Below are 45,290 nucleotides of genomic sequence, written 5' to 3'. Positions count from 1 at the left end.
ATCTCGAACTGGAAAGTCCTGCGGAGCAGCTCAAGGATCAGCCTGAGCAGCCAATCGCCGCCGAGGAAACCAGCACCTCGCCCTTCGCGCAGATCGACAACTCCGCGCCAACGACCGAGGAAACCGCCAAGACCGAACCCGCCACCGCGGCGCCGGAACCTGCAAAAGAAGTCGCCAGCAACCAGCCCAACCACCGCGAAGTCACCGTGGCCCGCGGCGATACCCTGTCGACGCTGTTCTCCAAAGTCGGCCTCCCCGCCAATGTCGTGCATGAAGTACTGGCCAGTAACAAGCAGGCCAAGCAGTTCAGCCAACTCAAGCATGGCCAGGTACTGCAGATCGAACTGGACAAGGACGGTCAACTGGCCAGCCTGCACAGCAAGGTCAGCGACCTGGAAACCATCCGCCTGAACAAGAGCGCCAACGGCTTTGTCTTCAACCGTGAAGTGACCAAACCCGTGGTCCGCTCCGCGTATGTGCACGGCGTGATCAAGAGCTCGCTCTCCGCCTCCGCGCAGCGTGCCGGCCTGTCTCACAACATGACCATGGACATGGCCAGCATCTTTGGCTACGACATCGACTTCGCCCAAGACATCCGCCAGGGCGACGAATTTGATGTGATCTACGAACAGAAGGTCATCGACGGCAAAGTCGTCGGCAACGGCAATATCCTCTCGGCGCGCTTCACCAACCGCGGCAAGAGCTACAGCGCAGTGCGCTACACCAACAAGCTCGGCACCACCAGCTACTACACCGCCGACGGCAACAGCATGCGCAAGGCGTTCATCCGTACTCCGGTGGACTTCGCCCGCATCAGCTCGCGCTTCTCCGCCGGCCGCAAGCATCCGATCCTGAACAAGATCCGCGCCCACAAAGGCGTCGACTACGCCGCCCCGCGCGGCACGCCGATCAAGGCTGCCGGTGATGGCAAGGTCCTGCTGGCCGGGCGCCGTGGTGGTTACGGCAACACCGTGATCATCCAGCACGGCAACACCTACCAGACCCTGTACGGCCACATGCAAGGCTTCGCCAAAGGCGTGAAGACCGGCGGCACCGTCAAGCAGGGCCAGGTCATCGGCTACATCGGCACCACCGGCCTGTCCACCGGGCCGCACCTGCACTACGAGTTCCAGGTCAACGGTGTGCACGTCGACCCGCTGGGCCAGAAGCTACCCATGGCCGACCCGATCGCCAAGGCCGAGCGCCAGCGCTTCATGCAGTTGAGCCAGCCGCTTATCGCGCGCATGGACCAGGAAAAGGCCACCATGCTGGCCTTGAACAAGCGCTAAGCCATGGCGCTCTATCTGGGAGTGATGTCCGGTACCAGCCTCGACGGCCTGGACATCGCCTTGATCGAACAGGAGCAGCGGACCTCGCTGCTCGCTACCCATTACATCCCCATGCCCGAGCCGCTGCGCCTGGCCATGCTCGGCCTCTGCGCCAGCGGCCCGGACGAGATCGCCCGCGCCGCCCTGGCGGAAGCGGAGTGGGTCCGGCTAGCGGCGGAAGGCATCAAGCATCTGCTCGATAGCCGCCAACTGCGCGCCGAAGACATTCGCGCGATCGGCAGCCACGGGCAGACCATCCGTCACGAACCGGCACGCGGCTTCACGGTTCAGATTGGCAATCCCGCGTTGTTGACCGAACTGACCGGCATCACCGTCGTGGGCGACTTCCGCCGCCGCGACGTCGCTGCCGGCGGCCAGGGTGCACCGCTGGTTCCCGCTTTCCATGAAGCCTTGTTCGGCGATCAAGGCGAACGCCTTGCCGTACTCAATGTGGGCGGCTTCAGCAATCTCAGCCTGATCGAGCAGGACAAGCCCGTCAGCGGTTTCGATTGCGGCCCGGGCAACGTACTTCTCGACGCCTGGATCAACGAAAAGCAGGGCCATGCCTACGATGCCAACGGCACATGGGCTGCAAGTGGCAAGGTTTTACCAGGCCTGCTCAGCAGCCTGCTCAGCGACCCGTTCTTTGCGGGCACCGGCCCGAAGAGCACTGGCCGGGAGCTGTTCAATCTGCCTTGGCTGCACCACCACCTCAGCACACAGCCACCGTGTGCAGATGAAGACGTTCAGGCGACACTGCTGGAGTTGACCGCCCTGAGCATCATCGACTCGCTGAAGAAGGCCCAACAAGACACCCAGGCCCTGCTGGTTTGCGGTGGCGGCGCGCACAACGGCGCGTTGATGGCGCGACTGGCGAGCCTGCTGCCAGGCGCCCGGATCAGCAGCACGGCAGACTTCGGTGTCGACCCGGACTGGGTCGAAGCCATGGCCTTCGCCTGGCTTGCCCATTGCTGCCTGGAAGGCATCGCCGGTAATCGCCCCAGCGTCACCGGCGCCCGCGGCCTACGGGTATTGGGCGCCATCTACCCGGCATAAACCGCAGAAAGCAAAACGCCGCGCATCAGCGCGGCGTTCAGCAACATCCCGGCAAATCAGATCGAGAACGAGGAACCGCAACCACAGGTGGTCGTGGCGTTCGGGTTCTTGATGATGAAGCGCGAACCTTCCAGACCTTCCTGGTAGTCCACTTCGGCACCTGCCAGGTACTGGAAGCTCATCGGGTCGACCACCAGGGCAACGCCCTCGCGCTCGACAATGGTGTCGTCTTCAGCGACATCTTCATCGAAAGTGAAGCCATACTGGAAGCCGGAGCAACCGCCACCTGTCACGAATACTCGCAACTTCAGGCGATCATTGCCCTCTTCGTCTACCAGGGTCTTCACCTTGTGCGCGGCGTTATGCGTGAACTGCAAAACCGAAGGGGTGAAGGATTCGACGCTCATGCTGAATATCTCCCGGCGCTATGCCGCCATAATGCGTGATGGCGCGCATTATCCGCTTCCCCTAGAAAATTGGTCAACTATAGAAGCGGCATCAGGCTACAAGCGGAAGGTATAAGTCCCGCCCGCAGCCCGATGTGGTAGCCGTTAAGGCAGCAGCCCGGCGTGGGACAGGCCCAGACGCTCGTCGAGGCCAAAGAGGATGTTGAGGTTCTGCACCGCCTGGCCCGAAGCGCCCTTCACCAGGTTGTCGATGACCGACAGCACCACCACCAGATCGCCGCCCTGCGGACGATGCACGGCGATACGGCAGACGTTGGCACCACGCACGCTACGGGTTTCCGGATGGCTGCCGGCCGGCATCACGTCGACGAACGGCTCATCGGCGTAGCGTTTCTCGAACAGCGCCTGCAGGTCCACCGAGGTATCGGCGACCGTCGCGTACAGCGTCGAGTGAATGCCGCGGATCATCGGGGTCAGGTGCGGAACGAAGGTCAGACCGACGTCACCACCCGCCGCCCGGCGCAGGCCCTGACGAATTTCAGGCAGGTGACGGTGACCTTTGACCGCGTAAGCCTTCATGCTTTCGCCCGCCTCGCAGAACAGCGAACCCACGCTGGCACCGCGGCCGGCACCGCTCACGCCCGACTTGCAGTCGGCGATCAGACGCGAAGTGTCGGCGATGCCTGCTTCCAGCAGCGGCAGGAAGCCCAACTGGGTTGCAGTGGGGTAGCAGCCCGGCACCGCGATCAGGCGCGCCTGGCGGATCTGCTCGCGATTCACTTCCGGCAAGCCGTAGACCGCGTCCTTGAGCAGCTCAGGTGCACCGTGCGGCTGACCGTACCATTTGGCCCACTCATCGGCGTCCTGCAGGCGGAAGTCGGCGGACAGGTCGATGACCTTGGTACCCGCCGCCAGCAATTCACCGGCCAGCGCGTGGGCGACGCCGTGCGGGGTGGCGAAGAACACCACATCACAGGCGGCAAGGGTCTTGGTATCCGGGACGCTGAACGCCAGGCCGTCGTAGTGGCCTCGCAGGTTCGGGTACATGTCGGCCACGGGCAGGCCCGCCTCGGAGCGAGAAGTGATGACTGCAACTTCAGCCTGAGGATGCTGTGCCAGCAGACGCAGCAATTCGACACCGGTGTAACCCGTGCCGCCGACGATACCGACCTTGACCATATACCTGCCCCCTATCAACGAACCGACTGGAAAGCCGACGATGATAGGGGCCAGCGACTACGCCTACAACCGTTGAGATGACGGGCGCGGCACCGAACTACTACTATCTGACGACCGTGAACCTGAAAGGAATAAAAAACATGCTGTACCTATGGATCAAAGCCTTGCACATCGTCAGCGTCGTCTGCTGGTTTGCAGGACTTTTCTACCTGCCCCGCCTGTTCGTCTACCACGCCCAGAGCAAAGACAGCATCAGCCGCGACCGCTTCGTGGTCATGGAACGCAAGCTCTACCGCTTCATCATGGGCCCGGCGATGATCGCCGCCTTCGTCTTCGGGATCTGGATGCTGATCCTGAGCCCCGGCTTTCTCAGCCAGGGCTGGCTCCACGCCAAGCTCACCCTTGTCATTCTGCTGACCGGCTACCATCACATGTGCGGCGCCAACGTGAAACGCTTCGCCCGCGGCGACAACACCCGCAGCCACACCTACTTCCGCTGGTTCAATGAAGTGCCCGTGTTGATGCTGCTGGGCATTGTAATTCTGGTGGTCGTCAAACCGTTCTGACAGTAGCCACCCCCGACCCGAGAATCCGCCATGTCACTGCCTGCCCTGCTCGAACAACGTCTGCGCCTGCCCGTGGTGGCGGCGCCGATGTTTCTGATATCGAACCCGCAACTGGTGCTCGCCTGTTGTCGCAATGGCGTGGTGGGCAGTTTCCCGGCTCTGAACCAGCGCGAAACCGCCGGCTTCAAGGCCTGGCTGGAAGAAATCGAGGCGGGGCTGGACGGGCTGGAGCGTGCTGCCCCTTACGCGGTGAACCTGATCGTCCATCAGAGCAATCCGCGCCTGCAGGCGGATTTGGCGGTGTGCATCGAGCACAAGGTGCCGATCGTCATCACCAGCCTCGGAGCGGTCAAGGAAGTCGTGGATGCCGTGCACAGCTACGGCGGCCTGGTGTTCCACGATGTCACCACCCGCCGCCATGCCGAGAAAGCGGCACAGGCCGGGGTCGATGGCCTGATCGCGGTCGCGGCAGGCGCCGGCGGACATGCCGGGACCTGGAGCCCGTTCGCCCTGGTCAGCGAGATTCGCCAGTTCTTCGACAAGACCTTGTTGCTGGCCGGGTGCCTGAACACCGGCCGTGAAATTCTTGCCGCGCAACTGCTGGGCGCCGACCTGGCCTATCTCGGCACCCACTTCATTGCCAGCCAGGAAAGCCAGGCGCCTGCGCAATACAAGGACATGCTGCTGCAAGCCAAGGCCGCCGATATCGTTCATACGCCAGTGGTGTCCGGCGTGCCGGCGAGCTTCATGCGCCAGAGCCTGGAGAAAGCCGGCTACGACCTGGCCAATCTGAACAAGGGTGGCGAGATCCAGCTCAAACCTATTCACGACGAAGCGAAGGCCTGGAAGACCGTCTGGTCCGCCGGCCAAGGCGTGGGCGGCATCGATGAGCAGTTGCCGACAGAGACGCTGATCGAGCGACTGGACACCGAATATCGCCAGGCGCTGGCCAATGCCCAGCGCCTCGGCACGCACTGGCCGCGCTGAGCGAGCGGCCTTTGTGTAGACTAGGCCGCCCTTTCACACGCCCCCGCCATTGGAGAACTGCATGACCCGTTACGCCATGATCACCGGTGCCTCCAGCGGTCTGGGCCTGGCACTGGCCGAAGCATTGGCGCGTCGGGGGCGCAACCTGATCCTGGTGGCACGCCAGCGCGACCTGCTGGAACCCGTCGCCATCGAGCTGACCCAGCGCTTCGGCGTGGAAGTATTGTTCCGCGCCTGCGATATCGGCGAGCCGCTGCGCTTGTCGGGCTTCCTGCTGGAGCTCGAAGAAAGCGACCGGCACATCGATCTGCTGGTCAATTGCGCCGGGATTCGCTCCTACGGTCATTTCCTCGCGCAGGAATGGGCCGACGAGCAAGACCTCATCGAAGTGAACATCATCGCCCTGACTCGCCTGTGCCATGCCATGGGCAATGCCATGGCCGTGCAGGGCGGCGGGCAGATTCTCAATGTCGCGTCGCTGGCCGCGTTCGCGCCGGGGCCGTGGATGAGCAGCTATGCCGCCAGCAAGGCGTACGTGCTGCACTTCTCCGAAGGGTTGCGCGAGGAACTGAAGCAAACTGGCATCAAGGTCTCGGTGCTCTGCCCCGGTCCGGTCCGGTCGCCCAACCGGCGCATCCCGCGCCTCGAGTCCGGCAAGCGCTGCCTGAGCCCCGAAGAAGTGGCGCTCTACACGGTTCGCGCGCTGGACCGCAACAAGGCGATCATCATTCCCGGCCGGCGCAACCGATGGCTGGCCTTCAGTCCGCGTCTTCTGACACGCTGGATGAGCCGCAAACTGGCCGGCGCCATCAACCGCGCTTACTGCCCGCGCTGAATCGAATCGCTACTGGGCGGCGGCGCGCGGGCTGAGTACACTCAGGCCCGACCACCACCATGGAGCAAGCGTTGTGGAAACTATTTTCACCAAGATCATCAACCGGGAGATCCCGGCCAAGATCATCTACGAAGACGACCAGGTCCTGGCGTTCCACGATATCGCCCCCCAGGCCCCGGTACATTTCCTGGTAATCCCGAAAAAGCCGATCCGCACCCTCAACGACCTCACCGAGGAAGACAAGGGCCTGGCCGGACACATCCTGTTCACCGCGCAGCGGCTGGCCAAGGAGCTGGGCTGTGAAGACGGTTTCCGCGTCGTGATGAACTGCAACGAGCTGGGCGGACAGACGGTCTACCACATCCACATGCATGTGCTCGGCCAGCGTCAACTGCACTGGCCACCGGGCTGATCCAGCGCAAGCCCTGTCACATCGATTGGGTTAAACTGTCGGGCACATTCTTGCGGAGGTGCCCGATGGCTACCGAACGTCAATATTCCCCGCTTGACCGCTTGTTGCTGCAGGCCGACACCGCCATGCGCACCTTGCTGCCCTTCAGCGGCCAACCTACCCGCCCGTCCCCGGCGATCGTCCAGCCCGAGTCCGAGCTCGACGAGAAACAGACCCGCCACATCGCTGGCCTCATGCGCATCAACCACACTGGCGAAGTCTGCGCCCAGGCGCTGTATCAGGGTCAGGCCCTGACCGCCAAGCTGCCGCATGTGCGCAAAGCGATGGAACAAGCCGCCGATGAAGAAATCGACCATCTGGTCTGGTGCGAACAGCGCATCCGTCAGCTGGGCAGCCATCCGAGCGTGCTCAACCCGCTGTTCTACGGCCTGTCCTTCGGTATCGGCGCCTTTGCCGGGCTGATCAGCGACAAAGTCAGCCTGGGTTTCGTCGCAGCCACCGAGCATCAGGTGTGCAAGCATCTGGACGAGCACCTGGAGCAGATCCCGCCGGAAGACGAGAAATCCCGCGCCATCCTCGAACAGATGCGTATCGACGAAGAGCACCACGCCGAGTCGGCACTCAACGCTGGCGGCTTCCGCTTCCCGGCCCCGGTGAAATTTGGCATGAGCCTGATGGCCAAGGTCATGACCAAAAGCACCTACCGCATCTGATCCGCCATGACCGGGCGCTTCGATGCCAGTGACCTGACCCGCGCGGTCGACGCGGGCGTCCTCGACGCCGCGCAAAAACAGGCGCTGCTGAGCTTTCTCGAACAACAGCCACCCCGGCAGGCCAGCTTCCAGTTGGCCCACGTCGCCTTCTACCTCGGCGCCCTGCTGATCATGGGCGCCATGGGCTGGCTGCTCAGTGAAGCCTGGATGCGCATCGGCGACGGCGCGCTGCTAACGGTTGCCCTGGCCTACATTCTGCTGCTGACCCTGGGCGGCCTGGCGTTGCAACGCCGGGGCCAGCTCATTCCCGGCGGCGTCCTCGCCGCGGTGGCGGTCAGCATCGTGCCGCTGGCGGTGTTCGCCATCGAGCGCCTCGCCGGCTTCTGGCCGCTGGACGACAACCAGTCCAACTACCACCACTACTACACCTACGTGCAAGGCGGCTGGCTGCTGATGGAGTTGGCGACGGTGTTCGCCGGCCTGCTGATGCTGAGGCTGATCCCTTTCCCGTTCATCGTCATGCCGATCGCCCTCGCGCTGTGGTTCATGTCCATGGACCTGACGGAATGGTTTTACGGCTCACCGTTCGACTGGGAGCAGCGCCAGCAGGTGTCGCTGTGGTTCGGACTGGGGTTGCTGCTGGTGTTCCTGCTGATCGACGGCCGCACCCGCCAGGACTTCGCCTTCTGGGGTTACCTGGCCGGATTGCTGGCGTTCTGGGGCGGACTGACGTCGATGAACAGCGACAGCGAGGTGGGCAAATCCCTGTACTGCCTGATCAACCTCGGCTTGATGTTCATTGCCGTGTTGCTGCGCAGGCCGATGTTCATGGTTTTCGGCGCATTGGGCGTCGCGGCGTATCTGGGTTATCTGTCGTATGAGGTGTTCGCCGATTCGCTGCTGTTCCCGGTGGTACTAAGCGTGATCGGTCTGGGCGTGATTGGCCTGGGGCTGCTCTATCAGAAGCATCGCGAGCGCTTGAGCACGACATTGCGCGCCGCCATTCCGACGGGCGTGATGGCGTTGTTGCCGGGGTTGCGTCGCTGAACCTTGCCACGGAGCTGTCGGGCTCCGTGGAAGATGCCACGGCTCAGCCGAGTTCGACGATCTCGTAGCTGTGGGTGATTTCCACACCCGCGCGGCCCAGCATGATCGAGGCCGAGCAGTACTTCTCCGCCGACAGCTCCACCGCACGCTTGACCTGCGCTTCCTTCAGACCACGCCCCTTGACCACAAAGCGCAGGTGAATCTTGGTGAAGACCTTCGGGTCTTCATCCGCACGCTCGGCTTCCAGGAAGGCTTCGCAGCTTTCCACCGGCTGACGGGATTTCTTCAGGATGCTGACCACGTCGAAATTGCTGCAGCCGCCCAGGCCCAACAACAGCATTTCCATCGGACGGACACCGAGATTGCGACCACCGGCATCGGGCGGACCGTCCATTACCACGACGTGGCCGCTGCCCGATTCACCGAGGAACATGGCCTCACCGGCCCACTGGATACGCGCCTTCATTAACCGGTCTCCCCTTGCTTGAAAAAATGGCTGCCAGCTTAGTCCCTACGCGCACAAGCGAAAAGACTTAAGCGTTCGATCAAATCTGCCGACACAGAGGGTGGTCTGATAAACTGGCGCCAAATTGATGGCGTTTTGCACCCATCCCACCTACAAGAATACTCACGGACCGCGTATTTCGGGGCTTAACCATGGTTGCCGCAGCACTTCCAGCCAAGATCAAAAACGTCGACAAGTTGCTCGCTCATTGCCAGCGTCGTCGTTTTGCAGCAAAAACCAACATCCTCAGTGCTGGCGACTCGGCCGATACCCTGTCGTTCATCATCAAGGGCTCGGTCACGATCCTTATCGAGGACGATGAAGGCAGGGAAATGATCATCGCCTACCTCAACAGCGGTGATTTCTTCGGGGAACTGGGCCTGTTCGAGCCTGCGGGCAAGGAGCAACACCGCAGCGCCTGGGTACGGGCCAAGACCGAGTGCGAGGTCGCGGAAATCAGCTACGAGAAATTCCGCGAACTGGCACGCCAGGATCCGGACATTCTCTATGCCCTGGGCAGCCAGATGGCCCAGCGCCTGCGCAACACCACCCGCAAGGTCGGCGATCTCGCCTTCTTCGACGTCACCGGCCGGGTTGCGCGCTGCCTGCTGGAGCTGTGCAAGCAGCCGGACGCCATGACTCACCCGGACGGCATGCAGATCAAGATCACCCGCCAGGAAATTGGTCGGATCGTGGGTTGTTCACGGGAGATGGTCGGTCGCGTTCTGAAGGATCTGGAAGAACGCAACCTGGTCAACGTGAAGGGCAAGACCATGGTGGTCTTCGGCACGCGCTAAACCCAGGGTCAATCCTTGGGGATAGCCTCGATGGTCCGGGCGTAAGCCTGGGCCAGCCGCTCCAGCAGCGGCGCTTCGGGCACCACTTCATGCAGGGCGATGTGGCTGTCGGCCAGACAGCGCTGCTCCAGCTCGCAACATTCATTGAAGCGGTTGACTGCCGCCACCATCGACTCGCGCTCGTTATCCAGCAGCAACGCCCCGTGCACCAGCACCACCGGGCGCTTGCCACCCAGGCCCTGGCGCCAGCGCTGGGCCGTGCCGACCAACTTGCGACCATTGAGGTTGACGTTGTAACGCCCGTCGCAGAACGCCCCTTCGATCTCGCCGACCGAGGCTACGCCACCCCACTCCCGCAGCACCTCGCACAACGGTTCGCACAGGCGCAGGTAAGCGTTCTCGATGCGTCCGTTATCGCCTTCGCTGCGTGGCGCCACATACACCAACGCGATATTGATTACCGCAGGCGATTGCGGCACCGGCTCGCCGCCCGTCTCGCGCAGCAATACCGGCCAGCCGGAAATCGCCAGTTCGCCGCAAGCGGCCTCGAAGCCCTCCAGCCGGCTCATGCGCCGCGGCATCACCAGCGCCCGGTCCGTAGGGCGCCAGAACAGCACGCCGTGATCACGCTCGCCCTTGCAAACGGCCGCCAGCAGATCCTGCTCGGCATGCAGCCCGGCCTCGACGGTGACGGCAACAGGTTGTTCAGTCATGACAATCATCCTGAAAGAAAAAAGCCGGCAATGAATGCCGGCTTTCGAAGGGATCAGTCCAACCCGTTCAGGCCTTGCACCACGCGTCCTGGGAAGAACAGGCGCTGCAACTCCAGCCCTGGCTGCTCGGCGCGCATGAAGGCTTCGCCCACCAGGAACGAATAGACCTCGTTGATTTCCATCAGCTCGACATCGGCGCGATTGAGGATGCCGCTCTCGGTGATGGCCAGGCGATCGCGAGGGATGCGTGGCAACAGGTCAAGGGTGGTTTCCAGGCTCACTTCGAAGGTGTGCAGGTTGCGGTTGTTGACGCCGACCAACGGTGTGTCGAGGGTCTTCAACGCGCGCTCCAGCTCGTCGCCGTCATGCACTTCCACCAGCACGTCGAGGCCGACGCTCTTGGCGGTAGCCGCCAGCTCGGCCATCTTCACGTCATCCAGAGCGGAGACGATCAGCAGCACGCAGTCGGCGCCCAGGGCGCGGGCTTCGACGATCTGGTACGGATCGATCATGAAGTCCTTGCGGATCACCGGCAGTTGCACCGCAGCACGGGCCTGCTGCAGGTAGACGTCGGCGCCCTGGAAGTAATCAACGTCGGTCAGCACCGACAGGCAGGTCGCCCCGCCCTTCTCGTAGCTGACAGCGATATCGGCGGGCACGAAGTCCTCGCGGGTCACGCCCCTGCTCGGCGATGCCTTCTTGATTTCGGCGATCACCGCTGGCTGCTTGCGCTTGGCCTGTTCGATCAGGGCGTTGGCGAATCCGCGCGGCGCATCGGCGGCAGCCGCCAGGCGCTCCAGTTCGGCGAGGCTGACCCGGGCGCTACGCTCGGCGACTTCCTCGACCTTGCGGGCGAGGATCTTTTCCAGAACCGTCGGCACACTCATCCTTCGTTCTCCTGCTTGAATACCGCGGTAAAGGCGCCCAGCTCCTCGAGCTTTTCCCGGGCAAGTCCGGTGTGCAACGCATCGTGAGCAAGCTCGACGCCCTGCTTGAGGCTCATGGCATGGTCGGCGGCGTAGAGCGCGGCACCGGCGTTGAGCACGATCATTTCCGCGGCTTTCTGGCCGTTTTCGGTCTTGCGCCGGCCAATAGCATCGCGAATCAGCGCCAGCGATTCTTCCGGACCGCTCACCGACAGGCCGTGCAGGCTCTGGCTTTTCATGCCCAGGTCTTCGGGCTCGACCCAGTACTCGCTGATCTCACCGTTCTTCAGTTCGGCAACGAAGGTTGGCGCGGCCAGGCTGAACTCGTCCAGCCCGTCCTTGGAGTGCACCACCAGCACGTGCTTGCTGCCCAGACGCTGCAGCACTTCGGCCAGCGGACGGCACAGTGCCTGGGTGAACACACCCACCACCTGATGCTTGACCCCGGCCGGATTCGTAAGCGGGCCGAGCATGTTGAACAGGGTGCGCAGACCCAGGTCGCGACGCGGGCCGGCGGCATATTTCATGGCACTGTGGTGAGTCTGGGCGAACATGAAGCCGATGCCCACGCTGTCGATGCAACGAGCGACCTGGACCGGCGTCAGGTTCAGATAGATACCGGCGGCTTCCAGCAGGTCGGCGCTGCCGCTCTTGCCCGACACGGCGCGGTTACCGTGCTTGGCCACGGTGCAACCGGCGGCGGCAACGACGAAGGCCGACGCGGTGGAAACGTTGAAGATATTCGCGCCATCGCCGCCGGTGCCGACCACATCGACCACGCCGTCGAGGCTGTTGAGCTCGACCTTGTCAGCCAGCTCGCGCATGACCGAAACGGCACCGACGATCTCGTCGATGCTTTCGCTCTTCATGCGCATGCCCATCATGAAGGCGCCGATCTGCGCCTCGGTGCACTGACCGGTCATGATCTGGCGCATCACACCGCGCATTTCCTCGGTAGACAGGTCCAACTGATCGACGATCCGACCCAACGCGTTCTTGATATCCATATTCAATCCTTAGCGGTGGCCGCCGGTCTGCTTGAGGAAATTGGCGAACAGCGCGTGGCCCTGCTCAGTGAGGATCGACTCGGGGTGGAACTGTACGCCTTCGACGTTCAGGGTCTTGTGACGCAGGCCCATGATTTCATCGATCGAGCCGTCTTCCAGAGCGGTCCAGGCGGTCAGCTCGAGGCAATCAGGCAGGGTTTCGCGCTTGACCACCAGCGAGTGGTAGCGAGTCACGGTCAGCGGATTGTTCAGGCCGGTGAACACGCCTTTGTTTTCGTGTACTACCGGGCTGGTCTTGCCGTGCATGACCTGACGAGCACGCACCACATCACCGCCGAAAGCCTGGCCGATGGACTGGTGGCCCAGGCACACGCCAAGGATCGGCAGCTTGCCGGCGAAATGCTTGATGGCTTCGAGGGAAACACCGGCTTCGGTCGGGGTGCACGGACCGGGAGAGACGACAATGCGCTCGGGCTGTAGGGCTTCGATCTGGGCGATGGTCAGTTCGTCGTTGCGAATGACCTTTACCTCCGCCCCCAGCTCGCCGAAGTACTGCACGACGTTGTAGGTGAAGGAATCGTAGTTGTCGATCATCAGTAACATCTGGGTTCAACCTCTTGAATACTGACTTTGAATAACCGCCTTTCGCGATACAGGGCTGCCCGACGCACAGCAGGTGTGAGCTGTTGCGGGGCGTGAAGCGATTTCGGAAAGGCAAAACGTAACGGGCCGGCACTGGCCGGCAGGAGATAAAGTCAGGCGCGCCAACGCCAACGGGCGTGGGCCTTGATAACGCGCATCAAGAGTTTGCTGACGATCAACACGGGGTAGGTCTCGTTCATACGTTTCGGCACAGTAGCTCACGGAAACATTGCGTGCAATATCGACAAGGCAGGATCCGGGGTATTTGCTACTTTCTTCGGACGCAATACCAAAAACAAAGACAAAAAAAGGACTCTTGCGATGAGAAAGTGCCGTTATCTGCGTCAATCCGCTGCATGTCTGCTGGCCGCAGCCTGCTCCACCGCTATTGCAAGCCCCTCGCCTTACTCCACCCTGATCGTTTTCGGCGACAGCCTCGCCGATGCCGGACAGTTTCCCGACTCAGCCGGGGCGCCGGGCACCAGCCAGCGCTACACCAACCGCAATGCCGACGGCAGCTTTGCGCCCGTGTCGCCGATGATCCTGGGTGGCTACCTCGGAATCGCACCCGGTGACCTGAACGCCTCCACGTCGCCCGTGAATGCGGCTCTCGGTATCCCCGATGGCAACAACTGGGCAACCGGAGGCTATCGCACCGACCAGATCTTCCAATCCATCACCGGCGAATCACTGGTGGTGATCCCACCCGGCAACCCCGGTGCGGGCACGGTACTGCGGCAGAAGCCCGGCTACCTTGCCGGGGGACGACTGGCCGATCCCAATGCCCTGTATTACTTGACCGGTGGCGGCAACGACTTCCTTCAGGGGTTGATCACCTCACCGGTCGGCGCCGCCACGTCGGCAACCCAACTGGCCGCCAGCGCCCAGGCCCTGCAACAGGCGGGCGCACGTTACATCATGGTCTGGCTGCTGCCCGATCTCGGCCTGACGCCTGCTCTCAACGGCACACCGCTGCAAGGCCCGAGTTCGCAGCTCAGCGCCTTCTTCAACCAGACGCTGGTCGCCAGCCTCGCCCGGATCGACGCCGAGATCATCCCGCTGAACATTCCGTTGCTGTTCCAGGAGGCCCTCGCCTCACCGGTGCAGTTCGGCCTGGCCAGCGATCAGAACCTGATCAATACCTGCTACAGCGGCAACGGCTGCGTGCAGAACCCGGTGTATGGCGCCAACGGCACCACCCCGGATCCGACCAAGCTGTTGTTCAACGACTCGGTGCACCCGACCATCGCCGGCCAACGGATGATTGCCGACTACGGCTATTCGATTCTCTCCGCGCCATGGGAACTGACGCTGCTACCGGAAATGGCCCACGGTACGTTGCGCGCCCACCAGGACGAACTGCGCAATCAGTGGCAGGCCGACTGGCAGCCGGTCGGACAATGGCAGGCCATCGTCGCAGCGGGTGGCCAGAACCTCGACTTCGACAGCCAGCGCAGCTCCGCCAGCGCCGACGGTCGCGGCTACAACCTGACAATAGGAGGCAGCTACCGCCTTGATGAAGCCTGGCGTGTCGGCATCGCTGGCGGCGTGTACCGGCAGAAACTGGAAGCCGGCACACAGGACTCCGACTACCGCCTCGACAACTACCTCGCCACCGCCTTCGCGCAGTTCCATCAAGGCCGCTGGTGGGCCGATGCGGCGCTGACCGGTGGCCGGCTGGACTACGACGACCTCGAGCGCACCTTCGCCCTCGGCCCGAACAACCGCAGCGAGAAAGGTGACACCGATGGCGACTTGCTTGCCGTCTCCGCCCGCCTCGGCTTCGAGCTGGCCGCGCCGGGCAGCGCATGGCAGCTTTCGCCGTTCGTCAGCGCCGATTACGCCCGTGTCGAAGTGGATGGCTACAGCGAGAAAGGCGCGCGCTCCACGGCACTGACCTTCGACGATCAGAAACGCGACTCACGGCGGCTGGGCGTGGGCTTGCAGGGCAAATACCGGGTAGCACCGGCGACGCTGCTGTTTGGCGAAGTGGCCCATGAGCATGAGTTCGAGGACGACCGTCAGGACCTGACCCTGCACCTCAACAGCCTGCCGGCCAACGACTTCACCCTGACCGGCTATACGCCGCAGAGCAATCTGAACCGGGTGAGTGTGGGGTTGAGCCAGAGCCTGGCGCCGGGGTTGGCGCTGCGTGGTGGCTATAACTGGCGCAAGAGCGATGAGCTGACTCAGCAGGGGGTCAATCTGGCGCTGAGCCTAGAGTTCTGACAGCGGCCTATCGCGAGCAAGCTCGCTCCTACAGGGTTTGGTGCATTCCTGTAGGAGCGAGCTTGCTCGCGATCAGGCATCACTGTTTCGGCGTCTGCTCAGCCAGCGCCACCGCACGGAACATCGCGCGACGCTTGTTGATGGTTTCTTCCCATTCCAGCGCAGGCACCGAGTCGGCGACGATGCCGCCACCGGCCTGCACATGCAGCTCGCCGTCCTTGATCACCGCGGTGCGAATCGCAATGGCGGTGTCCATGTTGCCGTTCCAGGCAAAATACCCCACCGCGCCACCGTAGACGCCACGCTTGACCGGCTCCAGCTCGTCGATGATTTCCATCGCGCGAATCTTCGGCGCACCGGACAGGGTGCCCGCCGGCAGGATGGCGCGCAGCGCGTCCATCGCGGTCAGGCCGCTCTTCAGTTGGCCGGTGACGTTGGAAACGATGTGCATCACGTTGGAATAGCGCTCGATGACCATCTTCTCGGTGACCTTGACCGAACCGGTTTCCGACACACGACCCGCGTCATTGCGGCCCAGGTCGATCAGCATCAGGTGCTCGGCGATTTCCTTGTCATCGGACAGCAGGTCTTCTTCCAGCGCCCGGTCGGCTTCCTCGTTGGCGCCGCGTGGACGGGTGCCTGCGATCGGGCGCACGGTGACCAGGTTGTCTTCGACCCGCACCAGCACTTCCGGAGAGCTGCCGACCACGTGGAAGTCGCCGAAGTTGAAGAAGTACATGTACGGCGTCGGGTTGAAGCAGCGCAGCGCCCGGTACAGGTCGATCGGCGCGGCCTTGAAGTCGATGGACATCCGTTGCGACGGCACGACCTGCATGCAGTCGCCGGCGAGAATGTATTCCTTGATGGTATCGACGGCGCGCTCGTAGTCCGCCTGAGTGAAGCTGGAGCGGAACTCAGGTTCGGCAGCCTGCGCACCGCTGAAGTCGAGGCCACGGCGCGGGGTGATCGGCTGACGCAGTTGTTCGAGCAGGTCTTGCAGGCGCGCCTGACCTTGCTCGTAGGCATCGTCCTGGGACGGATCGGCGAGAACAATGGCGTGCATCTTGCCGGCGAGGTTATCGAAGACCACCACCGCGTCGGACACCATCAGCAGGATGTCCGGCACGCCCAGCGGATCCGGGTTCGGGCACTTGCCCAGGCGCTTCTCGACATACCGCACGCAGTCATAGCCGAAGTAACCGACCAGGCCGCCGTTGAAACGCGGTAGGCCAGGAATGGTCGGCACCTTGTAGCGTTCTTTGAAGGCTTCGACGAAGGCCAGCGGGTCTTCCACATCGTGGCGCTCGATTTCGACGCCGTCGTGGGTGATCCGGACCTGATGGTCATGCACCCGCAGCACGGTGCGGCACGGCAGACCGATGATCGAGTAACGGCCCCACTTCTCGCCGCCCTGCACCGATTCGAGCAGGTAGGAGTTGGGTTGGTCGGCGAGCTTCAGGTAGATCGACAGCGGTGTGTCGAAGTCGGCCAGGGTTTCGCAGGCCAGGGGAATGCGGTTATAGCCGGCAGCGGCCAGGCGCAGGAATTCTTCGCGGATCATGATTGCCTCGTGGCAGTAGGGCAAGAAAAGTCGAATGGCAAACGTGCCGGATCAGAGCCGGCCGGAGAGGAGTCAGGCGCGCCAACGCCAACGGGCCAGGGCCTTGATGACTTTCATCCAGAGTTTGCCGGGTGCTACCACGATGGAATCTCTACCAAGGGGGGAATTGAGGTCCGCCAACGTTAGCTCAGTGGCTGCACCGAAGCAACCGGGAGCAAGGCGCGCAAATCGTCGATCACCAGAGCGGGCGATTCGTCGCTGATTGGCCGGCCATGGTTGTAACCGTAGGTCAGGCCGACGCACTGCACGCCCGCGGCCTTCGCCGCCTGCACGTCACTGCGCGAGTCGCCGACGAACAGGGCGTCGTGCGCCTGCACGCCAGCCATCTGCATGACAAACAGCAGCGCCGCCGGGTCCGGCTTCTTCTGCGGCGGCGTGTCACCGCCGATGATCCAGCGGAAATAGCGACCGATCTGCATCTGGTCCAGCAGCGGGCCGACGAAGCGTTCCGGCTTGTTGGTGATCAGCGCCATTTCCACTTTCTGCTGGTGCAGCCACTTGAGGGTGTCGTGCACCCCGGGGTAGGTCACCGTCAGGTCGTGGCTCTCGGCATAAGCTTCCATGAAGATTTCCAGACCGCGCTCGGCCTCGTCGTCGCTCACCGCGCTATGGTCGATGCCACCGGCCAGCGCCCGGCGCACCAGCACCGGAGCACCATTGCCAACCCACTCGCGCACCGCGTCGATACCGGCCGGCGCGCGATTCATTTCGAGCAGCATGCGATCGACCGCCACCGCCAGGTCCGGAACGGAGTCGATAAGGGTGCCGTCCAGATCGAACATCACCAGCCTGGGCAGACTCCCGGGGAACAGCTGCTCGAAACCGCTCATGGGCGGGCCTGAGCCAGTTCGGCGCGCATCTTGTCGATGACTTCCTTGTAGTTCGGCGTGTTGAAGATCGCCGAGCCCGCAACGAAGGTGTCGGCGCCAGCGGCGGCGATTTCGCGGATGTTGTTGACGTTCACGCCGCCGTCGATTTCCAGGCGGATATCGCGACCGCTGGCGTCGATCAGCGCGCGGGCTTCACGCAGCTTGTCGAGGGTGCCGGGGATGAACTTCTGGCCGCCAAAGCCTGGGTTGACGCTCATCAGCAGGATCATGTCGACCTTGTCCATCACGTACTTCAGCGCTTCCAGGCCAGCAGCCGGGTTGAACACCAGGCCGGCCTTGCAACCGCCGTCGCGGATCAGTTGCAGCGAGCGGTCGACGTGCAGGGTGGCATCCGGGTGGAAGGTGATGTAGGTGGCGCCAGCCTCGATGAAGTCGCCGATGATGCGGTCGACCGGGCTGACCATCAGGTGCACGTCGATCGGCGCGGTTACGCCATGCTTGCGCAGCGCCGAGCAGACCATCGGGCCGATGGTCAGGTTGGGCACGTAGTGGTTGTCCATCACATCGAAGTGAACGATGTCGGCGCCGGAGGCCAGCACATTGTCGACTTCCTCGCCCAGGCGGGCGAAGTCGGCGGAAAGAATCGAGGGGGCAATAGCGAAGGGCTGCATGGCGCACCTGTAGGCAATTTCACGGTGGCGCGCATTGTACCTCACGCAACCGGCCTGGGGCTGCCCGGTGTCAAACACCTCGACGGATGCAGTCCGGGGCCGGCTGGCCGGCCCCAGGAAAGATCATTCCGGTTGTTGCGTACGCATTTTCTCACTGCGACCGCGCAGCCATTCCAGGGTCAGCAGCAGAACGACCGAGAAAGCAATCAGCAGGGTCGCTGCAGCGGCGATGGTCGGGCTGAGGTTCTCACGGATACCGCTGAACATCTGCCGTGGCAGGGTGGCCTGCTCGGGACCGGCGAGGAACAGGGTCACCACCACTTCATCGAACGAGGTGGCGAAGGCGAACAGTGCCCCCGAAATCACCCCCGGCGCGATCAGCGGCAGGGTCACCCGGCGGAACGCGGTCACCGGCGAAGCACCCAGGCTCGCGGCGGCCCGCACCAGGTTGTGGTTGAAGCCCTGCAGGGTCGCCGACACCGTGATGATGACGAACGGCACACCCAGCACCGCGTGCACCAGAATCAGCGAGATGAAGCTGTTGCCCAGCCCCAGCGGCGCGAAGAACAGGTAGCTGGCCACACCGATGATCACCACCGGCACCACCATCGGCGAAATCACCAGGGCCATGATCAGCGACTTGCCGGGGAAGTCCCCGCGGGTCAGGCCGATCGAGGCCAGGGTGCCGAAGACCATCGCCAGTGCGGTGGCCGCCGGAGCGACGATGATGCTGTTGGTCAACGCCCGCATCCACTCATCCGAGGCGAAGAAGTTGTGGTACCACTGCAGCGAGAAGCCTTGCAGCGGATAGACCAGGAAGCTGCCGGAGTTGAACGACAACGGGATGATCACCAGCACCGGCAACACCAGGAACAGCAGGATCAGGCCGCAGAGAATGCGCAAACTGTAGAACCAGACCCGCTCGACGGGCGACATGTAGGGGCTCAGCATGAATTCGCTCCTCAGCTCAGACGCAGGCGGCTGGAGCCGACCAGCCAGCTATAGATCAGGTACAGCAGCACAGTGGCCAGCAACAGCAGGCCGCCCAGCGCGGTCGCCATGCCCCAGTTGATGCTGGTGTTGGTGTAGAACGCCACGAAGTAGCTGACCATCTGGTCGTTCGGGCTACCCAGCAGTGCCGGGGTGATGTAGTAACCAATGGCCATGATGAACACCAGCAGGCAACCGGCGCCGACACCGGCGTAGGTCTGCGGGAAGTACACGCGCCAGAAGCTGGTGAACGGATGGCAACCCAGCGAGATCGCGGCCCGCATGTAGGTCGGCGAGATGCCTTTCATCACGCTGTAGATCGGCAGGATCATGAACGGCAGCAGGATATGCACCATCGAGATGTACACGCCGGTGCGGTTGAACACCAGTTCCAGCGGCTTATCGATGATCCCCAGCGCCATCAGCGCGCTGTTGATCAGTCCGCCCGATTGCAGCAGCACGATCCACGCCGCAACCCGCACCAGAATCGACGTCCAGAACGGCAGCAGCACCAGAATCATCAGCAGGTTGCTCTGCCGGGTCGGCAGGTTGGCCAGCAGGTACGCCAATGGGTAAGCCAGCACCAGGCAGATGGCGGTGATGACGAAGCCCATCCACAGGGTACGGGTGAAGATGTCCAGGTAAATGGCCTGATCCGGGGTGGCCGGGGCCAGTTCGCCCAAGTCGTCGATGCGATGGTCGACGGCCGCCAGCAGGTAGAACGGAGTCACGCTGCTGGTGTTGCGGCGGATCGCCTGCCAGTAGGCGGGGTCGCCCCAGCGTTCGTCCAGCTCTTGCATGGCATCTTTATAGGAAGCCGGTTCGGTCTTGAACGGCAGGGCCCGGGCGGTTTTCGCCAGGAGGCTGCGGTAGCCGGCCAGTTCCATGTTCAGACGCTTGGACAGGTCGCCCAGGGTCTGGTTCTTGCGCGATTCGGCAAGGTCTTCGCTGAGCGCCTTGTACACGGGCTCGCCCGGCAGGCTCTTGCCATCCCACTCGGCCACGGCGACCACGGTGCGCGGCAGGCCACTGACGACCTCGGGGTTGCCGACGCTCTTGTACAGCAGCGCGGCGATCGGCACGAGAAACACCAGCAATAGAAACAGCGCCAGGGGCGCGATCAGCGCCTGCGCCTTCCAGCGGTTGACCCGCTCGGCACGCGCCAGACGCTGCTTGAGGTTGGAACCTGCGCCTTCTTTGAGGGGCACTGCGATGGCCATAGCGAACTCCGGAAAATCTTGGAAACAGGGGGCGCCGGTGTCAACACCGGCGCCCTGTCAGCACGGCTTACTTGGCCGCCCAGGCGTTGAAGCGTTGCTCCAACTGTTCGCTGTTGTCAGCCCAGAACGCCACGTCGATCTGCACCTGGTTGGCGATGTTTTCCGGGGTGGTCGGCATGTCCTTCTTGATCTCGTCGGACAGCAGCGCGACCGCCTTGGAGTTGGCCGGACCGTAGGCGATGTTCTCCGAGTAGATCTTCTGCTGCTCAGGCTTGACCGAGTAGGCGATGAACTTCTTCGCCTCTTCGGCGTTTTTCGCGCCCTTCGGAATGGCCCAGGCGTCGAAGTCGTAGATGCCGCCGTTCCAGACCACTTTCAGGTTGCTTTCTTTCTGTACCGCGGCGATCCGGCCGTTGTAGGCCGAGCTCATCACCACGTCACCCGAGGCCAGGTACTGCGGCGGCTGGGCGCCGGCTTCCCACCACTGGATGCTCGGTTTCAGCTCGTCGAGTTTCTTGAAGGCGCGGTCCTGGCCTTCCTTGGTGCCGAGCACCTTGTAGACGTCCTTCGGCGCAACGCCGTCGGCCATCAGGGCGAATTCCAGGGTGTACTTGGCGCCCTTGCGCAGGCCGCGCTTGCCCGGGAAGTTCTTGGTGTCCCAGAAGTCTTTCCAGCTGGTTGGCGCGGTCTTCAGTTTGTCGGCGTTGTAGGCCATGACCGTGGACCAGACGAAGAAGCCTACGCCGCACGGCTGGATAGCGCCGGGAACGTAGTCGGACTCATCGCCGAACAGCGCAGGATCCAGCTCTTCGAACATGCCTTCGTCGCAGCCGCGAGCCAGTTCCGGCGATTCGACTTCCACCAGGTTCCAAGACACGCTCTTGGTGTCGACCATGGCTTTGACCTTGGCCATCTCACCGTTGTATTCACCCGCGACGATCTTGCCGTTGCCCGCCTTTTCCCACGGCTCGTAGAACGCCTTGACCTGGGCCGCCTTGTTGGCGCCACCCAAGGAAATCACGGTCAGATCGCTTGCCGCCATCGCCTGGGTCGCAGCGAACAGTCCCAGAGTCAGTGCGGTCAACTTCAAGTGCTTGAGCATTCTTATTTTCTCCACGTTGCAGGGGTTGGTATCGCAAACCTCATTGGGCTTCCAGAAGCGGATCGAGCGCACGTCCGTGCTCGACCGCCCAGCCCAGTGGTACCACGTCGCCCACGGCCAGGGCCGGGTCGAGTTCGGCGATAGGCTGCTTCACGAAGAAATCGGCCTTGCCGCAAACTTCCAGGCGTACCCGCACGTGGTCGCCCAGGTAGATGAATTCGGCCACCCGGCCAGAGAAGCGGTTGACGCAGCTTTCGCTGTGGCCGTTCAGGCGCACGCGCTCCGGACGCACCGACAGGGTCACCGGCTCGCCCGGCTCACCGACGTTGACCGCCAGCGCCTCGACCTTCTCGCCGCGGGCCAGGGACACCAGGCAGCGATCGCCGTCGCGGCTGAGCAAGCGCCCGTTGATGCGGTTGTTCTCGCCGATGAAGTTGGCGACGAAGGTGTTCTTCGGCTCTTCGTAGAGGGTGCGCGGGTCGGCGATCTGCTGGATCTCGCCCTGGTGGAATACCGCCACGCGGTCGGACATGGTCAGCGCTTCGCCCTGGTCGTGGGTCACGTAGACCACGGTCACGCCCAGGCGCTGGTGCAGGTGTTTGATTTCCATCTGCATGTGTTCACGCAGTTGCTTGTCCAGCGCGCCAAGGGGTTCGTCCATCAGCACCAGTTGCGGCTCGAACACCAGCGCCCGGGCCAGGGCCACACGCTGTTGCTGACCACCGGAAAGCTGGCCCGGATAGCGCTGGGCGAAGGCATCGAGCTGGACCATGTTCAGCACGCGCTTGACCCGCTCGCTGACGTCGGTCTTGCTCAGGTTGCGCACGCTGAGCGGGAACGCCAGGTTCTCGGCCACGGTCATGTGCGGGAACAGTGCGTAGTTCTGGAAGACCATGCCGATGTCGCGTTTATGCGGCGGCACGTTGTTGATCGAACGGCCGGCCAGTTGGATCTCGCCGGCGGTCGGTGTCTCGAAACCGGCCAGCATCATCAGGCTGGTGGTCTTGCCCGAACCGGACGGTCCGAGCAGGGTCAGGAACTCGCCCTTGCGAATGTCCAGGTTGAGGTCTTTGACGATCAGCGATTCGCCGTCGTAGCTCTTCTGCACACCACGGAAGCTGACCAGCACTTCGCCGGTTCCAGCGCTCGAATTGACCTCACTCATACCCGCACCTTTTATTGGATGACTGCTGTGATCCAAGCGTAGAGAAGGGCCGGGGCTGCGCAAATCGGGGGGGCTGAGAGATTGATATCAGCCAGTTGGAAAGGTGGCTGTAGGGATTGCCCTACAAAGATGGCGGTTTTAGGTACGTGGTTTCGCGAGCAAGCTCGCTCCTACAGGATCGGGAGCAGCTTCCTACTGTAGGAGCGAGCTTGTCGGAGCGCCGAACCGTCGCGAAAAACTGCCCACCCCCTGTCGTTTCCAGAACACTCAGAGCAACTTGTGCTCCATCGCGTACTTCACCAATTCCGCCAACGACGTCACGTTGAGCTTCTGCATCAGCCGCGCCTTGTGGGTGCTGATGGTCTTGTTGCTCAGCGCCAGCTGCTGGGCGATGTCGTTGACGTTGGCGCCCTGGGCCAAACGCTCGAACACCGAGAACTCGCGCTCGGACAACAGCGAGTGCAGCGGCCGGGCATCCGTCAGGCCGACTTCGAAGACCATGCGGTCGGCCAGGTCCGGGTCGATATAGCGCCCGCCGCCCGCCACGCGGCGAATGGCGGTGAGCAACAGCGCGGGGTCACTGTCCTTGGTGGCATAGCCGGCAGCACCGACTTTCAATGCCCGTGCCGCCATCTGCGCTTCGTCGTGCATCGACAGCACCAGGATCGCCGGCGGCGAGTTCAACGCGCGAATCCGCGGGATTGCCTCCAGGCCGTTAACCCCGGGCATGGAAATATCCAGCAAGACCACTTCGCACGCGGTGTGCCGCAGCGTCTCCAGCAACTGCTCGCCGTTGCCCGCCTCGCCCACGACCTGCATGTCCTTGGCCAGGCCAATCAGTTGCTTGATGCCCTCGCGCACGATGGTGTGGTCTTCGGCAACCAGAACTCGAATCACTTTTTCGCTCCTGTCTCAATCCAGAGGTATGCGCACGCGCAGGCTGGTGCCCTCGCCCGGCTCGCTTTCAAGGTGCATGTCACCACCGAGCATCAACACCCGCTCGCGCATGCCCACCAGCCCAAAGGAGGTGGGACGGCTGTCGTCCCGCACGAACCCCAGACCATCGTCGCTGATAATCAGGCACAGCATGGGGCCGTCGAGGTGCAGTGTTATTTCGACAGTATGCGCCTGGGCATGGCGCATGACATTGGTCAGCGCCTCCTGCAACACGCGGAACAGGCTGGTGGCCTTGGCATCGCTGAGCGGCGGGAGGTTTTCCGGCACCTGCACCAGGCACGGGATCTGCGTGCGTGCTTCGAAACGCTGGGCCTGCCATTCGATAGCCGAAGCGATGCCCGCATCGAGAATCGGCGGCCGCAGGGCCGTGGCCACATCGCGAACCAACTGGAACAGTTGGGCGATCAGACGCTTCATGCTGCCCAAGCGCTCCGTCAGACCTGGGTCGAGGTCGGCGTAAGCCAGTTCGCACATTGAAGTCTCCAGTTTCAGCACGGTGAGCATCTGCCCCAGCTCGTCATGGACTTCCCGGGCAATCCGCGCCTTTTCTTCCTCGCGCACGCTTTCCAGGTGCGCGGCCAGTTCCCGCAATTGCTCCTGGGAGCGGGCCAGCTCCAACTCGACCTGCTTGCTCTGGGTGATGTCCCAGACGATACCGTCCCAGACCACCCGGCCACCGCTGAGTTTGCGGGCACTGGCCTTGATGTCTGCCCAGCGCTGTTCGCCCTGGCGGGTGAGGATGCGCCCCTGCCAGGACCAGTCGCTGTCGCTGGCCAGCGCCTGATCCTGGACACGGTGATAGTCGGCGCGGTCGGCGCTGTGGACCAGGCTGCGCAAGCCCATGTCCGGGTGCTGGATCTCTGCCGGCGCATAGCCGACCAGCGCCTCGCTGCCTTCACTGATGTAGGGAAATTCCAATTCGTCGATGCCGGGATCGCGCTCCAGGCGGAACACCAGCCCCGGCACGTTGGCGGCGATGCCCTTGAGCCGTGCCTCGCTTTCGCGCTGGGCGGCTTCGGCGCGGCGGCGTTCGGTCACGTCGGTGAGGAACACCACTAGGTATTCGGCATCACGAAAGCGCAGGAAGCTCAGCGACATGTCCACCGGCAGCAAGCTGCCATCGGCGCGCAGCCAGCGGGTTTCGAAGCGCTGGGCGGATTCATCGCTGGCCCGCGCACGCTTCCACAAATCCAGCCAACGGTCCATGTGCAGCTCTGGATCGAAGTCGATCAACGGCCGCTCGGCCATCGCCCCCGGCTGATAGCCGAGCATCGTTTCCACGGCGTGGTTGGCGTAGCGCACATGGCTGTCCCAGTGCACCCAGAGAATGCCCACGGTGCTCTGATCAAGGGAGAACTGGCTGAGGCGCAGTTCCTCTTCGCGGGACAACCGCTGGGCCAGGTCTTCCCGCGCGGTCAGCAGGCTGTGCTCAAGAAAATGCTGCTGGCGGCGCTGCCAGATGATGATGGCCACCCCGCTGAAAAACAGCGCGGCGAACAACAGCGCAAGGTTCTGCCAGAAGCCCGGCGACTCGCTCAACCGCGGGTACTTGGGCTGCAACCAACGCGAGTGAAGTTGCTCCAGCTCCTTGGCCGGGATCGCCTGCAAGCCACGCTCGAGGATATCCGCGAGCAGCGGCCAGTCACGCCGCGAGGCGACCCGGAGCAATTGCGGGAAACCGATATCGCCGACCACCGCCAGCTCGCTGAATTCGCTCTCCCGCGACAACCGGCTCAGTTGCGCCTCATCCACCACCGCGTAGCGCGCCTGCTCGCCGACCACCAGTTGCAGGGCCTGGCGCTCGCCCGGCACGCCTTGCAGGTTGAGATTGGAATAAGTGGCGCGCAGATAGTCGGCCACGGCGCTGGGCATGCGCACGGCGACCCGTTCGACGTCGCCGATCTTCTCAAGATCCACCGCCACCGCACCGCTGCGCGGACCGACGACCAGCTGCGGCACGCGCATGTACGGATCGCTGAACAACCATAGGCGCAGGCCCGCAGGCGTCTGGGTCAGGCCCGGTGCCAGGTCGACCTCACCGCCGGCCAGCGCCCGTTCGAGTTCGGCCTGATCGGAGAAATTGCGCCAGGTCAGGTCCAGGCCAAGGCTGCGGGCGAGCATGTTCATCAGCTCGACGTTGACCCCGGACAGCTGCTGCAAACGCCGGTCGAACTGGGCAAAGGGGGCTTGCAGCACCATGCCGACCCGCAGGCTGCGGTGCTGCTCAAGCCACTGCCGTTGCGCCGGGTCCAGTTGCACCGCGGTCGGCGCGGGCGCGGCCCAGACGATCAAGGGCAAGCAAAAACAGCCGATAACCCACAGACGGCACAAACGAATCATCTTGAATCTCGTCAATAGAAGGACGGTCGCGAGGCGTGGCCGTCCAAGACAAATACCATTAGGCTGCCGGTATCATTCTGGCCTGGATCGATCAATGTTCTCACTCTATCGCACGACGCTTCCTACGTTATGCCTGACCTTGATACTACCGTGTACCGTGCTCGCCGAGGATGGCAAAACGCCAGAAACCACGAAGGACGCCGCCGTAGTTCAACGTCAGCCGCTGGCCGAGCGGAGTCAGGAAGACGCGCTGGCGCTGGAACGCCAGGTGCCCAAGGAAGAACAGCAAACCCTGCAAGCCGGCAGCGATAACTTCCTGGCCTTGTGGAAGCCGGCCAACAGCCCTTCTCCCCATGGTGTTCTGGTAATTCTCGCCGGAGCGGGAGAAACCGCCGACTGGCCGAAGACCGTCGGCCCGCTGCGGCGCAAGTTTCCCGATGCCGAGTGGGGCACCCTGAGTCTGTCGCTGCCCGACCTGCTGACCGAAAGCCCGGTTGCCCGCAGCGAAAGTCCCGCACCTGCACCGGAAGCCGCTGACACCAGCAAAGCCGCACCGGCGAAAGACACACCCGCCGACGCCAACGCCAACATCGCCCAGGCCACCGCGCCGGAAGCGGAAACTCCTGACGCACCTGGTGTAGCGGGCGGCGGTGCGAGCAGTGACAGCACCGACGCCGAACGGATTTTCGCCCGCCTCGATGCCGCCGTGGCCTACGCCCAGCAGCAGAACGCGCGCAGTATTGTCGTGATCGGAAATGGCAGCGGCGCCTACTGGGCGACCCGTTACCTGAGCGAACGCCAGCCGGCCCAGGTGCAGAAGCTGGTGCTGGTGGCCGCACAGACACCGCTCAAGGCCGAACACAGCCTGGACAGCCTGACCCCGTCGCTGAAAGTGCCGACCGCCGACTTCTATTACAGCGATCAGGAACAGGCCCGCCAGGCAGCAAGGCAACGCCTGCAGGCCAGCAAGCGACTCAAGGACAGCAACTACCGGCAAGTGGCGCTGACCGCGATGCCCGGCAACCGCACTGCAGAGCAGGAGCAGTTGTTCAGGCGGATTCGCGGATGGTTGAGCCCGAGTCAGGTGGACTAAAAACCGTGGCGCTTGCGGATGATTGAGTAGGCCTGATGCAGTTCCCGTGTGCGCTCGGTCGCCTCGCGGACCCGGGCCGGGCTGGCGCCGCTGCCTTGCAGCTTGTCCGGATGATGGCGGCTCAGCAGGCGCCGGTAGGCTTGCTTGATCTGGCCGGGCTCGGCCTCCGCCGTCACACCGAGCAAGCGCAACGCCTCGGGATAACTGCCCGGTCCCTCAAGCGCGGCTTTGCGCGGCTCGTAGTCACCCGCCAGCGCCTGCACCTTGGCCGCCGACCAGCCCAGTTGCTGCCCCCAGCTCACCAGCAGTTCCTTCTGTTCGCGCCCGGCACGGCCTTCGGCCCAGGCCATGCGGCAACAGGCACGCAATACGCCTTCGGCGGCATGCGGCTGTTCCTTCAGGCGGCGCAAGTGCCCGTCCACTTTTTCGCGCCCGGCCTTGCCGCGATTGAACGCGGCAATGGCTTTCTTGCGGCCGGCGGTGTCCATCTCAAGCCGCTGCATCTCGTGGCGCGCCTGTTGAATATGCCCTTCGAGCACCCGGCCGCCGCTTTTGGCAAGGCGCCCCAGTAGCACGAACAGCACTTCGTCATCCCGCAGCACCGGGCGCCCGCCCAGCTTTTCCCGCAGATGCGCCCAACTGTGCAATTGCAGTCGGCGGTCCATCGCCTGGCCAAGCAACGCCCCCAGCAACGCGCCAGGAATACTGGCGAGGGCAAAGCCGGCTCCGGCACCAATCACTGTGCTCGGCCACAACATCTCAGCGCTGCTCAGCGAGCAGGTGCTCGACTTCGGCAAGACGCTCAAGCGTCCCGACATCCACCCAGTGCCCACGGAAATGCTCGCCACTGACCTGGCCGGAAGCCATCGCGTGACGCAGCAGCGGAGCCAATTTGAAAGCGCCCGCCTGACAACCGGCAAACAGCGCCGGATGGATCACGGCGATACCGCTGTAGGTCAACGTTTCGCTGGCACCCTCACCGTCGCGCACTTCTCCGGCATCCAGGCGGAAATCGCCGGCGCCGTGATGCCCGGGATTGTCCACCAGCACCAGATGCGCCTGTCCTTGCAGCGGCCGGCGCAGGCGGGTGAAGTCGTAGTCGGTCCAGATATCACCGTTGACCAGCACGAACGGCTCGTCACCCAGCAGCGGCAAGGCCTTGAAGATCCCGCCACCGGTTTCCAGCGGCTCGCCCTCGGCGGAGAAGCGGATGCTCAGCCCCCAGCGCGAACCATCGCCGAGGTGGTCCTCGATCTGCTGGCCGAGCCAGGCATGGTTGATGACGACGTCGGTGAATCCTGCCGCCGCCAACGCGCGCAGGTGATATTCGATCAACGGCACACCCGCCACCGGCACCAGCGGCTTTGGCGTGTGCAGGGTCAGCGGGCGCATCCGCTCGCCCTTGCCGGCCGCGAGGATCATCGCCTTCATGGACGCGCCTCCGCAGCCGCGCGAAGACTGGCGATCAATTCGCCCAGTTCGGCCAACTCCGGCCGCCGGGAAATCACTTCATCTATATAGGCAAAGAAGCGCGGCACGTCGGCGAGGTAGCGCGGCTTGCCGTCGCGGTGGCAGATGCGGGCGAAAATCCCGATCACTTTCAGATGGCGCTGCACGCCCATCAGGTCGCTGGCGCGGTGGAAGTCCTCGAAATCCGCCTGCACCGGGATGCCCTCGGCCTGGGCACGTTGCCAGTAGTCGCGCAGCCAGCCGAGCACCTGCGGCTGCGGCCAACTGAGGAAGGCGTCCTTGAACAGGCAGGTGATGTCATAGGTGACCGGACCGTAGACGGCGTCCTGGAAGTCCAGTACGCCGGGGTTCGGCACGCTGCGCATCAGGTTGCGCGGCATATAGTCGCGATGCACCAGGACCTTCGGCTGGGCAAGGGCGCTATCGATCAGCAGGCTGCTGATGCGCTGCCAGGCGGCGGCCTGCTGCTCATCGAGGGCCACATTGAGCTCACGGCCGACATACCACTCGGGGAACAACTCAAGCTCGCGGCGCAGCAGCGCCACGTCGTAGCTCGGCAGCGGAGCGTCCATGGGCAGGTGCTGGAAGGCGAGCAGTGCGTCGATCGCGTCGTGGAACAAGGCGTCGGCATTGCTGCTGTCGATCACATCGAGGTAGGTCTGGTTGCCCAGGTCGCTCAGCAAAAGGAAGCCGCGCTCCAGGTCTTCTCCATGAATGACGGGCACATTAACGTTGGCGTTCGCCAGCAGGCGGGCGATATCGACGAAAGGACGGCAGTTCTCCTGGGGCGGCGGTGCATCCATCACGATGAAGCTGCGGCCATCGGCCTGCCAGCGGAAGTAGCGGCGGAAACTCGCATCGCTGCTGGCGGCCGTCAGGCTACCTGCGGGGACCGGCCCCCAGCCCTGCTGTTGGAAAAGACGTGCAAGTTGCTCATCGAGCCAGACGTTGAGGTGCTGCAGACGTACATCGTGATCGGGCATTACAAGGGTCTCCAACGGCCCAGGGCTCTGGAAAAATGTATTCGAACGAAGGCCAGACAAGGCCAAAACAGGCAACGAAGGCCGCAGGCGCGCCCGACTTTACCGGTTGTAGATGGGCATTCCGAGCGCATTTACAACGCAACGCAAGCGAGCCGGGACGCATTTCGTAGAGAGCCTAGCCGCCAAGCGGGTCATGCTTTATTATCCAGCATCTTTTTCAGACCATCGAGAGGCGTGCGGCCCCACACGCGGGCAGATGGCACGCAGGAAGCCCGGACTAATAAGATGGCATTGAAATCCCCCGCGTTTCGTAGAAAATTCCCGTTGCTGGTCACCGGCGGTTTGCTGGCACTGCAACCCCTGGCCACGTCGTACGTGGTGGCCGCCGAGCAGTTCGACTGCCAAGTTTCCGCTTCCGGTAGCTGGGACTGCAAGCCCAAGACCAGCGTGAACGCCCTTCCGCCGCGCCCGGTGCACGACGGTGCGGCCGTCAGTTCGGCCAATGCCACGCCAGAGCAGGTCGCCGCCGGCACTGCCGAAGCGAAAGGCACCGGCACCGCGCTGGTGACCGAGAGCAAAGGTCGTGGACTGAAGTCCCGCAGCGCCGACTACAGTCACCTGGACTGGGTTCCACGCGACAAGCTGACCGCGGCGCAACTCGCCGAGACCGGTCCGTATTGCTCCGGTGCCTATATCGAACCCACCCGTCCGGGCATGAACGACAGCACGCCTAAAGACGAGTCGCCGACCTTCATCGGCGCCAAGGTTTCCCGCTACCAGCAGGAACAGCAGATCGCCACCCTCGCGGGTGATGTGGTCATGCGCCAGGGCAGCATGCAGGTCGAGGCCGACGAGGCCAACCTGTATCAGGCGGAGAACCGCGGCGAGCTGAGCGGCAACGTGAAGATTCGCGACAACGGTTCGCTGGTAGTGGGCGACCACGCCGAAATCCAGCTCGACACCGGTGAAGCCAAGGTCGACAACGCCGAATACGTGATGCACAAATCGCGCATCCGCGGTAACGCGCTGTACGCCAAGCGTGCCGAGAACGCCATCATTCGCCTCAAGGACGGTACCTATACCACCTGTGAGCCGAACAGTAACGCCTGGCAGCTCAAGGGCAACAACATCACCCTGAACCCGGCTACCGGTTTCGGTACCGCGACCAACGTCACCCTGCGGGTCAAAGATATTCCGGTGTTCTACACCCCGTATATCTACTTCCCGATCGACGATCGTCGCCAGTCCGGCTTCCTGCCACCGTCCTTCAGCACCAGCAGCGATACCGGCTTCATGCTGGTCACGCCGTACTACTTCAACCTGGCACCGAACTACGACGCCACCTTGTACCCACGCTACATGGCCAAGCGCGGCTTGCTGATGGAAGGCGAATTCCGCTACCTGACCAAGTCCAGCGAAGGGCAAGTTGGTGGGGCGTGGTTGAATGACCAGGATGACGATCGCAAGAAGCAGACTGACTATAAAGACCAGCGCTGGATGGTTAACTGGCAGCACAAGGGCGGCCTCGATTCGCGCCTGCTGGCTGAAGTCGACTACACCGATATCAGCGATCCTTTCTACTTCCAAGACCTCGAAACCGATCAGCTTGGCGTAAAAAGTCCCGACGCCCTAAACCAGCAAGGCAAGCTGACTTATCGAGGAGACAACTACACCGCCGGGCTCAACGTCCAGGCGTACGAGCTTGCGACCATTTCCCAGATCACGCCGTATGATCGTCTGCCACAGCTCACCTTCTACGGCATGCTGCCCTACCATCCCGGTGGCCTGAACTTCGCTTACGAGTCCGAAGCCGTGCGCTTCGAACGGGATCTGAAGAATGATCTTGTGCGCGACAAGCAAGGCAATCTGGATACGAGCGTAGGAACCATCCCGGGCCAGCGGCTTGATCAGAACGTCAGCGGGCTGGCACGCTCCAATGGTACTCGCTTCAACCTGAGCCCTAGTATCAGCCTGCCACTCACCGCGAGCTACGGTTTCGTGACTCCGTCGGTTAAGTACGTATACACCAAGTACGATTTGGACCTGGACCAGCGTGGCAAAACCACACTGCTTGCTGATGAGACATTCAACAGCTCTCAGGACCGTAACGTACCGATATTCAGTGTGGATAGCGGCCTGCTCTTCGACCGTCAAACTCAGTGGTTTGGCAAAAACTACAACCAGACGCTCGAACCGCGCCTGTACTACTTGTATGTACCGTATAAAGATCAGACCGATATCCCGATCTTCGATACCAGTGAGTCGCTGTTCAATTACTCCTCGCTGTTCCGGGATAACCGCTTCAGTGGCACAGACCGAATTGGTGACGAGAACAAATTGTCGCTGGGCGTGACCAACCGCTGGATCGAGGAAAACGGCTTCGAACGCCAACGCTTCAGCATCGGTCAGGCTCTGTACTTCAAGGATCGCAAAGTACAGTTGCCAGGAATCGATTACCGCACCAGGGCAGACGCCCAGTCGGATGTATCGCCGTATGCATTGGAGTACGAGTACCGCTTCAATCGCGACTGGCGCTTCAACTCCGACTTCAACTGGGATCCGGACAGCCGCAGCACCCGCTCGGGCAGCGCGATGTTCCACTACCAGCCTGAAGACAACGTGAACAAGGTCGTAAACCTTGGCTACCGCTATCGCAACGATACCGTCAGCTACAACAGTGCTACCGGCCGCTGGCAGGTAGGCGGTGGTGACTACGGAAATGTAGGCGACGCGAACTACGTCAAGGACTACTACAAGATCCAGCAACATGACTTCTCCGTCATGTGGCCGATCGTTCCACAGTGGACCGCCATTGCTCGCTGGCAGCACGATTACAACCGCAACCGCACGCTGGAAGCCTTCGGTGGTTTCGAATACGACAACTGCTGCTGGAAACTGCGTCTGATCAACCGCTACTGGGTTGATTACGATGACTTCAGCCAGGCTACTCCGCAAAACGAAAAAGGCGACCACGGCGTCTTCCTGCAGATCGTGCTGAAAGGCCTCGGTGGTGTAGTGGGCAACAAGGTTGAGTCGTTCCTCGATCAAGGCATTCAAGGTTACCGTACACGTGAAGACCAAGCTTATTGATTGTCTGCGCCCGCTAGTGCTGGGCGCCGTGATGTTGAGCAGCACCGCGCACGCCGCGGTGCAGACCCTGGACAAGATCGTCGTCATCGTCGACAACGACGTGGTCATGCAGAGCCAACTGGACCAGCGCGTCCACGAAGTCCAGCAGACCATCGCCAAGCGGGGCGGCGCGGTGCCGCCTACCAGCGTGCTCGACCAGCAGGTACTGGAACGTCTGATCGTCGAAAACCTGCAACTGCAGATCGGCGAACGCTCCGGTATCCGCATCACCGATGAAGAACTCAACCAGGCCATCGGCACCATTGCACAGCGCAACAACATGAGCCTGGAGCAGTTCCGCGCTGCCCTGGCCCATGACGGCCTGTCCTTTGATGACGCCCGCGAGCAGGTCCGTCGCGAGATGATCATCAGCCGCGTACGCCAGCGCCGGGTTGCCGAGCGCATCCAGGTGTCCGAGCAGGAAGTGAAGAACTTCCTCGCCTCGGATCTGGGCAAGGTGCAGCTGTCGGAAGAATACCGTCTGGCCAACATCCTGATCCCGACCCCGGAAAGCGCCAGTTCCAACGCGATCCAGGCCGCTGCCCGTCAAGCCGGCGAGATCTATCAGCAGCTCAAGCAAGGCGCCGACTTTGCCCAACTGGCAATCGCCCGCTCGGCCAGCGAAACCGCGCTGGAAGGCGGCGAGATGGGCTGGCGCAAAGCGGCCCAGTTGCCACCGCCATTCGACAAGATGCTCGGTTCCATGGCAGTTGGTGACGTCACTGAGCCGATCCGTACACCAGGTGGCTTCATCATCCTCAAACTGCAGGAAAAGCGCGGCGGCCAAACCCAGCTGCGTGATGAAGTCCATGTACGCCACATCCTGATCAAGCCAAGCGAAATCCGCAGCGAAGCCGAGACCAAGGTCCTGGCCCAGCGCCTGTACGATCGCATCCAGGCGGGTGAAGACTTTGCCGAACTGGCGAAGAGCTTCTCGGAAGACCCGGGCTCGGCGCTCAACGGCGGCGACCTCAACTGGATCGACCCGAACGCCCTGGTACCCGAGTTCCGCGAAGTCATGGCCCACGCCCAGCAAGGCGTAGTGTCCAAGCCGTTCCAGACCCAATATGGCTGGCACGTACTGGAAGTCCTTGGCCGTCGCGCCACTGACAGCACTGCCCAGGCCCGCGAGCAACAGGCCATGACCGTACTGCGCAACCGCAAGTACGACGAAGAGCTGCAAAGCTGGCTGCGTCAGATCCGCGACGAAGCCTACGTCGAGATCAAGCTTCCTGGCGCCGAACAGGCAGCCCAGTGAAACCTCAGCGCTTCGCCATCACACCCGGCGAGCCGGCCGGCATAGGTCCTGACCTTTGCCTGCTGCTCGCCTCGCAAGCCCAGCCTTATCCCCTGATTGCCATCACCAGTCGTGACCTGCTCGCCGAGCGGGCCACGCAACTGGGTGTGGCTGTCGAATTGCTGCCCGTCAGCCCCGCCGCCTTCCCCGATCAGCCCGCCAAAGCCGGCAGCCTGTACGTTTGGGATACGCCACTGGCGTACAAGGCAGTTGCGGGTACGCTGGACAAGGCCAACGCCGCCTTCGTCCTGGAAACCCTGACCCGCGCCGGACAGGGCTGCCTGGACGGGCACTTCGCCGGCATGATCACCGCCCCGGTACACAAGGGCGTGATCAACGAGAGCGGCATCGCTTTCTCCGGACACACCGAATTCCTCGCCGAACTGACCAACACCGCCCAGGTCGTCATGATGCTCGCCACCCGCGGCCTGCGCGTCGCCCTGGTGACAACCCATCTGCCCCTGCGCGACGTGGCCGACGCCATCACTGTCGAACGCCTTGAGCGGGTCACGCGGATCCTGCATGCCGACCTGCAACAGAAGTTCGGTATCGCCGCTCCGCGCATCCTGGTCTGCGGACTCAACCCGCATGCCGGCGAAGGTGGCCATCTGGGTCGCGAGGAAATCGACATCATCGAGCCCACGCTGGAACGCCTGCGTGGCGAAGGCATGGACCTGCGCGGTCCGCTGCCCGCCGACACACTGTTTACCCCCAAATATCTGGAGCACTGCGATGCAGTGCTGGCGATGTACCACGACCAAGGCCTGCCCGTGCTCAAGTTCAAGGGCTTTGGCGCCGCACTGAATGTCACCCTTGGCCTGCCGATCATCCGTACTTCGGTGGATCACGGTACCGCTCTGGACCTTGCCGGCACCGGCAAGATCGACACAGGCAGCCTGCAGGTCGCACTGGAAACCGCCTACCAGATGGCCGAGACCCGACTATGACTGAGCAATACCAACACCGGGCGCGCAAGCGCTTCGGTCAGAACTTCCTGCACGACGCTGGCGTGATCGATCGCATTCTGCGCGCCATCAATGCCAAGGCCGGCGAACACATCCTGGAGATCGGCCCTGGCCAAGGCGCCCTGACCGAAGGCGTGCTGAGCAGCGGCGCGCAACTGGACGTGGTGGAGCTGGACAAGGACCTGGTGCCGATCCTCAACCAGCAATTTGCCGACCGCAGCAACTTCCGCCTGCACCAGGGCGACGCGCTGAAGTTCGATTTCACCACCCTCGGCGCCGAACCACGCGCCCTGCGGGTGGTCGGTAACCTGCCGTACAACATCTCCACCCCACTGATCTTCCACCTGCTGAACAACGCCGGCCTGATCCGCGACATGCACTTCATGCTGCAGAAAGAAGTGGTCGAGCGCCTGGCCGCAGGCCCTGGCGGCGGTGACTGGGGACGCCTGTCGATCATGGTGCAGTACCACTGCCGGGTCGAGCACCTGTTCAACGTCGGCCCGGGCGCATTCAATCCGCCACCGAAGGTCGACTCCGCGATCGTGCGTCTGGTGCCTCACGAAACCCTGCCTCACCCGGCCAAGGACCACCGTCTGCTGGAGCGCGTCGTTCGCGAAGCCTTCAACCAGCGCCGCAAGACCTTGCGCAACACCTTGAAGGCCCTGCTCAGCAGCGATGCCATCGAAGCCGCCGGTGTCGACGGCAGCCTGCGTCCCGAGCAGCTCGACCTCGCCGCGTTTGTCCGTCTGGCGGACAAGCTGGCCGAGCCAGCGCCGGCCAAGTAATACAAGCCCGGCCAGCTTCCGTCTGAAGCTGGCCGGCGCACCGGCCAATGGCCTAGACTGACTCCTTCGCAACATCCGCTTGTATTGAAGGCCCCTCGCATGTCCGAACCGCGCTATCAGGTCGACGTCAGCGTCGTCACCCGCTTCCTCCCGGAACAGTCCAACCCCGAGAACGAGCAGTTTGCGTTCGCCTATACCATCACGGTGAGCAACAACGGCGCCCTGGCGGCCAAGCTGATCTCCCGTCACTGGGTCATCACCCATGGCAGCGGCAAGGTGGAAGAGATTCGCGGAGACGGCGTGGTGGGGCAGCAGCCACTGATTGCACCGGGCCAGAGCCACACCTACAGCAGCGGTGCGGTGCTGTCCGCCAAGGTCGGCACCATGCAGGGCAGCTACCAGATGTTCGCCGAAGACGGCGTGCGCTTCGAAGCGGTGATCGCGCCGTTCCGCCTCGCCGTTCCCGGGGCCCTGCACTGATGGCGACGTATGCCGTCGGCGATCTGCAGGGTTGCCTGGAGCCGCTCAAGTGCCTGCTCGAACGGGTCAACTTCAACCCCGCCGTCGATCGCCTGTGGCTGGTGGGCGATCTGGTCAACCGCGGCCCGCAGTCTCTGGAAACCTTGCGCTTCCTCTATGGCATGCGCGACTCGCTGGTCTGCGTACTGGGTAACCACGACCTGCACCTGCTGGCGGCGTGGCACAACATTGAGCGACTGAAAAAGAGCGATACCCTGCGCGAAGTGCTCGATGCACCGGACGCACCGGAGCTGATGGACTGGCTGCGCCAGCAGAAGCTGCTGCATTTCGACGAAGCCCGTGGCACGGTGATGGTTCACGCCGGCATTCCACCGCAATGGACCCTGGCAAAGGCCCTGGCCCTTGCCGCCGAGGTCGAAGAGGTATTGCGCGACGACAACCGCCTCAAGCCTTACCTGGACGGCATGTACGGTAACGAACCGGCCAAGTGGAACAAGGACCTGACCGGCGTCAGCCGCCTGCGCGTCATCACCAACTACTTCACCCGCATGCGCTTCTGCACCGCAGACGGCAAGCTCGACCTCAAGGGCAAGGAAGGCGCCGACACCGCCCTGCCCGGCTACAAGCCCTGGTTCGCCCACAAGGACCGCCGCTCGCGGCACGTGAAGATCATCTTCGGCCACTGGGCGGCCCTCGAAGGCCGCTGCAATGCGCCTGGGGTCTTCGCCCTGGACACCGGCTGCGTGTGGGGCGGCGCCATGACCCTGATGAATGTCGACAGCGGCGAAATCCAGCGCTGCGACTGCAAGCCCAAAGGCCCCTCGGCCCCACCTGCCACGCCCCACACAAACGGCTAGAATGGCCCGTCACTGTTGAAGGAAACCGCCCCATGAGCGAATTCAAACGCATCCCTCCCGAGCAGGCCCAGGCACTGCGTGAACAAGGTGCGGTCGTGGTCGACATTCGCGACCCCCAAAGCTACGCCACTGGCCACATCGCAGGCTCCCATCACCTGGACAACCAGTCGGTTGCCGACTTCATCCGCAACGCCGACCTGGACGCCCCCACCGTGGTGGTCTGCTACCACGGCAACTCGAGCCAGAACGCAGCGGCGTACCTGGCTGGCCAGGGCTTCTCGGAGGTCTACAGCCTTGATGGCGGTTTCGAGTTGTGGCGCGGCACCTACCCGGCGGAAACCAGCCAAGGGACCTCCGAATAATTTTTTAAATTCCCCGCAGCCCGCGTCCCGTGCGGGCTCGCGCCTGACCAGACGAACGGTCATGGCGAACTTATCGTCCTTCCGTCCTTGACCTCCCGGATTCCGAACTATCCTTAAGCCCAGGCCATCCAAAAAGGGGAGAGCCGGTACACCGGCGTGCGGGTCATCGGTAGCGATTTCAAGGTGTTCTGGGGGGTATACAGCAATCGTCCATCCCGATTGCATGCCAGCATCAGCTGACTGATCCGGCGTCGGCTCCACGTATCGAGCGAGGTGACGTCATGAGTATTTTTAGCCACTTCCAACAACGCTTCGAGTCCACCCGTCAGGAAGAGCTCTCGCTGCAGGAGTATCTAGAGCTCTGCAAGAACGACCGCAGCGCATACGCCTCGGCGGCTGAGCGCCTGCTCATGGCCATCGGGGAGCCGGAACTGGTCGACACCTCGAACAACTCCAGGTTGTCGCGAATCTTCTCCAACAAGGTCATCCGGCGTTATCCGGCCTTCGAGGATTTCCATGGCATGGAGGAATGCATCGATCAGATCGTTTCCTACTTCCGCCATGCCGCACAGGGTCTGGAAGAGAAGAAACAGATCCTTTATCTGCTCGGCCCGGTAGGTGGCGGTAAATCGTCCCTGGCGGAAAAACTCAAGCAGCTGATCGAGAAGGTGCCCTTCTACGCCATCAAGGGCTCGCCGGTTTTCGAGTCACCACTGGGGCTGTTCAATGCCACCGAGGATGGCGCGATTCTGGAAGAAGACTTCGGCATCCCGCGTCGCTACCTGAGCACCATCATGTCCCCTTGGGCGACCAAGCGCCTGGCCGAATTCGGCGGCGACATCAGCCAGTTCAAGGTGGTCAAGCTCTACCCTTCGATCCTCAACCAGATCGCCGTGGCCAAGACCGAGCCGGGCGACGAGAACAACCAGGACATCTCGGCCCTTGTGGGCAAGGTGGATATCCGCAAGCTCGAGGAATTCCCGCAGAACGACGCCGATGCCTACAGCTACTCGGGCGCGCTGTGCCGGGCCAACCAGGGCCTGATGGAATTCGTCGAGATGTTCAAGGCGCCGATCAAGGTTCTGCACCCGTTGCTGACCGCGACCCAGGAAGGCAACTACAACAGCACCGAAGGCCTGGGCGCGATCCCCTACTCCGGGATCCTGCTGGCCCACTCCAACGAATCGGAATGGCACAGCTTCCGCAACAACAAGAACAACGAGGCGTTCATCGACCGGATCTACATCGTCAAGGTGCCGTATTGCCTGCGCGTCAGTGACGAAATCAAGATCTACGACAAGCTCCTGTTCAACAGCTCCCTGGCCAAGGCTCATTGCGCACCTGACACCCTGAAAATGCTCGCCCAGTTCACCGTGCTCTCGCGCCTCAAAGAGCCGGAAAACTCGAACATCTACTCGAAAATGCGCGTGTATGACGGTGAAAACCTCAAGGACACCGATCCAAAAGCCAAGTCGATCCAGGAGTACCGCGACAGCGCTGGCGTAGACGAGGGCATGAACGGCCTGTCGACCCGCTTCGCCTTCAAGATCCTGTCGAAGGTGTTTAACTTCGACCCTCATGAAGTGGCGGCCAACCCGGTTCACCTGCTGTATGTGCTGGAACAACAGATCGAGCAGGAGCAATTCCCGGCCGAAGTGCGCGAACGCTACCTGCGCTTCCTGAAGGAATACCTGGCACCGCGCTACATCGAGTTCATCGGCAAGGAAATCCAGACCGCTTACCTGGAGTCCTACAGCGAATACGGCCAGAACATCTTCGACCGCTATGTGCTGTACGCGGACTTCTGGATTCAGGATCAGGAATACCGCGATCCGGAAACCGGCGAAATCCTCAACCGCATCGCCCTCAACGAAGAACTGGAGAAAATCGAGAAGCCGGCCGGCATCAGCAATCCGAAGGATTTCCGCAACGAGATCGTCAACTTCGTACTGCGCGCCCGGGCCAACAACAACGGCAAGAACCCGACCTGGCTCAGCTACGAAAAACTGCGGGTGGTCATCGAGAAGAAAATGTTCTCCAACACCGAGGACCTCCTGCCCGTCATCAGCTTCAACGCCAAGGCCAGCAAAGAGGATCAACAGAAACACAACGACTTCGTTACGCGGATGGTGGAGCGCGGCTACACGGACAAACAGGTTCGCCTGCTCTCGGAATGGTACCTGCGGGTCAGAAAATCCCAGTAAAAGCTGCAAGCAGTAGGCCACAAGCCACGAGCTGGTCGCGGGTGCCCAAGGCACACCGCGCAGCTCATGGTGGCGGCGGATGCTTTTACTTGCAGCGCGTAGCTTGACGCTTGCGGCTGCATTACCGGAGGGGCCCATGAGCTATGTAATCGACCGACGCCTGAACGGCAAGAACAAAAGCACGGTCAACCGCCAGCGCTTTCTGCGGCGTTACCGTGACCACATCAAGAAAGCCGTCGAGGAAGCCGTAAGCCGCCGCTCCATTACCGATATGGAACACGGCGAGCAGATCAGCATTCCCGGACGCGATATCGACGAACCCGTGCTTCACCACGGACGTGGTGGCAAACAGACCGTGGTTCATCCTGGCAACAAGGAATTCACCGCTGGCGAGCACATTCCGCGCCCACAAGGCGGCGGGGGCGGCGGCGGCCGTGGCAAAGCGGGCAATTCCGGCGAAGGCATGGATGAGTTCGTCTTCCAGATCACCCAGGAAGAGTTCCTCGAATTCATGTTCGAAGACCTGGAACTGCCCAACCTGGTCAAACGCCACCTGACTGGCACCGACACCTTCAAGACAGTACGCGCCGGCATCAGCAACGAAGGCAACCCGTCGCGCATCAATATCATCCGCACCCTGCGTTCGGCCCATGCCCGGCGCATCGCCTTGTCCGGCAGCAGCCGCGCACGCCTGCGTGAGGTACGGGAAGAGCTGGAACGGCTGAAACGCGAAGAACCCGACAATTTCGGCGACATTCAGGAAATCGAGGCGGAAATCGAGCGCCTGAGCGCCCGTATCCACCGCATCCCCTTCCTCGACACGTTCGACCTCAAGTACAACCTGCTGGTCAAACACCCGAACCCAAGCTCCAAGGCCGTGATGTTCTGCCTCATGGACGTTTCCGGCTCCATGACCCAGGCCACCAAGGACATCGCCAAGCGCTTCTTCATCCTGCTGTACCTGTTCCTGAAGCGGAATTACGACCGCATCGAAGTGGTATTCATCCGCCATCACACCAGCGCCCGCGAAGTGGACGAAGAAGAGTTTTTCTATTCACGCGAAACCGGCGGCACCATCGTCTCCAGCGCGCTGAAATTGATGCAGGAAATCATGGCCGAACGCTATTCGGCCAGCGAGTGGAACATCTACGCCGCCCAGGCTTCGGACGGTGACAACTGGAACGACGATTCGCCCATCTGCCGGGAGATCCTCAGCAAGCAGATCATGCCGTTCGTGCAGTACTACACTTACGTCGAAATCACGCCCCGCGAACATCAGGCCCTCTGGTACGAATACGAACGTATCGGCGAAGCCTTTGCTGACACGTTCGCCCAGCAACAGTTGGTGTCGGCCGGCGATATCTATCCGGTCTTCCGTGAACTCTTCCAGCGCAGGTTAGTGACATGACCGCCAGAGAGCAGAAACGCCATCCCATTTCCACCGGGTCCGAGTGGACGTTCGAGCTCATCCAGGCTTATGACCGCGAGATCAGCCGCCTGGCAGAGCGCTACGCCCTGGACACTTATCCCAACCAGATCGAAGTGATCACCGCCGAGCAGATGATGGACGCCTACGCCTCGGTGGGCATGCCGCTGGGCTATCACCACTGGTCCTACGGCAAGCACTTCCTGAGCACGGAAAAATCCTATAGCCGCGGTCAAATGGGCCTGGCCTACGAGATCGTGATCAACTCCGACCCCTGCATCGCCTACCTGATGGAGGAAAACACCATCTGCATGCAGGCCCTGGTGGTGGCTCACGCCTGCTACGGGCACAACAGCTTCTTCAAGGGCAACTACCTGTTCCGCACCTGGACCGACGCCAGCTCGATCATCGATTACCTGGTGTTCGCCAAGCAGTACATCACCCAGTGCGAGGAGCGCCACGGCATCGACGCCGTGGAAGACCTGCTGGACTCCTGCCACGCCCTGATGAACTACGGCGTCGACCGCTACAAACGGCCCTACCCGATTTCCGCCGAAGAAGAGCGACGTCGGCAGAAAGACCGTGAAGAACACCTGCAGAAGCAGATCAACGACCTGTGGCGCACCATCCCGAAAGGAGCTGACAAGTCCAGCGACAAGGACGCCGGCCGCTTCCCTGCCGAGCCCCAGGAAAACATTCTCTACTTCATCGAGAAACATGCGCCGCTACTGGAGCCCTGGCAGCGCGAGATCGTGCGCATCGTGCGCAAGATCGCCCAGTATTTCTATCCACAGCGCCAGACCCAGGTCATGAACGAAGGCTGGGCAACCTTCTGGCACTACACGCTGATGAACGACCTGTACGACGAAGGCCTGGTCACCGACGGCTTCATGATGGAATTCCTCCAGTCCCACACCAGCGTGGTGTTCCAGCCCGGCTTCGACAGCCCCTACTACAGCGGCATCAACCCCTATGCGCTGGGGTTCGCCATGTACACCGACATTCGCCGCATCTGCGAGCACCCTACCGAAGAGGACCGCCGCTGGTTCCCCGACATCGCCGGCAGCGACTGGCTGTCCGCCATCAAGTTCGCCATGAGCAGCTTCAAGGACGAGAGCTTCATCCTGCAGTACCTCTCGCCCAAGGTCATTCGTGATCTGAAACTGTTCAGCATCATGGATGACGATCAGCGCGACGACCTGCTGGTCCCGGCGATCCATGACGAAAGCGGTTACCGCGTCATTCGCGAAACCCTGGCGGCCCAGTACAACCTCGGCAACCGCGAACCCAACGTGCAGATCTGGAGCATCGACCGCCGCGGCGATCGCTCGCTCACCCTGCGCCACCAACAACACGACCGCAAACCACTGGGCGACTCCACCGAGGAAGTCCTCAAACACCTGCACCGTCTCTGGGGCTTCGATATTCACCTCGAAACCCTGCAGGGCGAGCAGATCATGAAAACCCATCCCGTTCCGCCACGGGGGGAGCACTCAGACGGTGACCACGGTCGCCTCGATCTCGCCGTCGTCCACCTGTAACCCAGGCAGCCTCCGTGATGTCACACAGGTTATCCTGTGGGGCATCTACGGAGGTTTTTCATGCAGATTTACAAAGTCGGCGGCGCCGTGCGCGACCGCCTGCTCGGCAGGCCGGTCACCGACAACGACTGGGTGGTGGTTGGCGCCACGGTCGAACAGATGCAGGCCCAGGGCTTTCGCCCGGTGGGCAGCGATTTCCCGGTGTTCCTGCACCCCAAGAGCGGCGAGGAATATGCCCTCGCCCGCACAGAGCGCAAGAGTGGCGTTGGCTACGGCGGCTTTACGTTCCATGCCAGCCCGGAGATCACCCTTGAGCAGGACCTGATCCGCCGCGACCTCACCATCAACGCCATGGCCGAAGACGGCGACGGTAATCTGACCGACCCCTACAACGGCAAGAAAGACCTCGAAGACCGTATTCTCCGCCATGTTTCCCCCGCGTTCGCCGAAGATCCTCTGCGGGTTCTGCGCGTCGCCCGCTTTGCTGCGCGCTTTGCCGGACTCGGTTTCAGCGTGGCGCCCGAAACCCTGGAACTGATGCGCCAGTTGAGCGAGTCAGGTGAATTGCAGGCCCTCACCGCAGAACGCAGTTGGAAAGAAATTTCCCGCGCAATGATGGAAGACGCCCCCCAGGTATTCATTCAGGTCCTGCGCGACTGCGGCGCACTCAAGCAACTGATGCCCGAGCTGGACGCCCTGTTTGGCGTGCCCCAGCCCGCTGCTCATCACCCGGAAATCGATACTGGCGCCCATACGCTTGCAGTGCTGGAGCAGGCCGCGCGGCATGAGCATCCGCTGACCGTGCGCTGGGCCTGCCTGCTCCACGACCTGGGCAAAGGCACCACGCCGGAAGCCGAATGGCCCCGACATATCGCCCATGAACATCGCGGCCTGAAATTGATCGAAGCGGTCAACCAACGCTTCAAGGCACCGCGCGACTGCCAGGAACTGGCGCTGCTGGTAGGCGAGTTCCACACCCACGGCCATCGCGCCCTGGAACTGAAGCCCTCGACCTTGCTGGAGCTGCTGCAACGGTTCGACGTGTATCGACGCCCGCAGCGGTTCGAAGAATTTATTGCCGCTTGCGAAATGGATGCGCGGGGTCGGCTGGGGCTGGAGGATCGTGCTTATCCACAGGCGGAATATCTGCGCGGCGCGGCTGCGGCGGCGAGAGAAGTGGCCGTGCAGCCGTTGGTGCAGCAGGGCTACACCGGGCAGGCACTGGGCGAAGCACTGAAGAAAGCGCGTCTGAATGCGCTGAAAGCCTACAAGGAAAACGCCGCGAACTGAGTTCGCGGCGCTCGATCAGAGCCCTTGCGGGGTCAACTGCCGGTCGCTCCAGAGGAACGGCACGGGGGCGAGGACCTGGTCGATCTGCGCCTCGCTCCACAACTGCGCCATGGTCTTGCCAGCGCCCGGGTGCAGCAAAGCCGGTGCTATCAGCGATAGCGGCCACAGAACGAAAGCGTTTTTCAGAATTTCCGCACGGGGCAGGATCAGGCCGTCGAAGTTGCCGTGAAGGTCGCCGTACATCAGCACATCGATGTCCAGTGGCAGCCCTTTGCGCTCCGGCGCATAGCGGCCGTTGTCGGCCTCGATGAACTTGAGCCGGCGATCCAGCTCGATCAGCGGCAGATCGGTCAGGCCGGTCACCACCAGATTGAAAAACGGCCCGCTCTTGATGCCCACCGCCTGACTTTCGAAGACGGCGGAACACTCCATTTGCTGGAGAAAACCGGCCAGTGCGTCGAGGCCGGCAGTGAGGTGCCGTTCGCGCTCGACATTACTGCCGAGGCCCAGGTAGACCCGTATCAGAGGCATCCGCGCTCGATCTCCACACCAACTCCCGAAGCCGCAGGCACCGCGCCGGGCTTGGTCAGCTTCAAGTGCAGCCATGGAATGTTGAACTCGGCCATCAGCACCTGGGCCAGACGCTCGGCGAAGGTTTCCACCAACTGGAACTGCGTCTGTTCGGCGAATGCCTGGATTCGCGTCGAGACGCTGGCATAGTCCAGGGCGAGGGTGAGGTCGTCTCCCGCTGCCGCCGGGCGATTATCCCAGGCGAACCGCAGGTCCAGCCGCAGGCACTGGCGAATGCCGCGTTCCCAGTCGTAGGCACCGATCACGGTGTCGACTTCCAGCCCCTCGATGAACACTCTGTCCAAGCACTTCTCTCCACAGCACGACAAGGGCGCCTTGCGCCGTTAGAATCAGGGCGTCCTCGCCCGGAATAGTTAGCATGTTTTGGTTACTGGCGTTATTCGCCTACCTGCTCGGCTCTCTGTCCTTCGCCATCGTCCTCAGCCGCCTGAGCGGCAGCCCGGACCCGCGCATGAGCGGTTCAGGCAATGCCGGCGCCACCAACATGTTGCGCTTGGCGGGGCGGAAACTGGCGATCCTGACCCTGCTTGGCGACCTGTGCAAGGGGCTGTTGCCCGTACTGCTCGCCCATT

Annotated in this window: 43 protein-coding genes and 1 pseudogene (2 of these 44 cut by a window edge); 23 read left to right on the top strand and 21 right to left on the bottom strand. The window is 62.6% G+C overall.

Annotated features, from left to right (window positions below; translation table 11 throughout):
• Together HWV67_RS26965 and HWV67_RS26960 are read left to right on the top strand one after the other, a co-directional pair.
• On the top strand, window positions 1–1,289 hold the 3' portion of the coding sequence (locus tag HWV67_RS26965) for a peptidoglycan DD-metalloendopeptidase family protein (protein ID WP_175653473.1). It extends 139 nt beyond the left edge of the window; 1,289 of the gene's 1,428 nt are visible here — the last part of the coding sequence; the start codon falls outside the window, past its left edge; the stop codon is at window positions 1,287–1,289.
• Window positions 1,290–1,292: 3 nt separating this feature from the next.
• Window positions 1,293–2,384, top strand: a complete 1,092-nt coding sequence (locus HWV67_RS26960; RefSeq protein WP_175653472.1) for an anhydro-N-acetylmuramic acid kinase — start codon at window positions 1,293–1,295, stop codon at window positions 2,382–2,384.
• Window positions 2,385–2,440: 56 nt separating this feature from the next.
• Here the strand turns inward: HWV67_RS26960 and erpA are convergent, their stop codons facing one another.
• Window positions 2,441–2,791, bottom strand: a complete 351-nt coding sequence (erpA, locus tag HWV67_RS26955; protein ID WP_095156125.1) for an iron-sulfur cluster insertion protein ErpA — start codon at window positions 2,789–2,791, stop codon at window positions 2,441–2,443.
• A gap of 144 nt (window positions 2,792–2,935) precedes the next feature.
• A complete protein-coding gene (gene argC / locus HWV67_RS26950; RefSeq protein WP_095156126.1) occupies window positions 2,936–3,970 on the bottom strand; it encodes an N-acetyl-gamma-glutamyl-phosphate reductase in 1,035 nt (344 codons plus the stop codon).
• Window positions 3,971–4,110: 140 nt separating this feature from the next.
• Here argC and hemJ point away from each other — a divergent pair, with 140 nt between their 5' ends.
• The 6 genes from hemJ to HWV67_RS26920 all read left to right on the top strand — a co-directional run bounded on the left by hemJ (window position 4,111) and on the right by HWV67_RS26920 (window position 8,530).
• Complete coding sequence (gene hemJ, locus HWV67_RS26945; RefSeq protein ID WP_095156127.1) at window positions 4,111–4,536, top strand: protoporphyrinogen oxidase HemJ; 426 nt, start codon at window positions 4,111–4,113, stop codon at window positions 4,534–4,536.
• 30 nt (window positions 4,537–4,566) lie between these two features.
• Entirely contained in the window at window positions 4,567–5,523 is a 957-nt protein-coding gene (locus HWV67_RS26940) for an NAD(P)H-dependent flavin oxidoreductase (protein WP_175653471.1), read from the top strand.
• A gap of 61 nt (window positions 5,524–5,584) precedes the next feature.
• On the top strand, window positions 5,585–6,358 hold the full coding sequence (locus HWV67_RS26935; protein WP_095156129.1) for an SDR family NAD(P)-dependent oxidoreductase: 774 nt from the start codon (window positions 5,585–5,587) through the stop codon (window positions 6,356–6,358).
• A gap of 73 nt (window positions 6,359–6,431) precedes the next feature.
• Window positions 6,432–6,770, top strand: a complete 339-nt coding sequence (locus HWV67_RS26930) for a histidine triad nucleotide-binding protein (RefSeq protein WP_175653470.1) — start codon at window positions 6,432–6,434, stop codon at window positions 6,768–6,770.
• Window positions 6,771–6,835: 65 nt separating this feature from the next.
• Window positions 6,836–7,483: a 2-polyprenyl-3-methyl-6-methoxy-1,4-benzoquinone monooxygenase gene (gene coq7, locus HWV67_RS26925; RefSeq protein WP_175653469.1), complete on the top strand. Its 648-nt coding sequence runs from the start codon at window positions 6,836–6,838 to the stop codon at window positions 7,481–7,483.
• Between the two features lie 6 nt (window positions 7,484–7,489).
• Window positions 7,490–8,530, top strand: coding sequence for a DUF2157 domain-containing protein (locus HWV67_RS26920; protein ID WP_175653468.1), 1,041 nt, complete (start codon window positions 7,490–7,492; stop codon window positions 8,528–8,530).
• Window positions 8,531–8,573: 43 nt separating this feature from the next.
• Here the strand turns inward: HWV67_RS26920 and HWV67_RS26915 are convergent, their stop codons facing one another.
• Window positions 8,574–8,996: an OsmC family protein gene (locus tag HWV67_RS26915; RefSeq protein WP_110971552.1), complete on the bottom strand. Its 423-nt coding sequence runs from the start codon at window positions 8,994–8,996 to the stop codon at window positions 8,574–8,576.
• A 191-nt stretch (window positions 8,997–9,187) separates the two neighbouring features.
• On the opposite strand from HWV67_RS26915, the gene crp reads away from it, so the two are divergent.
• Window positions 9,188–9,832, top strand: coding sequence for a cAMP-activated global transcriptional regulator CRP (gene crp / locus HWV67_RS26910; protein ID WP_175653467.1), 645 nt, complete (start codon window positions 9,188–9,190; stop codon window positions 9,830–9,832).
• Window positions 9,833–9,840: 8 nt separating this feature from the next.
• Here crp and HWV67_RS26905 read toward each other — a convergent pair whose 3' ends face one another.
• From HWV67_RS26905 to HWV67_RS26890, 4 genes are read right to left on the bottom strand one after another with little or no spacing between them, the layout of a single operon-like run.
• Window positions 9,841–10,545 carry a lipoate--protein ligase family protein gene (locus HWV67_RS26905; protein WP_095156134.1) on the bottom strand — a complete coding sequence of 235 codons (705 nt, stop codon included), beginning with the start codon at window positions 10,543–10,545 and terminating at the stop codon, window positions 9,841–9,843.
• 53 nt (window positions 10,546–10,598) lie between these two features.
• The gene (gene trpC, locus HWV67_RS26900) at window positions 10,599–11,432 is read right to left on the bottom strand and encodes an indole-3-glycerol phosphate synthase TrpC (RefSeq protein WP_175653466.1); all 834 of its coding nucleotides are present in this window, start codon (window positions 11,430–11,432) and stop codon (window positions 10,599–10,601) included.
• Window positions 11,429–12,478 (bottom strand): anthranilate phosphoribosyltransferase, encoded by a 1,050-nt coding sequence (gene trpD, locus HWV67_RS26895; protein ID WP_095156136.1) that lies wholly within the window; start codon window positions 12,476–12,478, stop codon window positions 11,429–11,431. Before trpD ends, trpC begins: the two co-directional genes overlap by 4 nt.
• Before the next feature lie 9 nt (window positions 12,479–12,487).
• Window positions 12,488–13,081 (bottom strand): aminodeoxychorismate/anthranilate synthase component II, encoded by a 594-nt coding sequence (locus HWV67_RS26890; RefSeq protein ID WP_175653465.1) that lies wholly within the window; start codon window positions 13,079–13,081, stop codon window positions 12,488–12,490.
• Between the two features lie 360 nt (window positions 13,082–13,441).
• Here HWV67_RS26890 and estP point away from each other — a divergent pair, with 360 nt between their 5' ends.
• Complete coding sequence (gene estP / locus HWV67_RS26885) at window positions 13,442–15,349, top strand: esterase EstP (RefSeq protein ID WP_175653464.1); 1,908 nt, start codon at window positions 13,442–13,444, stop codon at window positions 15,347–15,349.
• A gap of 79 nt (window positions 15,350–15,428) precedes the next feature.
• On the opposite strand, the gene trpE is transcribed toward estP, so the two are convergent.
• From trpE to HWV67_RS26840, 9 genes and pseudogenes are all read right to left on the bottom strand, one after another.
• The gene (trpE, locus tag HWV67_RS26880) at window positions 15,429–16,910 is read right to left on the bottom strand and encodes an anthranilate synthase component I (RefSeq protein ID WP_110971547.1); all 1,482 of its coding nucleotides are present in this window, start codon (window positions 16,908–16,910) and stop codon (window positions 15,429–15,431) included.
• 72 nt (window positions 16,911–16,982) lie between these two features.
• Window positions 16,983–17,800, bottom strand: a pseudogene (locus tag HWV67_RS26875) (phosphoglycolate phosphatase).
• Window positions 17,797–18,471: a ribulose-phosphate 3-epimerase gene (gene rpe, locus HWV67_RS26870; RefSeq protein WP_095156140.1), complete on the bottom strand. Its 675-nt coding sequence runs from the start codon at window positions 18,469–18,471 to the stop codon at window positions 17,797–17,799. Before rpe ends, HWV67_RS26875 begins: the two are co-directional and overlap by 4 nt.
• A gap of 123 nt (window positions 18,472–18,594) precedes the next feature.
• On the bottom strand, window positions 18,595–19,422 hold the full coding sequence (locus tag HWV67_RS26865; RefSeq protein WP_095156141.1) for an ABC transporter permease: 828 nt from the start codon (window positions 19,420–19,422) through the stop codon (window positions 18,595–18,597).
• An 11-nt stretch (window positions 19,423–19,433) separates the two neighbouring features.
• Window positions 19,434–20,681 (bottom strand): ABC transporter permease, encoded by a 1,248-nt coding sequence (locus HWV67_RS26860; RefSeq protein WP_095156142.1) that lies wholly within the window; start codon window positions 20,679–20,681, stop codon window positions 19,434–19,436.
• 67 nt (window positions 20,682–20,748) lie between these two features.
• Window positions 20,749–21,783 carry an ABC transporter substrate-binding protein gene (locus HWV67_RS26855; RefSeq protein ID WP_175653463.1) on the bottom strand — a complete coding sequence of 345 codons (1,035 nt, stop codon included), beginning with the start codon at window positions 21,781–21,783 and terminating at the stop codon, window positions 20,749–20,751.
• A 40-nt stretch (window positions 21,784–21,823) separates the two neighbouring features.
• Entirely contained in the window at window positions 21,824–22,948 is a 1,125-nt protein-coding gene (locus tag HWV67_RS26850; protein WP_110971546.1) for an ABC transporter ATP-binding protein, read from the bottom strand.
• Between the two features lie 267 nt (window positions 22,949–23,215).
• On the bottom strand, window positions 23,216–23,845 hold the full coding sequence (locus tag HWV67_RS26845; RefSeq protein WP_095156145.1) for a response regulator: 630 nt from the start codon (window positions 23,843–23,845) through the stop codon (window positions 23,216–23,218).
• A 15-nt stretch (window positions 23,846–23,860) separates the two neighbouring features.
• Window positions 23,861–26,245: a PAS domain-containing sensor histidine kinase gene (locus tag HWV67_RS26840; RefSeq protein ID WP_175653462.1), complete on the bottom strand. Its 2,385-nt coding sequence runs from the start codon at window positions 26,243–26,245 to the stop codon at window positions 23,861–23,863.
• A gap of 94 nt (window positions 26,246–26,339) precedes the next feature.
• Here HWV67_RS26840 and HWV67_RS26835 point away from each other — a divergent pair, with 94 nt between their 5' ends.
• Window positions 26,340–27,338, top strand: a complete 999-nt coding sequence (locus HWV67_RS26835) for an alpha/beta hydrolase family protein (protein WP_175653461.1) — start codon at window positions 26,340–26,342, stop codon at window positions 27,336–27,338.
• On the opposite strand, the gene HWV67_RS26830 is transcribed toward HWV67_RS26835, so the two are convergent.
• Genes HWV67_RS26830 through HWV67_RS26820 form a run of 3 tightly spaced genes read right to left on the bottom strand, consistent with a single transcriptional unit; the run spans window position 27,335 to window position 29,791 of the window.
• Window positions 27,335–28,096 carry a DnaJ domain-containing protein gene (locus HWV67_RS26830; RefSeq protein WP_175653460.1) on the bottom strand — a complete coding sequence of 254 codons (762 nt, stop codon included), beginning with the start codon at window positions 28,094–28,096 and terminating at the stop codon, window positions 27,335–27,337. The genes HWV67_RS26835 and HWV67_RS26830 overlap by 4 nt on opposite strands.
• 1 nt (window position 28,097) lies before the next feature.
• On the bottom strand, window positions 28,098–28,769 hold the full coding sequence (gene murU, locus HWV67_RS26825; protein WP_175653459.1) for an N-acetylmuramate alpha-1-phosphate uridylyltransferase MurU: 672 nt from the start codon (window positions 28,767–28,769) through the stop codon (window positions 28,098–28,100).
• Window positions 28,766–29,791: an aminoglycoside phosphotransferase family protein gene (locus HWV67_RS26820; protein WP_175653458.1), complete on the bottom strand. Its 1,026-nt coding sequence runs from the start codon at window positions 29,789–29,791 to the stop codon at window positions 28,766–28,768. The genes murU and HWV67_RS26820 overlap by 4 nt, the downstream gene beginning before the upstream one ends.
• Before the next feature lie 285 nt (window positions 29,792–30,076).
• Here HWV67_RS26820 and HWV67_RS26815 point away from each other — a divergent pair, with 285 nt between their 5' ends.
• The 11 genes from HWV67_RS26815 (at window position 30,077) to HWV67_RS26765 (ending at window position 44,127) form a co-directional block, all read left to right on the top strand.
• The gene (locus HWV67_RS26815) at window positions 30,077–32,881 is read left to right on the top strand and encodes an LPS-assembly protein LptD (RefSeq protein ID WP_175653457.1); all 2,805 of its coding nucleotides are present in this window, start codon (window positions 30,077–30,079) and stop codon (window positions 32,879–32,881) included.
• Window positions 32,862–34,178 (top strand): peptidylprolyl isomerase SurA, encoded by a 1,317-nt coding sequence (gene surA, locus HWV67_RS26810; protein ID WP_175653456.1) that lies wholly within the window; start codon window positions 32,862–32,864, stop codon window positions 34,176–34,178. Before HWV67_RS26815 ends, surA begins: the two co-directional genes overlap by 20 nt.
• A complete protein-coding gene (gene pdxA, locus HWV67_RS26805; protein ID WP_175653455.1) occupies window positions 34,175–35,164 on the top strand; it encodes a 4-hydroxythreonine-4-phosphate dehydrogenase PdxA in 990 nt (329 codons plus the stop codon). Before surA ends, pdxA begins: the two co-directional genes overlap by 4 nt.
• Window positions 35,161–35,967 carry a 16S rRNA (adenine(1518)-N(6)/adenine(1519)-N(6))-dimethyltransferase RsmA gene (rsmA, locus tag HWV67_RS26800; protein ID WP_175653454.1) on the top strand — a complete coding sequence of 269 codons (807 nt, stop codon included), beginning with the start codon at window positions 35,161–35,163 and terminating at the stop codon, window positions 35,965–35,967. The genes pdxA and rsmA overlap by 4 nt, the downstream gene beginning before the upstream one ends.
• Before the next feature lie 99 nt (window positions 35,968–36,066).
• Complete coding sequence (gene apaG / locus HWV67_RS26795) at window positions 36,067–36,447, top strand: Co2+/Mg2+ efflux protein ApaG (RefSeq protein WP_095156156.1); 381 nt, start codon at window positions 36,067–36,069, stop codon at window positions 36,445–36,447.
• A complete protein-coding gene (locus HWV67_RS26790) occupies window positions 36,447–37,304 on the top strand; it encodes a symmetrical bis(5'-nucleosyl)-tetraphosphatase (RefSeq protein WP_175653453.1) in 858 nt (285 codons plus the stop codon). Before apaG ends, HWV67_RS26790 begins: the two co-directional genes overlap by 1 nt.
• Before the next feature lie 32 nt (window positions 37,305–37,336).
• Entirely contained in the window at window positions 37,337–37,666 is a 330-nt protein-coding gene (gene glpE / locus HWV67_RS26785) for a thiosulfate sulfurtransferase GlpE (RefSeq protein WP_095156158.1), read from the top strand.
• 281 nt (window positions 37,667–37,947) lie between these two features.
• Complete coding sequence (locus HWV67_RS26780; RefSeq protein ID WP_095156159.1) at window positions 37,948–39,870, top strand: PrkA family serine protein kinase; 1,923 nt, start codon at window positions 37,948–37,950, stop codon at window positions 39,868–39,870.
• Window positions 39,871–40,006: 136 nt separating this feature from the next.
• Window positions 40,007–41,278: a YeaH/YhbH family protein gene (locus HWV67_RS26775; protein ID WP_095156160.1), complete on the top strand. Its 1,272-nt coding sequence runs from the start codon at window positions 40,007–40,009 to the stop codon at window positions 41,276–41,278.
• Window positions 41,275–42,837: a SpoVR family protein gene (locus tag HWV67_RS26770; protein ID WP_175653452.1), complete on the top strand. Its 1,563-nt coding sequence runs from the start codon at window positions 41,275–41,277 to the stop codon at window positions 42,835–42,837. Before HWV67_RS26775 ends, HWV67_RS26770 begins: the two co-directional genes overlap by 4 nt.
• 60 nt (window positions 42,838–42,897) lie before the next feature.
• Entirely contained in the window at window positions 42,898–44,127 is a 1,230-nt protein-coding gene (locus HWV67_RS26765) for a multifunctional CCA addition/repair protein (RefSeq protein WP_175653451.1), read from the top strand.
• A gap of 15 nt (window positions 44,128–44,142) precedes the next feature.
• Here HWV67_RS26765 and folK read toward each other — a convergent pair whose 3' ends face one another.
• Window positions 44,143–44,658: a 2-amino-4-hydroxy-6-hydroxymethyldihydropteridine diphosphokinase gene (folK, locus tag HWV67_RS26760; RefSeq protein ID WP_175653450.1), complete on the bottom strand. Its 516-nt coding sequence runs from the start codon at window positions 44,656–44,658 to the stop codon at window positions 44,143–44,145.
• Window positions 44,649–45,002: a dihydroneopterin aldolase gene (gene folB / locus HWV67_RS26755; RefSeq protein ID WP_175653449.1), complete on the bottom strand. Its 354-nt coding sequence runs from the start codon at window positions 45,000–45,002 to the stop codon at window positions 44,649–44,651. Before folB ends, folK begins: the two co-directional genes overlap by 10 nt.
• 74 nt (window positions 45,003–45,076) lie before the next feature.
• On the opposite strand from folB, the gene plsY reads away from it, so the two are divergent.
• A protein-coding gene (gene plsY / locus HWV67_RS26750) for a glycerol-3-phosphate 1-O-acyltransferase PlsY (protein ID WP_110971529.1) crosses the window boundary here: on the top strand, window positions 45,077–45,290 show its beginning. The gene runs 356 nt beyond the window's last position; only the first 214 of its 570 coding nucleotides appear in the window; it begins with the start codon at window positions 45,077–45,079; its stop codon lies off the right edge, out of view.

Origin of the sequence: Pseudomonas sp. Marseille-P9899, assembly GCF_903166565.1 — a bacterium.
GTDB classification, from domain to species: domain Bacteria; phylum Pseudomonadota; class Gammaproteobacteria; order Pseudomonadales; family Pseudomonadaceae; genus Aquipseudomonas; species Aquipseudomonas huaxiensis.
Note: the sequence above shows the minus strand (reverse complement) of the source record. Positions and strands in the feature narration are given on the sequence as shown.

What these genes read in the sequence shown, in the direction of transcription:
- HWV67_RS26960 (WP_175653472.1), top strand. Translation starts at nt 1,293, where the DNA reads ATGGCGCTCTATCTGGGAGTGATGTCCGGTACCAGCCTCGACGGCCTG.
- erpA (WP_095156125.1), bottom strand. Translation starts at nt 2,791, where the DNA reads ATGAGCGTCGAATCCTTCACCCCTTCGGTTTTGCAGTTCACGCATAAC.
- argC (WP_095156126.1), bottom strand. Translation starts at nt 3,970, where the DNA reads ATGGTCAAGGTCGGTATCGTCGGCGGCACGGGTTACACCGGTGTCGAA.
- hemJ (WP_095156127.1), top strand. Translation starts at nt 4,111, where the DNA reads ATGCTGTACCTATGGATCAAAGCCTTGCACATCGTCAGCGTCGTCTGC.
- HWV67_RS26940 (WP_175653471.1), top strand. Translation starts at nt 4,567, where the DNA reads ATGTCACTGCCTGCCCTGCTCGAACAACGTCTGCGCCTGCCCGTGGTG.
- HWV67_RS26935 (WP_095156129.1), top strand. Translation starts at nt 5,585, where the DNA reads ATGACCCGTTACGCCATGATCACCGGTGCCTCCAGCGGTCTGGGCCTG.
- coq7 (WP_175653469.1), top strand. Translation starts at nt 6,836, where the DNA reads ATGGCTACCGAACGTCAATATTCCCCGCTTGACCGCTTGTTGCTGCAG.
- HWV67_RS26920 (WP_175653468.1), top strand. Translation starts at nt 7,490, where the DNA reads ATGACCGGGCGCTTCGATGCCAGTGACCTGACCCGCGCGGTCGACGCG.
- HWV67_RS26915 (WP_110971552.1), bottom strand. Translation starts at nt 8,996, where the DNA reads ATGAAGGCGCGTATCCAGTGGGCCGGTGAGGCCATGTTCCTCGGTGAA.
- crp (WP_175653467.1), top strand. Translation starts at nt 9,188, where the DNA reads ATGGTTGCCGCAGCACTTCCAGCCAAGATCAAAAACGTCGACAAGTTG.
- HWV67_RS26905 (WP_095156134.1), bottom strand. Translation starts at nt 10,545, where the DNA reads ATGACTGAACAACCTGTTGCCGTCACCGTCGAGGCCGGGCTGCATGCC.
- trpC (WP_175653466.1), bottom strand. Translation starts at nt 11,432, where the DNA reads ATGAGTGTGCCGACGGTTCTGGAAAAGATCCTCGCCCGCAAGGTCGAG.
- trpD (WP_095156136.1), bottom strand. Translation starts at nt 12,478, where the DNA reads ATGGATATCAAGAACGCGTTGGGTCGGATCGTCGATCAGTTGGACCTG.
- HWV67_RS26890 (WP_175653465.1), bottom strand. Translation starts at nt 13,081, where the DNA reads ATGTTACTGATGATCGACAACTACGATTCCTTCACCTACAACGTCGTG.
- estP (WP_175653464.1), top strand. Translation starts at nt 13,442, where the DNA reads ATGAGAAAGTGCCGTTATCTGCGTCAATCCGCTGCATGTCTGCTGGCC.
- trpE (WP_110971547.1), bottom strand. Translation starts at nt 16,910, where the DNA reads ATGATCCGCGAAGAATTCCTGCGCCTGGCCGCTGCCGGCTATAACCGC.
- rpe (WP_095156140.1), bottom strand. Translation starts at nt 18,471, where the DNA reads ATGCAGCCCTTCGCTATTGCCCCCTCGATTCTTTCCGCCGACTTCGCC.
- HWV67_RS26865 (WP_095156141.1), bottom strand. Translation starts at nt 19,422, where the DNA reads ATGCTGAGCCCCTACATGTCGCCCGTCGAGCGGGTCTGGTTCTACAGT.
- HWV67_RS26860 (WP_095156142.1), bottom strand. Translation starts at nt 20,681, where the DNA reads ATGGCCATCGCAGTGCCCCTCAAAGAAGGCGCAGGTTCCAACCTCAAG.
- HWV67_RS26855 (WP_175653463.1), bottom strand. Translation starts at nt 21,783, where the DNA reads ATGCTCAAGCACTTGAAGTTGACCGCACTGACTCTGGGACTGTTCGCT.
- HWV67_RS26850 (WP_110971546.1), bottom strand. Translation starts at nt 22,948, where the DNA reads ATGAGTGAGGTCAATTCGAGCGCTGGAACCGGCGAAGTGCTGGTCAGC.
- HWV67_RS26840 (WP_175653462.1), bottom strand. Translation starts at nt 26,245, where the DNA reads ATGATTCGTTTGTGCCGTCTGTGGGTTATCGGCTGTTTTTGCTTGCCC.
- HWV67_RS26835 (WP_175653461.1), top strand. Translation starts at nt 26,340, where the DNA reads ATGTTCTCACTCTATCGCACGACGCTTCCTACGTTATGCCTGACCTTG.
- HWV67_RS26830 (WP_175653460.1), bottom strand. Translation starts at nt 28,096, where the DNA reads ATGTTGTGGCCGAGCACAGTGATTGGTGCCGGAGCCGGCTTTGCCCTC.
- murU (WP_175653459.1), bottom strand. Translation starts at nt 28,769, where the DNA reads ATGAAGGCGATGATCCTCGCGGCCGGCAAGGGCGAGCGGATGCGCCCG.
- HWV67_RS26820 (WP_175653458.1), bottom strand. Translation starts at nt 29,791, where the DNA reads ATGCCCGATCACGATGTACGTCTGCAGCACCTCAACGTCTGGCTCGAT.
- HWV67_RS26815 (WP_175653457.1), top strand. Translation starts at nt 30,077, where the DNA reads ATGGCATTGAAATCCCCCGCGTTTCGTAGAAAATTCCCGTTGCTGGTC.
- rsmA (WP_175653454.1), top strand. Translation starts at nt 35,161, where the DNA reads ATGACTGAGCAATACCAACACCGGGCGCGCAAGCGCTTCGGTCAGAAC.
- apaG (WP_095156156.1), top strand. Translation starts at nt 36,067, where the DNA reads ATGTCCGAACCGCGCTATCAGGTCGACGTCAGCGTCGTCACCCGCTTC.
- HWV67_RS26790 (WP_175653453.1), top strand. Translation starts at nt 36,447, where the DNA reads ATGGCGACGTATGCCGTCGGCGATCTGCAGGGTTGCCTGGAGCCGCTC.
- glpE (WP_095156158.1), top strand. Translation starts at nt 37,337, where the DNA reads ATGAGCGAATTCAAACGCATCCCTCCCGAGCAGGCCCAGGCACTGCGT.
- HWV67_RS26780 (WP_095156159.1), top strand. Translation starts at nt 37,948, where the DNA reads ATGAGTATTTTTAGCCACTTCCAACAACGCTTCGAGTCCACCCGTCAG.
- HWV67_RS26775 (WP_095156160.1), top strand. Translation starts at nt 40,007, where the DNA reads ATGAGCTATGTAATCGACCGACGCCTGAACGGCAAGAACAAAAGCACG.
- HWV67_RS26770 (WP_175653452.1), top strand. Translation starts at nt 41,275, where the DNA reads ATGACCGCCAGAGAGCAGAAACGCCATCCCATTTCCACCGGGTCCGAG.
- HWV67_RS26765 (WP_175653451.1), top strand. Translation starts at nt 42,898, where the DNA reads ATGCAGATTTACAAAGTCGGCGGCGCCGTGCGCGACCGCCTGCTCGGC.
- folK (WP_175653450.1), bottom strand. Translation starts at nt 44,658, where the DNA reads ATGCCTCTGATACGGGTCTACCTGGGCCTCGGCAGTAATGTCGAGCGC.